46 protein-coding genes and 2 pseudogenes (1 of these 48 running past the window's edge) are annotated in these 57671 nt (G+C 62.4%); 35 read left to right on the forward strand and 13 right to left on the reverse strand.

Translation table 11 applies throughout. The features are described 5' to 3' along the window. From DID99_RS28250 to DID99_RS28270, 5 genes are all read right to left on the reverse strand, one after another. Positions 1-356 (reverse strand): acetyl-coenzyme A synthetase N-terminal domain-containing protein (locus tag DID99_RS28250; protein WP_409362711.1); only part of this gene is annotated, 356 nt, incomplete at its 3' end. 207 nt (positions 357-563) lie between these two features. Then, positions 564-2417 carry a sigma-70 family RNA polymerase sigma factor gene (locus tag DID99_RS28255; RefSeq protein ID WP_124668002.1) on the reverse strand — a complete coding sequence of 618 codons (1854 nt, stop codon included), beginning with the start codon at positions 2415-2417 and terminating at the stop codon, positions 564-566. 16 nt (positions 2418-2433) lie between these two features. Next, positions 2434-2751 carry a high-potential iron-sulfur protein gene (locus DID99_RS28260; protein WP_124489117.1) on the reverse strand — a complete coding sequence of 106 codons (318 nt, stop codon included), beginning with the start codon at positions 2749-2751 and terminating at the stop codon, positions 2434-2436. 76 nt (positions 2752-2827) lie between these two features. After that, entirely contained in the window at positions 2828-4084 is a 1257-nt protein-coding gene (locus tag DID99_RS28265; protein ID WP_124667970.1) for a c-type cytochrome, read from the reverse strand. A gap of 82 nt (positions 4085-4166) precedes the next feature. Beyond that, positions 4167-5894: a methanol/ethanol family PQQ-dependent dehydrogenase gene (locus DID99_RS28270; protein ID WP_124646677.1), complete on the reverse strand. Its 1728-nt coding sequence runs from the start codon at positions 5892-5894 to the stop codon at positions 4167-4169. Between the two features lie 652 nt (positions 5895-6546). Here DID99_RS28270 and DID99_RS37975 point away from each other — a divergent pair. From DID99_RS37975 to DID99_RS28290, 4 genes are all read left to right on the forward strand, one after another. After that, positions 6547-7428, forward strand: a complete 882-nt coding sequence (locus DID99_RS37975) for an energy transducer TonB (protein WP_260444718.1) — start codon at positions 6547-6549, stop codon at positions 7426-7428. Positions 7429-7438: 10 nt separating this feature from the next. Then, positions 7439-8155 (forward strand): MotA/TolQ/ExbB proton channel family protein, encoded by a 717-nt coding sequence (locus DID99_RS28280; RefSeq protein WP_124667971.1) that lies wholly within the window; start codon positions 7439-7441, stop codon positions 8153-8155. Further along, positions 8152-8580 (forward strand): biopolymer transporter ExbD, encoded by a 429-nt coding sequence (locus DID99_RS28285; RefSeq protein WP_124667972.1) that lies wholly within the window; start codon positions 8152-8154, stop codon positions 8578-8580. Before DID99_RS28280 ends, DID99_RS28285 begins: the two co-directional genes overlap by 4 nt. A gap of 89 nt (positions 8581-8669) precedes the next feature. Then, the gene (locus DID99_RS28290) at positions 8670-10970 is read left to right on the forward strand and encodes a TonB-dependent receptor (protein WP_124667973.1); all 2301 of its coding nucleotides are present in this window, start codon (positions 8670-8672) and stop codon (positions 10968-10970) included. Here DID99_RS28290 and DID99_RS28295 read toward each other — a convergent pair. Further along, positions 10955-11950 (reverse strand): alpha/beta fold hydrolase, encoded by a 996-nt coding sequence (locus DID99_RS28295; RefSeq protein ID WP_124667974.1) that lies wholly within the window; start codon positions 11948-11950, stop codon positions 10955-10957. The genes DID99_RS28290 and DID99_RS28295 overlap by 16 nt on opposite strands. 324 nt (positions 11951-12274) lie before the next feature. On the opposite strand from DID99_RS28295, the gene DID99_RS28300 reads away from it, so the two are divergent. The 6 genes from DID99_RS28300 (at position 12275) to pqqE (ending at position 17777) form a co-directional block, all read left to right on the forward strand. Continuing rightward, on the forward strand, positions 12275-14296 hold the full coding sequence (locus tag DID99_RS28300) for a sigma-54-dependent Fis family transcriptional regulator (protein ID WP_124667975.1): 2022 nt from the start codon (positions 12275-12277) through the stop codon (positions 14294-14296). 292 nt (positions 14297-14588) lie between these two features. Next, positions 14589-14663, forward strand: a complete 75-nt coding sequence (gene pqqA, locus DID99_RS28305; RefSeq protein WP_006410019.1) for a pyrroloquinoline quinone precursor peptide PqqA — start codon at positions 14589-14591, stop codon at positions 14661-14663. A 64-nt stretch (positions 14664-14727) separates the two neighbouring features. Further along, the gene (pqqB, locus tag DID99_RS28310) at positions 14728-15651 is read left to right on the forward strand and encodes a pyrroloquinoline quinone biosynthesis protein PqqB (protein ID WP_124667976.1); all 924 of its coding nucleotides are present in this window, start codon (positions 14728-14730) and stop codon (positions 15649-15651) included. Positions 15652-15653: 2 nt separating this feature from the next. After that, positions 15654-16373, forward strand: coding sequence for a pyrroloquinoline-quinone synthase PqqC (gene pqqC / locus DID99_RS28315; RefSeq protein ID WP_124489109.1), 720 nt, complete (start codon positions 15654-15656; stop codon positions 16371-16373). Then, positions 16370-16651, forward strand: a complete 282-nt coding sequence (gene pqqD, locus DID99_RS28320) for a pyrroloquinoline quinone biosynthesis peptide chaperone PqqD (protein ID WP_124667977.1) — start codon at positions 16370-16372, stop codon at positions 16649-16651. Before pqqC ends, pqqD begins: the two co-directional genes overlap by 4 nt. Before the next feature lie 7 nt (positions 16652-16658). Continuing rightward, positions 16659-17777 carry a pyrroloquinoline quinone biosynthesis protein PqqE gene (gene pqqE, locus DID99_RS28325; RefSeq protein WP_124523763.1) on the forward strand — a complete coding sequence of 373 codons (1119 nt, stop codon included), beginning with the start codon at positions 16659-16661 and terminating at the stop codon, positions 17775-17777. A gap of 28 nt (positions 17778-17805) precedes the next feature. Here the strand turns inward: pqqE and DID99_RS28330 are convergent, their stop codons facing one another. Further along, positions 17806-18870, reverse strand: coding sequence for a DNA topoisomerase IB (locus tag DID99_RS28330; protein WP_124523776.1), 1065 nt, complete (start codon positions 18868-18870; stop codon positions 17806-17808). Between the two features lie 475 nt (positions 18871-19345). Between DID99_RS28330 and DID99_RS28335 the strand changes: the two genes are divergently transcribed. The 4 genes from DID99_RS28335 to yjfF all read left to right on the forward strand — a co-directional run bounded on the left by DID99_RS28335 (position 19346) and on the right by yjfF (position 24052). Beyond that, positions 19346-20308: an ABC transporter substrate-binding protein gene (locus DID99_RS28335; RefSeq protein ID WP_124667978.1), complete on the forward strand. Its 963-nt coding sequence runs from the start codon at positions 19346-19348 to the stop codon at positions 20306-20308. A gap of 68 nt (positions 20309-20376) precedes the next feature. Beyond that, positions 20377-21891: a sugar ABC transporter ATP-binding protein gene (locus tag DID99_RS28340; protein ID WP_124571956.1), complete on the forward strand. Its 1515-nt coding sequence runs from the start codon at positions 20377-20379 to the stop codon at positions 21889-21891. Further along, on the forward strand, positions 21888-22928 hold the full coding sequence (locus DID99_RS28345; protein WP_124667979.1) for an ABC transporter permease: 1041 nt from the start codon (positions 21888-21890) through the stop codon (positions 22926-22928). The genes DID99_RS28340 and DID99_RS28345 overlap by 4 nt, the downstream gene beginning before the upstream one ends. Next, on the forward strand, positions 22925-24052 hold the full coding sequence (yjfF, locus tag DID99_RS28350; RefSeq protein ID WP_124667980.1) for a galactofuranose ABC transporter, permease protein YjfF: 1128 nt from the start codon (positions 22925-22927) through the stop codon (positions 24050-24052). Before DID99_RS28345 ends, yjfF begins: the two co-directional genes overlap by 4 nt. 3 nt (positions 24053-24055) lie before the next feature. Here the strand turns inward: yjfF and DID99_RS37430 are convergent, their stop codons facing one another. Both DID99_RS37430 and DID99_RS28355 read right to left on the reverse strand, forming a co-directional pair. Continuing rightward, positions 24056-24214 carry a hypothetical protein gene (locus tag DID99_RS37430; RefSeq protein ID WP_185715776.1) on the reverse strand — a complete coding sequence of 53 codons (159 nt, stop codon included), beginning with the start codon at positions 24212-24214 and terminating at the stop codon, positions 24056-24058. Positions 24215-24357: 143 nt separating this feature from the next. Continuing rightward, complete coding sequence (locus DID99_RS28355; RefSeq protein WP_124667981.1) at positions 24358-25518, reverse strand: porin; 1161 nt, start codon at positions 25516-25518, stop codon at positions 24358-24360. Between the two features lie 1647 nt (positions 25519-27165). On the opposite strand from DID99_RS28355, the gene DID99_RS28360 reads away from it, so the two are divergent. Continuing rightward, entirely contained in the window at positions 27166-28209 is a 1044-nt protein-coding gene (locus tag DID99_RS28360; RefSeq protein ID WP_185640906.1) for a GlxA family transcriptional regulator, read from the forward strand. A 68-nt stretch (positions 28210-28277) separates the two neighbouring features. Here DID99_RS28360 and DID99_RS28365 read toward each other — a convergent pair whose 3' ends face one another. Beyond that, entirely contained in the window at positions 28278-28739 is a 462-nt protein-coding gene (locus DID99_RS28365; RefSeq protein WP_059681343.1) for a GDP-mannose mannosyl hydrolase, read from the reverse strand. Between the two features lie 703 nt (positions 28740-29442). On the opposite strand from DID99_RS28365, the gene DID99_RS28370 reads away from it, so the two are divergent. The 15 genes from DID99_RS28370 (at position 29443) to DID99_RS28440 (ending at position 47288) form a co-directional block, all read left to right on the forward strand. Continuing rightward, positions 29443-29700, forward strand: coding sequence for a hypothetical protein (locus DID99_RS28370; protein ID WP_124489101.1), 258 nt, complete (start codon positions 29443-29445; stop codon positions 29698-29700). A 660-nt stretch (positions 29701-30360) separates the two neighbouring features. Beyond that, positions 30361-31335, forward strand: a complete 975-nt coding sequence (locus DID99_RS28375; RefSeq protein ID WP_044846979.1) for a GlxA family transcriptional regulator — start codon at positions 30361-30363, stop codon at positions 31333-31335. An 89-nt stretch (positions 31336-31424) separates the two neighbouring features. After that, positions 31425-32942 carry a mannose-1-phosphate guanylyltransferase/mannose-6-phosphate isomerase gene (locus tag DID99_RS28380; protein ID WP_124667982.1) on the forward strand — a complete coding sequence of 506 codons (1518 nt, stop codon included), beginning with the start codon at positions 31425-31427 and terminating at the stop codon, positions 32940-32942. Positions 32943-32987: 45 nt separating this feature from the next. Then, positions 32988-34367, forward strand: coding sequence for an undecaprenyl-phosphate glucose phosphotransferase (locus DID99_RS28385; protein WP_124667983.1), 1380 nt, complete (start codon positions 32988-32990; stop codon positions 34365-34367). Between the two features lie 137 nt (positions 34368-34504). Further along, the gene (locus DID99_RS28390; protein ID WP_260444720.1) at positions 34505-35596 is read left to right on the forward strand and encodes a polysaccharide biosynthesis/export family protein; all 1092 of its coding nucleotides are present in this window, start codon (positions 34505-34507) and stop codon (positions 35594-35596) included. After that, positions 35593-36033: a low molecular weight protein-tyrosine-phosphatase gene (locus DID99_RS28395; protein ID WP_124667985.1), complete on the forward strand. Its 441-nt coding sequence runs from the start codon at positions 35593-35595 to the stop codon at positions 36031-36033. The genes DID99_RS28390 and DID99_RS28395 overlap by 4 nt, the downstream gene beginning before the upstream one ends. Before the next feature lie 2 nt (positions 36034-36035). After that, positions 36036-38249: a polysaccharide biosynthesis tyrosine autokinase gene (locus tag DID99_RS28400; protein WP_124668004.1), complete on the forward strand. Its 2214-nt coding sequence runs from the start codon at positions 36036-36038 to the stop codon at positions 38247-38249. A gap of 63 nt (positions 38250-38312) precedes the next feature. Further along, positions 38313-39431: a GDP-mannose 4,6-dehydratase gene (gene gmd / locus DID99_RS28405; protein ID WP_124667986.1), complete on the forward strand. Its 1119-nt coding sequence runs from the start codon at positions 38313-38315 to the stop codon at positions 39429-39431. A 5-nt stretch (positions 39432-39436) separates the two neighbouring features. Beyond that, positions 39437-40387, forward strand: coding sequence for a GDP-L-fucose synthase (locus DID99_RS28410; RefSeq protein WP_124667987.1), 951 nt, complete (start codon positions 39437-39439; stop codon positions 40385-40387). 23 nt (positions 40388-40410) lie between these two features. Further along, positions 40411-41808 (forward strand): oligosaccharide flippase family protein, encoded by a 1398-nt coding sequence (locus DID99_RS28415; protein ID WP_257775641.1) that lies wholly within the window; start codon positions 40411-40413, stop codon positions 41806-41808. A gap of 12 nt (positions 41809-41820) precedes the next feature. Further along, positions 41821-42948, forward strand: a complete 1128-nt coding sequence (locus DID99_RS28420) for a glycosyltransferase family 4 protein (RefSeq protein ID WP_124667988.1) — start codon at positions 41821-41823, stop codon at positions 42946-42948. 9 nt (positions 42949-42957) lie between these two features. Then, on the forward strand, positions 42958-44208 hold the full coding sequence (locus DID99_RS28425; RefSeq protein ID WP_124667989.1) for a hypothetical protein: 1251 nt from the start codon (positions 42958-42960) through the stop codon (positions 44206-44208). A 26-nt stretch (positions 44209-44234) separates the two neighbouring features. Then, positions 44235-45392: a glycosyltransferase gene (locus tag DID99_RS28430; protein WP_124667990.1), complete on the forward strand. Its 1158-nt coding sequence runs from the start codon at positions 44235-44237 to the stop codon at positions 45390-45392. Next, on the forward strand, positions 45389-45988 hold the full coding sequence (locus DID99_RS28435; RefSeq protein ID WP_124667991.1) for a putative colanic acid biosynthesis acetyltransferase: 600 nt from the start codon (positions 45389-45391) through the stop codon (positions 45986-45988). The genes DID99_RS28430 and DID99_RS28435 overlap by 4 nt, the downstream gene beginning before the upstream one ends. 79 nt (positions 45989-46067) lie before the next feature. Next, positions 46068-47288 carry a glycosyltransferase gene (locus DID99_RS28440; protein ID WP_124667992.1) on the forward strand — a complete coding sequence of 407 codons (1221 nt, stop codon included), beginning with the start codon at positions 46068-46070 and terminating at the stop codon, positions 47286-47288. A 1089-nt stretch (positions 47289-48377) separates the two neighbouring features. On the opposite strand, the pseudogene DID99_RS28445 reads toward DID99_RS28440, so the two are convergent. Further along, a pseudogene (locus tag DID99_RS28445) lies at positions 48378-48739 on the reverse strand (transposase); the annotation flags it as partial. 342 nt (positions 48740-49081) lie between these two features. On the opposite strand from DID99_RS28445, the gene DID99_RS37435 reads away from it, so the two are divergent. From DID99_RS37435 to DID99_RS28465, 5 genes and pseudogenes are all read left to right on the forward strand, one after another. Beyond that, positions 49082-49225 (forward strand): hypothetical protein, encoded by a 144-nt coding sequence (locus tag DID99_RS37435; RefSeq protein WP_185733831.1) that lies wholly within the window; start codon positions 49082-49084, stop codon positions 49223-49225. A 351-nt stretch (positions 49226-49576) separates the two neighbouring features. Beyond that, a complete protein-coding gene (locus DID99_RS28450; RefSeq protein WP_260444721.1) occupies positions 49577-50722 on the forward strand; it encodes an acyltransferase in 1146 nt (381 codons plus the stop codon). A gap of 883 nt (positions 50723-51605) precedes the next feature. Further along, positions 51606-53087 (forward strand): hypothetical protein, encoded by a 1482-nt coding sequence (locus tag DID99_RS28455; RefSeq protein WP_124667993.1) that lies wholly within the window; start codon positions 51606-51608, stop codon positions 53085-53087. A 27-nt stretch (positions 53088-53114) separates the two neighbouring features. Further along, positions 53115-54476, forward strand: a complete 1362-nt coding sequence (locus DID99_RS28460) for an O-antigen ligase (RefSeq protein ID WP_124667994.1) — start codon at positions 53115-53117, stop codon at positions 54474-54476. 120 nt (positions 54477-54596) lie between these two features. Continuing rightward, positions 54597-55481 (forward strand): annotated as a pseudogene (locus tag DID99_RS28465) (transposase). 116 nt (positions 55482-55597) lie between these two features. Here DID99_RS28465 and DID99_RS28470 read toward each other — a convergent pair. Both DID99_RS28470 and DID99_RS28475 read right to left on the reverse strand, forming a co-directional pair. Then, the gene (locus DID99_RS28470) at positions 55598-56746 is read right to left on the reverse strand and encodes a glycosyltransferase family 4 protein (protein WP_124667995.1); all 1149 of its coding nucleotides are present in this window, start codon (positions 56744-56746) and stop codon (positions 55598-55600) included. Positions 56747-57002: 256 nt separating this feature from the next. Beyond that, a protein-coding gene (locus DID99_RS28475) for a UDP-glucose/GDP-mannose dehydrogenase family protein (RefSeq protein WP_124667996.1) crosses the window boundary here: on the reverse strand, positions 57003-57671 show its final stretch. The gene runs 741 nt beyond the window's last position; only the last 669 of its 1410 coding nucleotides appear in the window; the start codon falls outside the window, past its right edge; the stop codon is at positions 57003-57005.

Raw genomic sequence — 57671 nt, forward strand, 5'->3', positions numbered from 1 at the left:
ACGCGCTCGCCGTTGCCGGCTTCGACGTGGCGGTCGAGGCAGTTGTACGACGCGTTGAGTTCGCCGTCGTCGAACCACTTGTAGAACGGCGCATCGCTCTCGTCGAGCACCTTCGTGAACGGCTTGTGCCAGCTGAGGCCCTCGCGCGCGAGACGCGCCCAGAAGCCTTCGTAATCCTGCTCGGCCTCGGCGGCCAGCGCGCGGTAGGCCGGCATGCCGGAGATGTTGGCGCGCTCGCGTGCGTCGGCCGACGGTTCGAAGATTCGGTGTTCCTGCAGGATCGATACGAGGGCAGTCAAGGTGTTCTCCGTGGAAATCGTTGGTGTGCGGCCTGACTGTTGAAACGCAACTTGCATGCCAATCGAACGGGTATTCGGCCGGAGCGGCGTGCGTGCGCGTTGCAGTGCGGTTCACGTAGATCGATATGCAGTGCAAAGCATAAAAAGACCAGGCACTCGGTGCGCTTGCCGGCCTGCGCGTTGCGTCGAAATGCAGCAGCGGGTGTTGCAGGCGTCAACACGGCACACGATACGCGGCGTGCACGCCGCTGGCCGGACGCCGCGCTACGCGATGAACGACCGGAGCGTGCCGAGCGCGTCGGATGCGCGAAGCCGCGCGAGCGCCGACGCCTCGATCTGCCGCACGCGTTCGGCGGACAGGTTCAACTGGCGGCCGATGTCGCGCAGCGAGCAGCCTTCGTCCGCGTGCAGTCCGTAGCGCAACCGCAGGACCGTCGCCTCGCGCGGCGGCAGCCGGTCGATCGCGGCGGCGATCGTATGGCGCAACTGGGCGGCGCCGGCCGCGTCTTCGGGCGACGGCGACGACAGGTCCGGCGCGACGTCGGCGAACGTCATGTCGCCTTCCGGCGACACCGGCAAATCCGCCGACACCGGCTCCTTCACGATCGCCATCAGGTCGCGCACCTTGTCGACCGGCTCGCCCATGTGGACGGCCAGTTCGGCCGGCGTCGCGGCCGTGCCCGTGCGTTGCCGATGCTCGCGCGCGAGCCGCGTCAGCTTGTTCAGCGCGTCGACCGTATGCGTCGGCACGCGGATCGTGCGGCCGAGGTCGGCGAGCGCATGCGTGATCGCCTGCCGGATCCACCAGGTCGCGTAGGTCGAGAAACGGAAACCGCGCCGGTAGTCGTAGCGCTCGATCGCCTTCAACAGGCCGATGTTGCCTTCCTGGATCAGGTCGGCGAACGCCAGGCCGCGATCGGGATAGCGCTTCGCGATCGACACGACGAGCCGGAGGTTCGCGTCGAACAGTCCGGTCCTCGCCGGCTGCATCGCGCGCTCGATCGCGGCGAGCCGCGCATCGAGCGACGCGGTCGCGCCGGGCGGCAGCGCCGACGCCGGGGCATCGCGCACGATCGCGGCGCGTGCGTCGACGAACTCGGCCGCGCGCCGCGTCAGCGTCGGCCCGCAGGCCGGATGGGCGGCGATGCACGACGCGAGCCAGCCCGCGTGGTCGTCGTCGGTCGACCGCGCAAACGACGGCGGGACGCCCACGTCGGCCAGCATCCGCGCCAGCCGGCCCCGCAGCGCGCGCTGCCGGCATGCGCGCTTGCGCAACGGTTCGCTCATCCGTTCGAGTGCGCGGGCGGACAGGCTCACCGTGCCGAGCAGCGCCGCGACGTCGCGGACTTGCGCGCGATACGCGGCGGAAGCGCTGCCGCCCGACAGCAGCGCCGCGCGCATGCCGCCGGCGAGCGCGTCGATGCGGGCGAGCCGTGCCACGACGGCGTCGCGCCAGGCAGAATCCTCCGGTGGCGTCTCGTCGTCGCGTGCGGGTTCGCCGGTGGAAGCGGCCGTAGCGTCCGCATCGACCCTGTCCGCCGGGCGGTCGTCGCGCGGGCCGTCGGCGAGAAAGATCACGTAGGTCGATGCGGCGGTCCGGCATTCGGCGATCTCGGTGCGGATCGACACCAGCGCGTCGAGTGCATCGGGATCGCCGCACAGCACCGCGACCGACGCCGCGCGGCCGCGCTCGATGCGCTGCGCGTAGGTGAATTCCTCGTCGCGCGTGAGGAGCGGTGTCGTGCCCATCTCGCGCAGGTACAGCCGGACCGGGTCGGTCGTGCGCGGCGCGAGCAGGTCGGCCGCGGCGAGCGTGCCGGCGCCGTCGGCCCATGCACGCGCGGGCGGCGCGGGCCGGAAGTAGCGGTCGAGCGTCCAGCCGCTCGCGGTATCGGCGCTGTCGCACACGGCGATGCCGAGTTCGGCGAGCACCGCGGCGGCGGCATCGATGCCGCCGTCGCCCGCATCGTCGTCGGGCAGCGCGTCGATGATGTCGCCGCGCGTGACGAAGCCGCGCGACAGGCCGGTCGCGATCAGCGCGTGCAGATGCGCGACGGCGTGCGGCGGCGCGCCGTCGGCGATGCCGGCCGCGGGCGCCGGTGCGTGCCGCGCCGGCATCCCGTCGCGCGACGCGTCACGCGCGCTTCGCATACACGTTGCACCAGCCGTCCGCCGCGACCAGCTTGCCGCCGAACATCGGACACGTGCCGGCGGCATCCGCCGCTTCGCCCTTGTAGAAGCGGCAGTTCACGCAGCGCTGGCCGGCCTGGTATTTCGGGAACTGCGCGGCGTCGACGCTGGACGCACGCGCGCGATAGCCGAGCGTCTTCGCGGCGGCGTCGTTCTCGTCGACGAGCGGCGGCGCCGCGAGTGCCGTGCGTGCGGCGGCGAGCGTCGCGCACAGGCCGATGGTATGGATGATGAAGGTTCTGCGGGAGGTCGGGTACGTCACGGTCGTTTCCTGGTGAAGATGAAATCGTGGGGAAGGGCGCGGCCCGCATCGCGTGGCGGAGCCGCTTGCCCCGGTGTTACTGGCTCGCGTCCTTGTGCGCGGCGGGACCGGCAATGAGCGGCGCGGTCGATGCGTGGGCGGTATCGGCCGTCAACTTGCTCTTGCCGGCGGCATAGCCGTTCGACGCGAGCAGGAAGGCCATCAGGTCCGCGTAGTCTTCGTCCTTCAGCTTGCCGGGCTGGTCCGCCGGCATGTTGGTCGCCATGTAGCCGAACACGCCGCCGATCGTCAGGTGCGAATGCGACAGCGGCGCGAACGACGGGCCGCTCAGCGCGGGCGCGGTGTTGCCTTCGAGGTCGGCGCCGTGGCACTTCGCGCACGCATTGCCGTAGATTTCCTTGCCGTGTGCGACCTGGGCCGCGTCGAACGTCGGCGCGGCGTCGCCGGTGCTCGCGGCGACGCGGATGAAGCCGCCTGCGGGCACGTTGCGCGCGCGCAGCAGGCTACCGGGCGCGCGGCCTGCGCTCGCCGTCGCGCCGTCGAGGAAACGCGACGGCGTGCTCGACTCGTGCGCTTCGAGCGCGCTGCCGGGCAGCGCCCACTTGCGGGTCAGCGCGGCCAGCCGGCCGTTGTCCTTCATCCGCGTGAGTGCCGCGTCGATCCGCTGCTGCAACGCGGCCGAGCGCGGCGCGAACGCGAACGTGAGCTGCCACTCCGCATACGGCGACGCGGTCGCGCCGATGCGGAACGCCTGTTTCGGATGCGCGGCCTGGTACGCGACGACCGCCGGATACCAGACGATCGCGCGATGCGCGCGGCCGCGGGCGACCGCGTCGACCGTTTGCTCGGACGTGTTCTCGAGATCGAAGCGCGCGTTCTTCTGCTGAACCGCGATCAGTTGCGCGGGGCTCGCGTAGGTGGCCGCGACGATTTCCCGGCCGGTCGGCGGCGTGCCGGCGTCGCGGCGCGTGACGCTCACGTAGCCCGAGCGCAGGTAGCCCTGCGAGAACAGCAGCTTCGTGTCGGATGCGTCGGCGATGGCCGAGCGCGGGAAGCCGGCGAGCACGTCGCAATCGCGTTCGAGGATGCCGGCGAGTTCGTGCGCGGATACGCCGTCGTCGTCGCTGCCGCCCGCGTCGTGTGCGGCGAAGCTGGCGGCGATGCCGGCCGTGCGGAACACCTCGCGGGCGACGGCCTTGTCGAGCGCGGCCGTCGGCGTGCCGGGCAGCGAGCAGACGCGTACCGCCGTCGCGGCCGTGGACGGCACCGGGGTCAGCGCCGTGCCTACCGCGAGCGCACAGGCCACGGCGAGGCGGGAAAGTCGGAGGTTCATGATCGTACGCTCGGTTGAAAAGGAGAAGGGAGGCGGCACCCGCGCCGGCGGCGCGGGTGCGATGCGGTTGAACGGACGTCGATCAGCCGCGGTCGAGGGCGAACACGTACAGCGTGCCGCCGCGCGGCACGTCGTCCGCCGCCTTGGCCATCGGGCCGCCCCAGATCGGATTGGCGCCGCCGTAGCCGGCGAGCACTGCTACGTACTCCTTGCCGTCGACTTCGAAGACGGACGGCTGCGCGATGATCCCGCTCGCGAGCTTCGGGCTCTCCCACAGCACCTTGCCGGTCGACACGTCGAACGCGTACAGGTGGCCGTCGAGCGAGCCGCTGAACGCGAGGCCGCTCGCGGTCGTCGCGACGCCGCCGTTCCACGGCAGCTTGCTCCAGTGGCTCCACACCTTCTTGCCGGTGTTCACGTCGATCGCCTGGAGCTCGCCGTAGCCTTCGCTGCCCGGCTCCGGCTTGATCTCGAAGCCTTCGCCGAGATACGGCAGCCCTTCCATGTAGTTGACCGACTTGCCCGACAGGCTCATGCACGCATGCAGCGCCGGGACGATCGCGAGATGGCGCACGGGGTCGTACGACATCGACCACCAGTTCTTGCCGCCGAGGAAGCTCGGGCACGTGTCGATCGTCGTGCCGACCTTCGGATACTTCGCGGGATCCTGGATCGGCGCGCCGTCTTCCGTGTAGCCGGTGACCGACGTGGCCTTCACGAACGGCTCCGCATAGATCAGCTTGCCGGTGTCGCGGTCGATCGCATGGAAGTAGCCGTTGCGGTCGGCATGGACGATCGCGTCGTGTTCCTTGCCCTTGTACTTGATCGTCGCGAGCACCGGTGTGTTGACGCCGTCGTAGTCCCAGGTGTCGTGCTTGGTGTACTGGTAGTGCCACTTGAGGTCGCCGTTCTTCGGATCCAGCGCGAGCAGCGAATCGGAGTACAGGTTGTCGCCCGGCCGCAGGTCTGCGAGCCACGGCCCCGGGTTGCCGACGCCCCAGTACAGCGTGCGCGTCGCCGCGTCGTAGGTGCCGGTCAGCCAGGCCGGTGCGCCGCCGTGCGCCTGCATGCCGTCGGGCCAGGTATCGGCGTGCTTCTCGCCCTGGCCGGGGATCGTGAAGCGCTTCCACAGCAGCGAGCCGTCGTTCGGGCTGAGCGCCGCGATGAAGCCGCGTGCGCCGTATTCGCCGCCCGAGCTGCCGACCACGATCGCGCCGTCGAGCGCGAGCGGGGCGAGCGAGAACGCGTAGCCGAGCCCCGGTTCGAACATCTGCTTCTTCCACACGAGCGCGCCGGTCTGCGCGTCGAGCGCGGCCACCTCGCCGCTCAGCATCGCGACGTAGACGTTCTTGCCGTATAGCGCGACGCCGCGGTTCACGACGTCGCAGCAGGCCGTCTTGAACGATTCCGCGCCGAGCTTCGGTTCGTATTTCCACAGCTGCGCGCCGGTGGCCGCGTCGAACGCGTACACGTTGTCCTTCGGCGTGGTCACGAACAGGTAGCGGCCGTTGACGATCGGCGTGGCCTCGAAACCCTGCTTCAGCTCGGCCGGAAACTTGTAGCTCCACGCCTGCGTGAGCTGCTTCACGTTCGACGCGTCGATCTGCTTGAGCGGCGAATGCGCCTGGCCGCTGTACGTGCGGTAGTAGGTGAGCCAGCCCGGATCGCGTTGTGCATCCGTGAGCCGCTGGTACGTGACGGCCGGATAATCCGCGGCAGCGTCCACCAGGCCGGGATTCAAGGCGATCGCCGCCGCCGCCGCGATGCCGATCGTTGCCAGTCGGCTCGTCGAAGCCGAGAGTTTTTTCATGGTTGTCTCCTGAGTCATTGTGGTCGCACCGCGGCCAACACATGGCCGGGCCGGCAGGGTGGGGATCCGGGTCCAGTGCGCAGCCAGTCACGCAAATCGCATGCCACTGCGGCGCGCGCCTTGCCGGGCAAGGCGCAGCGGCCGATTGCGCGCGTTGCGGCGACGCGGGCGGCGCGGCGCGGGTGATCCGCGGGTGTTGCGTTCGGGGACAGCCGCGGGCCGAGTGTTGCGAAACATGACAACGCCGTGAGCGGACGGGAGCCGCGCGCATGCGATACGTGGCGCACGGCCAATCGCGGCGGTCATGCGCGAGGGCATGCCTGAATGAATGACGGTGCGGCGCAGGGACGGCGATCGTCGTCGACTGTGTGAGTCGATGGCGCGCCGTTACCCGGTGCGACGCACGCATGCAACGGACCGCGCGCCCACGGCGGCGCGCCCGATCCGAACGACGATCGCGCATACGACTGCGCGAGCGCCGTACCGTTGATCCAAATTGACACAGGTGCAACAGCGGTGGCACGAACTGCAACAGGTCGGCGGTTGCGGATCGACGCGTGGCGGCTTCGACCGGCGCCAGGCGGGCGATGCGGGCATCGGCATGCTTCTTGCCGTTCGAACCGGCAACGATTCCGCGCAGCGAGAAACCACCATGCCCGTCCCGATGCCGTTCGATGCCCACCGCAGGTCCGACCGCCGCCGCGTGGTCGCGCTCGCATACGGCATCGCGCCGGTCGGCGCGGACGCGGCGACGATCGCGATGTCGCAGGCCGTGCGCGCACGCGAACCGCTGCACGCGGTCGCGCTGGCGGTATTCGCCGTCCATGCGGCCATCACGGTCGCGCTGTGGCATGTGTGCGTGCCCGCTGCACGCCCGACGCTGCCTCGTCCGCTCGCCGTCGAGGTGGACGCGAGCGAATCCGCGCGGGTGGCCGAACCGGGCGAGCAGCGCCGTACGGATCGCGCAACACCGGTTCCTCCCGTGCACGGGCCTTCGCATGCGCGCCGCGAAACGGTCATGCCTCGGGAGATTCGGCCGAACCCGACGGTGCCGCGTCGGGTCGATCGCACAAGTCCTTCGCGCCAGCCCCCGGCCGCAACCGCCGTGGCGCGGCCGGACGGCGAATTGGAGCGAGCCGGGGCGGTACCGGAACCGGCGTCGCCGGCCGCCGCACACGCATCGGCCGATACCGCGACGGTGCCTGCGCACGCGGCGCCCGCCGCACCATCGGCAACCGCGCCCGAACCCGTCACCGCACCGCGGTTCGCGGCGGCGTACCTGCGTAATCCCGCGCCCGACTATCCGGACGTCGCGCAGCGGCGCGGCTGGGAAGGCACCACATTGCTGAACGTGCATGTGCTCGCGAGCGGCCGGCCCGACCAAGTCCTGCTGTCGGCGAGCAGCGGACACGACGCGCTCGACGAGGCGGCCGTCGCGGCGGTCACGGACTGGCGCTTCGTGCCGGCGAAACGCGGCACGGAATCGATCGACGGCTGGGTCAGGGTGCCGGTCGTGTTCAAACTCGGAAACTAGGGAGTCCTTCATGCCTGACTACATCCACTACGCGGTCGTCGGCGCGTTTGCGCTCCTCGCGGTGCTGTCGGCGCTCACCTGGACGCTGATCGTCGTCAAGGCGCTGCTGCATGCGCGCGTCGTGCTCGGCAACCGCCGCTTTGCCGCGGGCTGCGGCGATCGCGCGGCACTGTCGATGCCGACGGACGACGAGGCGGCCGCCAGCTCCAACGCGCGCCTGCAGCGCGCCGTGTGTGCCGCATTGCGCGATCTCGACGCACCCGAGCCGCACGCCCCGGCCACATTGGTTGCGTGGGACCGCCGCGACCTGCTCGAACGCACGCTCGCTCGCGCGATCCGGCGCGAACGGCGGCCGCTCGAGCGCGGGCTCACCGTGCTCGCGTCGATTGCGAATGTCGCGCCGTTCGTCGGGCTGTTCGGCACTGTGTTCGGCATCGTCCACACGTTGCAGTCGATGACGGCGTCGGCCACGAACGGCATCGATGCGATCGCGGGGCCGATCGGCCAGGCGCTGGTCGCGACCGGGATCGGGATCGGCGTCGCGATTCCGGCGGTGCTGGCTTACAACCTGTTCCTGCGGCAGCTCAAGACCGTGACGGCCGGGCTCGACGAGTTCGGGCAGGACCTGATCGCGCTGGCCGAACAGCGCCGCTTCCGGATCGACGCGCCGGTGCATGCCGCGCTGCCGGCGGCAAGCAATGCGGGCGTGCGCCGGGCGGCCGTATGAGGACGGACGAGCGCGAAGCCGACGCGGGCGAACCGCTCGGCGAGATCAACGTGACGCCGCTCGTGGACGTCGTCCTCGTGTTGCTGGTGATCTTCATGGTCGCGGCGCCGCTGATGACGCATGCGATCCGCGTCGACCTGCCGAAGGCAGCCGCGCCCGCGCGCGACCCGCGTGCAGCGACCGTCACCGTGACCGTCGACGCGCACGGCGCGATCCGGATCGACGGCACGCCGGCCGCGCCGGCCGAGGTCGAAGCCGTGCTGACACGCCGCGTCGCGCACGACCCGCAGACGAGCGTGAGCCTGCACGCGGACCGCAACGAGCCGTTCGGCACCGTGGCCGGCGTCATCGCGTCGATCGGACGCGCGCGTGTTGCGCATGTCGCGATCGCGACGGCGGACGGCGCTGCCGGGCCGGCGCCATGAAGCGAACGATGCCGGCGGAGATCACCGTCGACTTGTCGTTACGGACAACGATATAACGACGCGACGACAAGAAAAGAGGAGACGCGGAGATGAAGGAAACCGATGGGGCGAAGCGCCGCTTCGCCGCACGGCGCGCGGGCGTGACGCTGTGCTGCGGCGGCATGCTCGGCGGCTGGCTCGCGCCCGCGTCGGCGCAGGTCGAACCGGCCGGCAACGCCGATGCGCCGACGCTCGCTCCGATCGTCGTCGTCGGCACGACGCCGCTGCTCGGGATCGGCACGCCGCTCTCGCGCGTGCCGGCCAACGTGCAGACGATTCGCGGCGAGGACCTCGCGCGCCAGCACGACAGCGTGCTGACCGACTACTTCGAGAAGAACGTCTCGAGCGTCGACATCAACGAGGCACAGGGCAATCCGTACCAGACGGATGTGAACTACCGCGGCTTCACCGCGTCGCCGGTGGTCGGCACGCCGCAGGGGCTGTCGGTGTTCGTCGACGGCGTGCGGGTCAACGAGCCGTTCGGCGACGTCGTGAACTGGGACCTGATCCCGCAGGCGGCGATCGACACGATGCAGCTGATCCCCGGTTCCAATCCGACCTACGGCCTCAACACGCTCGGCGGCGCGCTCGCGATCACGACGAAGAACGGCAGGACGAGCCCGGGCGGCGCCGCGCAGGTATCGATCGGATCGTGGGGACGCAAGACCGCGCAGATCGAGCAGGGCGGACGCATCGGCAGCCACCTCGACTATTACGTGACGGGCAACGTCGCGAACGACAACGGCTGGGCCGATCACAACGCGAGCCGCGTGCGGCAGGGCTTCGGCAAGCTGCGCTACACGGACGCCGATACGACGCTGTCGATCTCGGCCGGCGGCGCGGACAACGCGCTGCAAGGCTCGCAGACGATTCCGCGCACGTTTCTCGACAATCGCGCGCAGGCCTACACCTATCCCGACCTGAACCGCAACAGCGCCGCGTACGTCACCGTGGCGGGCGACCATTCGTTCGGCGACCACGTGCAGTTGAGCGGCAACGTCTATTACCGGCACTATCGCAACACCAACATCAGCAGCAACGTGAACGACGATTTCGGCAGCGTCGACGGCAGCGGCGCCACCGACACCGTGCAGGCGACCAATGCCCGCTCGGTGATCGCGACCGACAGCTACGGCGCGAACCTGCAGCTGACGCTGCTCGGCAAGCTCGCCGGCATGGACAACCAGTTCGTGGCGGGCGCATCCGCCGATCTCGCGAACTCGGGGTTCGAGCAATCGTCGCAGGATGCGATGTTCACGGCGACGCGCGCGACGGTCGGCATCGGCGACTTCACGCAGACGACGCGCGCGAAGACGCGCAACGCGAACTACGGCGTCTACTTCGACGACACGCTCGCGCTGACGCGGCAATGGTCGCTGACGCTGGCCGGGCGCTACAACGTGTCGCGCGCGGCGATCGAGGACGTGAGCGGCCTGCAGCCGCTGCTCACCGCGCGCCATACGTTCGCGCGGTTCAATCCGGCCGTCGGCGTCACGTGGAATCCGGCGCCGGGCTTCACCGCGTATGCGACGTACAACGAAGGGATGCGCTCGCCGACCGCGATCGAGCTCGCGTGCGCCGATCCGGCCGCGCCGTGCTCGTTGCCGAACGACTTTCTCGCCGATCCGGCGCTAAAGCCCGTGATCGCGAAGACGATCGAGCTGGGCGCGCGCGGCCGGGTGGGCCAGGCGACGACGTGGAGCGCGGCCGTCTACCGCACGACGCTCGACGACGACATCCAGTTCATCAGCAGCAACGGCGGCGCGAGCACGCTCGGTTATTTCCAGAACGTCGGCAAGACGCGCCGGCAAGGCTTCGAACTCGCGGGCCATACGCGGCTCGGGCCGCTCGGCATCGGCGTCAGCTACAGCTATGTCGACGCCAGCTACCGCTCGACGTGGACCGAAAGCAGCGCGAGCAATTCGAGCGCCGATGCGCGCGGCAACATCGTCGTCCGCTCCGGCGACCGCATTCCGGGGATTCCGTCGAGCACCGTGAAGCTGCGGCTCGACTATGCGGCGACGCCGAAGTGGACCGTGGGCACCCGCATCACGTATCGCAGCGGCGTGTTCGCGCGCGGCGACGAGAACAACCAGGACGAAAATGGCAAGGTGCCCGGCTATTTCCTCATCGACCTCGACACGACCTGGCAAGTCACGAAGCAGCTGCAGCTGTTCGCGTCGGTGACCAACCTGCTCGACAAGCGCTATGCGAGCTTCGGGATGCTCGGCCAGAACGTCTTCAATGGTCCTAACCATTCGTTCGACGGGCTCAATGCCGTCAACGAACAGTTCGTCGGGCCGGGCGCGCCGCGCGGCGCATGGGTCGGCGCGCGCTATGCGTGGGACTGAACGGGCGGCTCGGCATGTTGTGGTGCGTCTGCCGCCGCGACGTCGAGCATCTTGCGTACCGCGCGGGCGATGCCACGCGCGAGCGCAGCATCGCTCGCGAGATGCCCGGCCGGTACGCGCTCGACGATGGCGGCCGGCACCGCGCGCGCGAGTCGATCGACGTTGTCGACCGGGCACACGCGGTCGCGCGTGCCGTGCACGGCATGTATCGGCACGCCGGCTTGCGCGGCTTGCCGGGCGAGCGCCAGCAAGCGGCGTTCGCCGAGCCAGCAATGGCGTTGCAGGTAGTGCGCCTGGATCCGGTACTTGTCGATCAGCCGGTCGATCGCGGCTTGCGCCGGCCGCGCGCCGCGCGCCGGCCGCCCGGACAGGATCGCGTCTTCATACGCGTTCCATGCGAGCGCGACCGCGCGCTGCCGCGCCGCGCCGGCGCCCGGCTGGAGACGCCGCGCGCAGCAGGCGATCAGGCGATCGGCGCGCGCGGTGCCGGCGGCGGCCGTCAGGCGCTGCCAGGCCCGCGGCGCGCGTGCGCGTGCACCGACGAACAGGCCGCGCACTTCGCGCGACGACGTGAGGAACAACCCGCGCAGCACGACGCCGGTGACGCGCGACGGATGCCGTCCCGCGTAGGCGAGCGCGAGCGCCGCGCCCCACGACCCGCCGACGACGCCCCAGCGTGCGATGCCGAGCCGCGCGCGCAGCGCGTCGAGATCGCCGATCAGTCGCATCGTGTCGTTGTGACGCAGGCCGCCGCGCGGCGTCGACGCACCCGCGCCGCGCTGGTCGACCAGCACGACGCGTGTGCGCGTCAGGTCGAACAGGCGCAGCACGGCCGGCCGGCTGCCGCTGCCGGGCCCGCCGTGCAGCACGACGACCGGAGCGCCGCGCGGATTGCCGGCTTCAGTCCACGCGATCGTGCATGCATCGCGGGACAGGCGGCGCACGGGGAGGGCGGAGCGTTGGCTGCGTGATGGCGACATGTCGGCCGGGTATAGACGGAGAGGGAAAGGCAATCGCGCGATGCGGCCGCGCCCGACCCGTATCAAGCCAGATTCGCGCCGGCGATGAAGATAGGGATTCGTCCGGGTGGCGGCACGCGTGCGTTTCACGTTATCACGTCGATCACGCGCTCGGGACGCCGCATCGACGGCAAGCCAGTGCCGTCATTTCATTTCCCTTTCAATTTCGGTCGGCGCGGCGATGCAACGAAACCAGATCGTGCGCGCATCCCATCGTGGCCCGATGTTTGCTTGCATCAAGCGCAAACAGTCCGGCAGCGACCGGAAGGATCCCCGGAGGAGACAATGCGCGATGACGTTCATCCGACGGCCAACGCACGGGCCACGCATGCGCCCGGCTGGCCGACGCCGACGATCCAGAAGTCCCATGAGCGGTCCGAGACGTTCGGCCTGCAGGCGTCGGCACGTCCCGACTACGACCTGCTGTCCGGCGCCGCGCTGGCGCTCAAGCGCGAGCAGAACCGCGTGCTGTGCGTGCATGCGATGCCCGTGATGGAGACGCTGCACGAGCAGATCGTCAACACGCAGAGCATGATCGTGCTGACCGATGCGGAAGGGCTGATCCTGCATTCGATCGGCGACGATGACTTCCTGCGGCGCGCGGAGCGGGTCGCGCTGCGCCCCGGCGCGAACTGGGCCGAGAACCGGCAGGGCACCAACGCGATCGGCACCGCGCTCGCGGAGCTGTGTCCGATGGTCGTGCACGGCGACCAGCACTTCCTGGCCGCGAACCATTTCCTGACCTGCTCGAGCGTGCCGATTCTCGATCCGTACGGCGACGCGATCGGCGTGCTCGACGTGACGGGCGACCACCGCAGCTATCACCAGCACACGATGGCGCTCGCGAAGATGTCGGTGCAGATGATCGAGAACCACCTGTTCACGACGACCTTCCAGGAGACGCTGCAGGTGTCGTTCCACGGCCGCCCCGAATTCCTCGGCACGCTGATGGAAGGGATCGTCGCGTTCACCGCGGACGGCCGCTTCCTGTCGGCCAACCGCAGCGCGCAGTTCCAGCTCGGGATGCCGCTCGCCGCGCTGCGCGCGCATACGCTCGCGTCGCTGTTCGACGTGACGAGCGCGCAACTGATCGACCGGATGCGCGCGAGCACCGAGCCGCACGTGTCGCTGAACCTCGGCAACGGCGCGGTGGTCTGTGCGCGCGTGCAGTTCCGGCGCGCGTTGCGGGCCGAGGGCAGCCGGCCCGCCGAGGTGCACGACGGCGCCGCCCCCGCCGCGCGGCCGCCTGCCGCGCAGGGCGCGGCGAGCCTGTCGCGCCTCAGCTATCTCGACACCGGCGATCCGCAGGTCGCGGCGGTGATCGCGAAGGTCCGCAAGGTGATCGGCAAGGACATTCCGGTGCTGATCACCGGCGAAACCGGCACCGGCAAGGAACTGCTCGCGCAGGCGATCCACAACGACTCGCCGCGCCGCGACGGGCCGTTCGTCGCCGTCAACTGCGCGTCGATTCCGGAGACGCTGATCGAATCCGAACTGTTCGGCTATGAGGAGGGCGCGTTTACCGGCGCCCGCCGCAAGGGCGCGACCGGCAAGCTGCTGCAGGCCAACGGCGGCACGCTGTTTCTCGACGAAATCGGCGACATGCCGTATCCGCTGCAGGTGCGGCTGCTGCGCGTGCTGCAGGAGCGCATCGTCAATCCGCTCGGCTCGACGAAGGCGATCGGCGTCGACATCGCGATCATCTGCGCGACCCACCGCGACCTGCGCGAGATGATCGCGCAGAACCGCTTCCGCGAGGACCTGTACTACCGGCTCAACGGCCTCGTCGTACGGCTGCCGCCGCTGCGCGACCGCACGGACCTCGCGGTGGTCGTCCAGAAGATGCTGCAGCGGGAGACGCTGTCGGGGCCCGGCCGCCGGCCGTTGAGCGTCGCGCCCGACGTGATGGCGCTGTTCGAGCGTTGCGCGTGGCCGGGCAACTTCCGGCAGCTCGCGAACCTGCTGCGCACCGCGGCCGCGATGGTCGACGACGACTGCGAGATCCGCTGCGAGCATTTGCCGGACGACTTCTTCGACGACGTGCGGCGCGACGGCGGCCCGGCGACGCAGGGCGCCGCTGCGCCGCCAGCGCTCGCAGCGGAAGCGCCCGTGCCCGCGTTCGCGAACGCGACCGCGGCCGGTGATGCGCGGTTGCAGGACGTGGCCGCATCCGCGATCGCGGCCGCGCTCGCGCGTCATGGCGGCAACGTGTCCGCCGCCGCACGCGCGCTTGGCGTGTCGCGCAACACGATCTACCGCAAGATGCCGGCCGCCGGGCCGGATGCGCTGGAGCCGGACGAACCCTGACGGAAGCCGCGACTGTCACACCGGTGTGTCAGGTTGCAACACCCGGTGTTCAAGGATTCAACACTTGCTCAACCGGCCGCGCGCGTCGCGAACCGTCGCTCGACGGATTCTGAAATGTTCGTGTCGGTAAATCGTAAGGATTCCGGTGCCGTAACCACCCGGCGGTGGCCGCACGCCTGCGCATACGGCCGCGCGACGCAAATCCTGACCCGGCACGCTCCTTGCTGAATGGGTATCGGCCGCTCGATCGATGCGGTTTGTTCGACTCACCAACTCAACAAGGAGACACATCATGCAGTGGACCACCCCGGCTTATACCGACCTGCGTTTCGGTTTCGAAATCACGATGTACATCGCCAACCGCTGATCGACGCGCGCAGTGCCGCCCGCATCGACGGACACGATGCGGGCGGCACCCGGAGCACACGCAGATGAAGATCAAGATACTCGGCTCGGGCGCCGGCGGCGGACTGCCGCAATGGAACTGCAACTGTGGCAACTGCCGTCGCGCGCGGGCCGGCACCGACGGCATCGTGCCGCGCACGCAATCGTCGATCGCCGTCAGCGGCGACGGCAGCGACTGGGTGCTGGTGAACGCGTCGCCGGACATCCTCGCGCAACTGCGCGCCGCCCCCGACCTGCAGCCCGCCCGCGCGATCCGCGACAGCGCGATCGTCGCCGTCGTGCTGTGCGACGCGCAGATCGATCACGTGACGGGCCTGCTGATGCTGCGCGAACGCACGTCGCCGCTACCGCTGTACGCGAGCGCACCGGTGCTCGACGATCTGTCGACCGGGCTGCCGCTCGTGCCGCTGCTCGGCCACTACTGCGGGGTCGACGTCCACCCGATCGTACCGGGCCAGCCGTTCGCGATCGCGGGCGCCGGCGGCCTTCGCTTCACCGCCGTGCCGGTCGACAGCAAGCCGCCGCCGTATTCGCCGCGCCGCGAGGCGAGCGTGCCGGGCGACAACATCGCACTCCTGATCGAAGATACGGCGACCGGCCGGCACGCGTTCTACGCGCCGGGGCTCGCCGACGTCGACGACGGCGCGCGCGCCGCGATGCGCGACGCCGATCTCGTGCTGGTGGACGGCACCTTCTGGACCGGCACCGAGATGATCGACCTCGGCCTGTCGTCGAAGCACGCGGCCGACATGGGGCATCTCGCGCAGTGCGGCGACGCGGCGCGGCCCGGGATGATCGAGCAGTTGCGGCAGTTGCCGGCGCACACGCGCAAGGTCCTCACGCACATCAACAACACGAATCCGATTCTCGACCCAGGTTCCGCGCAGCGCGCGCAGTTGCGCGAGCACGGCATCGAGGTCGCCCACGACGGCATGCAATTCGAGGTCTGACCATGAACGCACCGATTCCCGCCGCGGCGCTGCACGCGACGCCCTGGAGTGCGCAGGAGTTCGAGGCGCGCCTGCGCGCGCTCGAATCGCGCTACCACATCCATCATCCGTTCAACCGGCGCTTGAACACCGGCGCGTGCTCGCCGGCGCAGATCCGCGGCTGGGTCGCGAACCGCTTCTACTATCAGGTCAGCATTCCGCTGAAAGACGCGGCGATCCTGTCCAACTGCCCGGACCGCGACACGCGCCGGCTGTGGGTCGAGCGGATTCTCGACCACGACGGTCACGGCGGCCAGGAAGGCGGGATCGAGGCCTGGGCGCGGCTCGGCGAGGCGGTCGGCATCGAGCGCGCGGAGCTGTGGTCGCTCGCGCACGTGCTGCCCGGCGTGCGGTTCGCGGTCGACGCCTACGTCAATTTCGCGCGGCACGCGCCGTGGCAGGAGGCCGTGTGCTCGTCGCTGACCGAGATGTTCGCGCCGCAGATCCACCTCGACCGGCTCGCGGGCTGGCCGTCCCACTATCCGTGGATCGAGGCGGACGGGCTGCAGTATTTCCGCAGCCGCGTGCCGCTGGCGCAGCGCGACGTCGAACACGGGCTCGCGGTGACGCTGAGCCATTTCACGACACCGGACGCGCAGCGGCGCGCGCTCGACATCCTGTCGTTCAAGCTGGATGTGCTGTGGTCGATTCTCGACGCGATTGAAAAGGCGTACCCCGCATGAACTCCGACGAAGCCGTCAGCGGCGTGCCGCTGCGCCCCTCGCTGAGGGGCATGTACCGCCTGCAGTGGGAGGCGGCCCAGGATGCGTACGTGCTCCTGTATCCGGAAGGCATGGTCCGGCTCAACCCGAGCGCGGGCGAGATCCTCGCGCGCTGCGACGGCAAGCGCGAGCTCGACGACATCATCGACGAGCTCGAGCGGCTGTTCAGCACGTCGGATCTCGCGTCGGACGTCTATCGCTTCCTCGATCATGCGCGACTGCGCGGCTGGCTCGACTGACATGGACATGACACCGCCTCCGAACCGCCCGAGCGCGCCGCTGTGGCTCCTCGCCGAGCTCACGTACCGCTGTCCGCTGCACTGCGCGTTCTGCTACAACCCCGTCGACTTCGCGACGCACGGCGCGGAGCTCGACACCGACGCGTGGCGCACGGTGATCAGCGACGCGCGCGCGCTCGGCGCCGCGCAGATCGGCTTTTCCGGCGGCGAACCGCTGCAGCGCGACGATCTGGAGGTGCTGGTCGAGCATGCGCGGTCGCTGGGTTTCTATACCAACCTGATCACGTCGGGCGTGGGCCTGAATGCCACGCGCATCGGCCGGCTCAAGGCGGCCGGCCTCGATCATGTCCAGTTGTCGCTGCAGGATTCGACGCGCGAGCTGAACGACTTCCTGACCAGCACGCGCACCTTCGACCTCAAGCGCGGCGTCGGGCGGCTGATCAAGTCGCATGGCTATCCGATGGTGCTGAACTGCGTGCTGCACCGGTACAACCTGCCGCACGTCGGCCAGATCATCGAGATGGCGCTCGACCTCGGCGCGGATTTTCTCGAGCTTGCCAACACGCAGTATTACGGCTGGGCGATGCTGAATCGCGACCAGCTGATGCCGACCGCCGAACAGCTGCGCGAAGCGGAGGAAACGGTCAACCGCTACCGGAAGCTCGTCGGCGAACGGTGCAAGATCCTGTTCGTCGTGCCCGACTACTTCGAGCAGCGGCCGAAGGCCTGCATGAACGGCTGGGGCTCGGTGTTCCTCGGCGTCGCGCCGGACGGCACCGCGCTGCCGTGCCATGCCGCGCGCGGCTTGCCGGGCCTCGCGCTGCCGAACGTGCGCGACCGGTCGCTGCAGGAGATCTGGTACGACAGCGACGCATTCAACGCGTTTCGCGGCGACGGGTGGATGCGCGATCCGTGCCGCACCTGCGACGAGCGTCACACGGATCACGGCGGGTGCCGCTGCCAGGCGTACATGCTGGCCGGCGATCCGGCGCAGGCCGATCCGGTCTGCGCGAAGTCCGAACATCACGGCCGGGTCGAACAGGTCGTGCAGTTCGCGCGGCGGGCAGGGCGCGAGGACGAGCGGCCGCTGATCTTTCGCAGTATTGCGAATTCGATCGCGAGCTGAGCGGCAGCGGGCGGCATGTCGGTGAGCCTCACTTGTTCGACCGCTTGACCGCTTGCCGCGCCGCCTGCTCGAGCAGCGCCGCGAACGCCGCTTCGTCGACGCGCAGCCCCCTCGGCGTGCGGCGCACCTGCAGCGCCGCGAGCATCCCGGCCTCGAACGTATCGAGCACCACCGGATGAATGTAGCAGCGCCGGCACACGGCCGGCGTGTTGCGCAAGACCTCGGCGACGGTGCGCACCGTTTCGACGATCTGCTTGCTGGCGTGCGCGACGTCCTGCTGCGGGACGCGCCGCAGCAACGCGAGCGCCTGCACGCTGCCTGCCCACGTCCGGTAATCCTTGGCCGTGAACGCCGCGCCCGCTGCGTCGCGCAGATAGTCGTTCACGTCGCACGAGCCGACCGAATGGCGCGTGCCGTCTTCGTCCAGATACTGGAACAGCTCGTGTCCCGGCAGCTCCGCGCAACGGCGCACGATGCGGCCGACGCGCGGGTCGTCGACCGTCACGTCGTGCTCGATCCCGCTCTTGCCCGTGAAGCGCAGCCGCACCTGGCCCGGACCGATCGTCACGTGGCGCTTGCGCAGCGTCGTCAGCCCGTACGACGCGTTCTCGCGCGCATACTCGGCGTTGCCGATCCGCGCGAGCGTCGTGTCGAGCAGCCGGACGACCGTCGCGACGATCTTCGCGCGCGGCATGCCGGGCAGCGCGAGATCGCGCGCGACGCGTGCGCGGATGCGCGGCAGCGCGCGGGCGAATTCAGCCATCCGTGCGTACTTGTTCGCGTCACGTGTCGCGCGCCACTGCGGGTGATAACGATACTGCTTGCGTCCGCGCGCGTCGCGCCCCGTCGCCTGCAAATGGCCGCGCGGGTCCGTGCAGATCCACACGTCGGTGTAAGCGGGCGGAATCGCGAGCGCGTTGATGCGGGCGATCTCGTCGGCGTCGCGGATCCGCGTGCCGTCCGGCGCGTAGTACGCGAAGCCGTTGCGCAGCCGCCGGCGCGTGTAGCCGGGGCGCCGGTCGTCGACGTGGCGCAGCGGGGCGGCGGACACGTCCGCGTCCGGAGGTGCCGCGCGGGGCGTGCGCGTCTTCATGCTGCGATGCGTCGATCGACGCGCGCGGTCGATCCGCGCATCGGCGCGGCGGGCTCCGCTCGTCGCTGCTGCGGGCATCGTCTTCTCCTTGTCGTTCGCGCGATTCGGAGCGTGACAGCAAGAAGCGTGCGCCGTGCTTGCGGCGCCATGCCGTTACCGTTGCGCCGGCCGACCATGGAGAAAAACAATCCGGGTGGCGTTCTCGTTGATCGCCCCGAGTTCATTTGACGACGCCGCCCCGCCCGCTTAGGTGTTTATACGTATGCCGATACCGATATCGCTTCAATCCAATATTTCATTGGAAGGTTATCGGACTTGTTCCTAGACTGATCCGGGGCGTACATCTCGGGCCGGCCGCAACGGCCGGGCCGCCTCGCCCCGAACCGCGCCCGTGCCACGCAGAACCACAACAGCACGACACGGCACCGCGCCAGGCCGGCGCCGCGGCATACAACGACACCATCGGAGACGGACCATGACATTCATCAGGAAGCTGGCGGCCGGCGCGATCGTCGCCGCGGCGACGGTGCTGGCCACCGGCGCGCACGCGCAGCAAAAGCCGATCACGCTCGGGTTCTCGCAGGTCGGCGCGGAAAGTGCGTGGCGTACCGCGAACACCGTGTCGGTGAAGGGCGCGGCGAAGGAGGCCGGCATCAACCTGAAATTCTCGGACGCGCAGCAGAAGCAGGAGAACCAGATCCGCGCGATCCGCTCGTTCATCGCGCAGAAGGTCGACGTGATCGCGTTCTCGCCGGTCGTCGAGTCGGGCTGGGAGCCGGTGCTGACCGAAGCGAAGGCGGCCCGTATCCCGGTGATCCTGACCGATCGCGGCGTCGAGGTGAAGGATCCGTCGCTGTACGTGACGATGATCGGCTCCGACTTCCTCGAGGAAGGGCGGCGCGCGGGCCACTGGCTGGAAGAGCGCTACAGGAACGATGCGGGCCCGGTCAACATCGTCGAGCTGCAGGGCACGGTCGGCTCGGCGCCCGCCAACGACCGCCGCGCGGGCCTGCTCGAAGTGATCAAGAACAATCCGAAGTTCAAGGTGATCGCGTCGCAAAGCGGCGACTTCACGCTCGCCGGCGGCAAGCAGGTGATGGAAGCGTTCGCGAAGACCTACGGCAAGCAGATCAACGTCGTCTACGCGCACAACGACGACATGGCGCTCGGCGCGATCCAGGCGATGGAAGAGGCCGGCATCAAGCCCGGCAAGGACGTGAGCGTCGTGTCGTTCGATGCGACCAAGGGCGGCTTCCAGGCGATGGTCGCCGGCAAGATCAACGTCGACGTCGAATGCAGCCCGCTGCTCGGCCCGCAGCTGATGACCGCGGTGAAAGACGTGGTCGCCGGCAAGCAGCTGCCGAAGCGCATCGTCACGAACGAGACGGTGTTCCCGATGAGCGTCGCGGCGCAGGTGCTGCCGACCCGCAAGTACTGAATCCCGGCGCACGCGGACGGCGGCGCGTTCGCCGCCGTCCGGCCGCCGCTTCGAATCGAGGGCGATCCATGACGAGTCCGCCGGTGGTCGAGATGATCGGCATCGACAAGGCGTTTCCGGGTGTCCACGCGCTGCAGCGCGTGAACTTCCGGCTGTTTCCGGGCGAGATCCACGCGCTGATGGGCCAGAACGGCGCCGGCAAGTCGACGCTGATCAACGTGCTGACCGGCGTGCACGCGCACGACGCGGGCGAGATTCGCGTCGGCGGTGCGCCGGTGAGTTTCGCCGCGCCGCGCGAGGCCGAGGCGGCCGGGATCCAGACGCTGTACCAGGAAGTGAACCTGTGCGCGAACCTGTCGGTCGCGGAGAACATCTTCGCGGGCCGGCAGCCGATGCGGCGCGGCGCGATCGACTGGAAGACGATCCACGCGCGGGCACGCGATGCGCTCGCCGAGCTCGACCTGTCGCTCGACGTCACGCGTTCGCTCGACGCGTATCCGATCGCGGTGCAGCAGATGGTCGCGATCGCGCGGGCCGTGTCGGTCGACGCGCGCGTGCTGATACTCGACGAACCGACGTCGAGCCTCGACGACGGCGAGGTCGCGCGGCTGTTCGACGTGCTGCGCCGGCTGAAGGCGTCGGGCATCGCGATCCTGTTCGTCACGCACTTTCTCGAACAGACCTACGCGGTGTCCGACCGGATCACCGTGATGCGCAACGGCGAGCGCGAGGGCGAGTACCTCGCGCGCGACCTGCCGGTCGACGTGCTGGTCGCGAAGATGACCGGCCGTGAGCCGATGTCCGGCACGCTGCAGGCGGGCGCGGCGGCCGTGCAGCGCGATGCCGATGCAGCTGCGCCGTTCCTGTCGATGCGGCAGGTCGGCCGGCGCGGGATGATGAGCCCGCTCGATCTCGACGTGCGGCCCGGCGAAATCGTCGGACTGGCCGGTCTGCTCGGCTCGGGGCGCACGGAGACCGCGCGGCTCGCGTTCGCGGCCGAGCGCACCGACACCGGCGCGATCGAGATCGACGGCGCGCGCAAGCGGCTCGCGTCGCCGCACGACGCGGTCCGCAACGGGATCGCGTATTGCCCGGAGGATCGCAAGAAGGAGGGCATCGTCGCCGCGCTGTCGATCCGCGAGAACATCGTCCTTGCGCTGCAGGCGCGGCGCGGCTGGTGGCGGTTGATCAGCCGTGCGCGCCAGCGCGAGCTCGCCGACACGTACATCGCGCGGCTAGGCATCAAGGCGCGCGACGCGGAGCAGCCGATCGGGCTGCTGTCGGGCGGCAACCAGCAGAAAGTGCTGCTCGCGCGCTGGCTCGCGACGGAGCCGAAGCTGCTGATCCTCGACGAGCCGACCCGCGGCATCGACGTCGCCGCGAAATTCGACATCATGGAGCGCGTGCTCGCGCTGTGCGCGCAAGGGCTCGCGATCCTGTTCATCTCGTCGGAGATCAGCGAAGTGGTGCGCGTGAGCCACCGGATCGCGGTGCTGCGCGACCGCCGCAAGGTCGCCGAACTGACCGGTGCCGACGCGTCGGAGGAACACGTGTATCAACTGATTGCGGGAGGCCGGTCATGATGCGGCTCCGTGCCTTGCTTCGTCATCCGCTCGTGTGGCCGGTGCTGACGCTCGCGCTGCTGTTCGCGCTCGACGTCGCGCATCGGCCGGGCTTCCTGTCGATCGCGCTGCTCGACGGTCACCTGTTCGGCGCGCCGGTCGACATCCTGACTCGCGCGGCGCCGCTCGTGATCGTGTCGCTCGGCATGACGCTCGTGATCGCGACGCGCGGGATCGACATCTCGGTCGGTGCGATCGTTGCGATCGCGGGCGCCGCCGCGGCGATCGTGCTCGACGGCGATCCGGCGCGGGTCGGCACGGCGCTCGCCGCCGCGCTCGGCGTCGGGTTGCTCGCCGGCGCATGGAACGGCGTGCTCGTCGCGTTCGTCGGGATGCAGCCGATCATCGCGACGCTGATCCTGATGGTCGCCGGACGCGGCATCGCGCAGCTGCTGACCGGCGGGCAAATCATCCCGATCGGTGCGCCCGGCTACCTTGCACTCGGCGGCGGCTATCTCGCGGCCGTGCCGTGCGCGGTCTGGATCGCGCTTGCGACGATCGTGGCGAGCGCGCTGCTGGTGAACCGCACGGCGCTCGGCCTGTTCATCCGCGCGATCGGCGTGAACCCGGTCGCGACGCGGCTCGTGGGCTTGCGCGCGGGGGCGGTCGTGTTCGGCGTGTATCTGTGCTCCGGCGTGATGTCGGCGCTCGCCGGCATCCTCGCCAGCTCGAACGTGCGCAGCGCCGACGGCAACAACGCGGGGCTGCTGCTCGAGCTCGACGCGATCCTCGCGGTGACGCTCGGCGGCACGTCGCTGCTCGGCGGCCGCTTCAGCCTCGCCGGCTCCGTGCTCGGCGCGCTGATCATCCAGACACTCACCTACACGACCTATTCGATCGGCGTGCCGCCGGAGGCGACGCTCGTCGTGAAGGCGATGGTCGTGATCGTCGTGACGCTGATCCAGTCGGACGCGGCGCGCGCGCTGGTCGTCCGGCACGCGTCGCGGCTGCTGCCTTCCGCGCGTTCGCGCGCCACCACTGGAGCTACGCCGCGATGAACCGATTCCTCGCACGGCTCGCCGACCCGCGCACGCTGCCGATCGTCGTGACGATCGTGCTGTTCGCCGCGCTGTTCGGCTTCGGATCCGTGATGTATACGGGTTTCTTCTCGATGCAGGTGCTGACCGGGCTGCTCGTCGACAACGCATTCCTGCTGATCGTCGCGATCGGGATGACGTTCGTGATCGTGTCGGGCGGCATCGACCTGTCGGTCGGCTCGGTCGTTGCTCTGACAACGATCTTCTGCGCGGTCGGCGCCGAGCGATGGCACTGGCCCGTCTGGGCGATCGTGCCGCTCGTGCTCGTGTTCGGCGCGTTGTACGGTGCGGCGATGGGCGCGCTGATTCATTACTTCCGGCTGCAGCCGTTCATCGTCACGCTGGCCGGGATGTTTCTCGCGCGCGGCGCGTGCTTCCTGATCACGACGCAGTCGATCACGATCAACGAGCCGACCTTTCATGCGCTCGCGGGCATCAGCGTGCCGGTCGGCGGCGGGACGCTGAGCGCGGGCGCGCTGATCGCGCTCGCGACGCTGGCCGCCGCGCTCTACGTCGCGCATTTCACGCGCTTCGGCCGCAACGTGTATGCGATCGGTGGCAACGAGCGCTCGGCGTTGCTGATGGGGCTGCCGGTCGCGCGCACGAAGGTCGGCGTGTATGCGCTGAGCGGCTTCTGCTCGGCGCTCGGCGGCGTGGTGTTCACGCTGTACGTGCTGTCCGGCTATGGGCTGCAGGCGCAGGGAATGGAACTCGATGCGATCGCCGCGACCGTGATCGGCGGCACGCTGCTCACCGGCGGAGTTGGGTACGTGATCGGCTCGGTGTTCGGCGTCGGCATCCTCGGCACGATCCAGGTGCTGATCACGTTCGACGGCACGCTGAGCTCGTGGTGGACGCGGATCGTGATCGGCGCGCTGCTGTGCGTGTTCTGCCTGCTGCAGCGGATCATCGAGCGGCATGCGGCGCGGCGGCGGAGCGGCGGCACCGGGCTCGATCCGAAACGGCGCAAGCGGGAAGTCGCGCAGGCCGGGTCAGCTGCGCCGGGTGACGATGCGGCGCTGGTGTCGACGATGCGGCGGGTGTGGCGGGTGTGGCGCTTCACGCCGTCGGCGGCGCGCCGGTGACGGTTATGCAGGTTCGGGCATATCCATCTCTGGTTCGGCGTTGAACGGCGTATGTTTCGACGCATCGGCGATGCCGATGTGTTTCAGCAACGCGGTCAGCCGCTCGATCGCGTGCAGGTCCGGCGCATCGAGCGGCTCCCGTACCGCCTGCACGAACGCCACATGCATGCTCGTCGAGTCATGCCACGATATCGGCAAGGCGGCCGTTGCCGGCGAGCACGGCCGGTTCGTCGAGCGCCGCGCCGGCCGGCCGTCACGAGTGTTTGGGGACGACCTCCGGACATGTCGGCGCCCCGAAGTGACGATCAGAACCGGTGACGCAGCCCCAGATTGACCAGGGCCTGCTTTTTCGTGCCGTTGTAGCCGTATGAACCGATCGACGCCTGCGCCGGCATCGCACCGCCGGCACCGTCCCCGGTATTCCCGCTTGCATGCTGATAAGCGGCCGTCATGTAGACATCCGTACGCTTCGACAGGTTGTAATCGGCACCGACTGATGCCTGGTGGTAGTTCGCCGAGGTGTCGCCGCCCGACTTCGTGAAGCTGTAGCCGACCCCGACGAGCAGCGCCGCGGACGCCTGATAGTTCAGGAAGCCCTGGGCGGTGTTGTAGTGTTCGTTCTTCGCGAACACCGATGCGCCGTCGCGTCGATACTGGGCGTTGCTGTAGCCGGCGCCCACGGTGACCGCACCGATCACGTACTGACCGGCCACGCGAGCGATGCCGATGGAATGGGCCGTCTGGTAGCCGGTATTGATCGCGCCGTCGAACGTGCCGTCCGACGTGCTCGACCATGTCGTGCGGTTTCCCGTGACGGGATTCGCGTTGGCTGCATAGAAGTAGCCGCCGGCGAGACTCAGCGGACCGTTGGCGTACGACACGCCGGCCGAATACGACTGCTTCGAGCCGGTGCTGCCCGCGACACCGCCTAGCGAATACATCGCCTCGAACTGGAGTCCGGCGATGACGGGCGACGTGTATTTGACCGCGTTGTCGACGCGGAAGCTGTTGTCGTAGTTGTCGACATCACCGGCGGTGGCGAACACGCTGCCGAAGTAGTTGTCGGCGGTAATCGGCTGCACGAGGTCGATCAGCGGATCGTATTGGCGACCGAGCGTGAGCGAGCCATACTGGTTGCTGGTCAACCCGACATAGGCCTGGCGGCCGAAAATGCGGCTGCCCTGACCGAGGCCGCCCGTACTCGGATTGAAACCGTTTTCCAGCTGGAAGATCGCCGCCAGGCCGCCGCCGAGATCTTCCGAACCCTTGAGCCCCCAACGACTGCCCGACAGATTGCCGGCGCTGCTGTTGCCGAGCGCCCAAAGGTTCTTGCCGCCATCGGCGTTGCGCACGTACGTGAGCGACGTGTCGATCGTCCCGTAAAGCGTCACGCTCGACTGCGCGTGGGCTACGCCGCCCATCGTGACCGACGCGATCGCAAGGACAGGAAAAAATGCGTGTTTCATGGTCTCTCCTTTTGCAAGCATGCCTGCGTTCAAATGAACGGAAGCAGACTACATCGAGAGATTTTTAGTGCGAAATTAAAATGGCGAGGTGTCTCAAAAAAATAACGGAGAGTGATGCATTTCGGTTCGTGCAGGCTGGTCGAATTGACGATGTCTTTGATCGAAGTGGAGTTTGCGGAGAGAAGGGAGGGTGATTTTTTTCGATGAATAAATGAGGGTGCGGCGGGATAACATAGTCGTGATACGCCAATGATTTGATTTAATCGGACTTCATGGTTTTTTGGGAGCGATTTTCGATTTTATTATTGGCGAGTCCGGGGCGAGCCGGCGCGGAGTCGGCACTCTCGTTCATCGTGCAGCCTCATCGTCCGGGGTATGTGCCGACTCTCCGGGAAACCGTGCCGAGGCGTATCGAAAGATCCGGGGCGAGACGTGCGGAGTCGGACCGGCAAGGAAACCGCATCGAGTGATGGTGGTGCAGACACGCTCATTTCCGAGGCTGGGGTGCAGTGCATTCTGCATGCTTGGTCTACAGGCGCTGCGGTATTAACTCATGGTTGTTCCGCAAGCGACATCATCCGGGAAGGAAGGCGTTTTCAAACTGCGTCCCACATTGGAAAATTCCCGGTTATGGGCGTTGAAGACGCAGGAATCAATGGCCGGAAAATTCGAAGACGATGGCGAGCCGATAATCGCTGCACGATGAGCGAGATCGATGTGCGGGTCGACCGTCCGATCGAATGGTGTATGTAAAGCCTGTTCGACGATGCTTCACAGCGAGAGCAATCATCGCGACCGAAGTCATGCCGGCAGGAATTCGATTCCCGAGCGTGATTGGTTGAGGCGGGCGCCGCCAAGCGTCGGATGTCAACGCGCACGTCGTACGATCACGCCCGTGACAATTCGGTTTCCTTAGCGATTGGCAGGGCGATATCTCCGATTCGCGAGTTGCCGCATGCGCCTTCGAGCGGTCGACGACCCGGCAAGCATCACGATCGGCCGGCGGCAGAGTCGCATGTTCCGGAAACCGATGGCCCTGGTGATGTGACGCGCGGGCCGTGGCGCACGTCGGGTTTGATGTTACGAAATATTCGGGCATTCCCAGTCGCGCGGATTTATCTGCCGAAATTCGGCTATCATCGTCAAATAATATTTCGAATGCATCTGGAAGAATTTACTTAATATAGGCAAACGTTAAAGCGCTTGCCATCTATGATTTTTTCGTATCGCGCTTGCATGGTAAAGCTTGCAAGGTAATATCCCCTCCCGCAGAGGGAGGCATTGCGCATATTTTTTTGTCTCATCCCTCCAGCCGTCGAGGCGGCGGACAACGCGAACGCGTCGATTCCTTATGACCCATGCTGTAAGGATCTGTAAGGAACTGAACGCATGTTCTATTTCCGGAGTGAAACATGCGCTGCTCGTTGTGTTGCAAAAATGTTTCGTCAATGATCTGGATCAAATCTCCATGACTTTGTGCCGTCACGCCAGCTCCTATTCCTGATTATCAACAAATAATTGGTTCCATATCATCGCCTTGACTGATTCCGTCAACAATGAGGCGGGATCGGACACCGACGGATCGGCCGACGATTTAGCCGCATATGATGCGCTGCAGAAAATGCAAAAAATTGTTAAGAGGCCGAGATGATGCAAATAGCGCCGAACGAAACGACTACGGGGTTCAGAGTGAGTGGTGACCGGGGAAGAAGCGTCGGTCGTCGGCGGGACAGCGTCATCATCCTGCTGCTCGACGGATTTTCGATCATGCAAATGGGCCGGCTGGCCGCGGTATTCGAACTTGCAAATCAGCTCGAAGGCGTGAACGTCGCGTTTGCCGATCGCTATGAATTGCGGCTTTATTCCAGTCACGGCGGTGCCGTTCGTTCGTCGTCGGGTGTACAGATCTGGACGGAAGCGGCCCGCCCGCTCGATGCGAGCAGTGTGCAGGCCATGTTCGTGCTCGGTGGACAGGGGCGGGCAAGCGGCCTCGACGATGCGTTCATCAGCTGGTTGCAGCATGCCCATCAGCGCGCCCGCGTGGTCAAGGGCGACAATGCCGGCGCCGAAATGCTGACGGCGATTCGCCTGAACCAGAAAGTTCCGGAAGTCGTGCCGCAGGCGGTGCTTGCCGTTGGCGGTACGGGCGAATCGGGGCCATCCGACGACGATGGCGAAGGCATGTTCGCGGCCGCGTTGTCGATCGTCGTGCGTGACGCCGGCTACGAAGTCGCGCAAGAGATCGTTTCATACATGATGCCGGGGGCGAACCGGAAATTTGCGAGCGTCCTGTTCGGGGCGCAGGAGGCGCGAGCCAGTGAATTGATTCGCGCGGCCGCTCAGCATCTTAGGGCCAACAGTGCGAATCGCATCTCGATCGCCAATGCTGCGCAGGCCGCTGCGATGAGCGAGCGGAATTTCCTGCGGCGCTTCAAGAACGAAATCGGCGTGACGCCAACCGAATTCGTGCTGCGGGTGCGGCTCGAAAAGGCATGCTCCATGCTGGTCGAGACAGATTTGCCCGCCGACAAGGTCGCGCGGCGGGTCGGCCTCGGTAGTGGAGACCGGCTGGCCAAGCTGTTCCGTCAGCATCTGTCGATGTCGCCGACGGAGTATCGCGCGGCCGCTCGGGACAGAATGTTCGCGTCGGTCGGCGGCTCGGACATTCGCAACGGTACATCGTCGCTTTGATGCCCGCGCCGGGCTAACGACCGGCGTCGGGTAGTCGATTTGTCCGCGGGAGCAGCGCTCGCCCGATTTCAGGCGGACGTGCCGAAGTAGGTTCGCGTATTCGAATGGACCGTTTGATCGGCGACGATCTCGTCGGCGGTCGCCCATCGGTAGGCAGTGTGCTGGGCATTCGGCAGCGACACGAGGTCGAACTTGCCGCGGAGCTTGTATCCCATCACCACATAGTGCGTCGAGATGCCCGGTTCGCCGCCAAAGTTGTCTTCGTAGAGATGATCGTAGATGCCGATCAGTTCGGCATCCGCACGTTCCAGACCGCTACATCCGAGTTCGTCGCGCGCGATGCGATTGAACGCATCGTCGAGACGCTCGTTCTTGCGAATCCGGCCGCCCGGCACGAACCAGAAACCCTGCGCGGGACGATTGACACGGTGACCGAGTAGATACGCGCCATCGCCGTTCGAGATGATCAGGTCGATCGCAACGAGCGGGGTTGCGTCGACGACGCGCAAGAAAGTGTCCAGCGGAAGCATGGCGGATGGGCTCCTGGAAGTCTGTCGAAGTGCACCGGCATCGTTGCGCGTTCGAGGCGACTCGGTCACGACGATGACATGCCGGCTTCGGCGATGAGCGAACGTTGAATGTCCGTCTGCACGCATCTCATCATGGCCAGTCGAGGTTGCGCTCGTCGGCCAAAACACCGAAGCAATCCGCCAATTGCAGCAAGCGGATCGGGCGTGACGGCGCAATGCCCGTCGAGAAACGTGTGCGCGTGCATCAATACATTTTCATTCGGCCATGATCGTGGTCGAAGCCGCCATCTCGTTTTGAAACGGTCGATTCGACGTTACGCTTTTGTCTGGCCTTTCGAGGAGACGCGTTCACCCCGGAACTCTCCTCGGAATTTTGCCTGCGTGCCGTGTGGCACGCAGGCCTTTTTATTCATCACGGGTCGAGCTGCGCGTACGGTGAATGTCAGTCGCCGTCGTTCGAGTCGTGGATCCGCAAGACGATCCGTGTGGCCTGGCTTCGAACATTACGAAGCAGTGCGAACGTTGTTGCACGCGCGCGGTGCTTCGCGTCGCGCGCGGCCCGGAGGAAACGTACGGTAACCGGTTGGCGGAATCGTCGGATCAATTGTCATGTCCGGCATGCTGCATTGCAATGTACGCTATCGGCATCGAACCGCGCGCCATCTGATGCGCGGTATCTCGCCGAAAACGGAGCATCGCCGCCATGAACGTCGCGCTTCTTATCTTCTCGAGGATTTGCTTCGTCTGGATTCTCGTCTACCTCGTCTTCAGCACCGCGTCCGGCCTTTGGGCCGGCGCACGACATGGTCAGGGGCTGCTGCTGCTCGAATTTCAGTCGCGCCGGGCCCGCGGCTCGCGTGAGGTGGCGCGAGCTCGAATCTTGAAAAGGATGGCGCTGTCGGCGCTGCTCGCGCTACCCGTGGCGATTGCATCGCTCGTTGCGAGCGCGGTGATGTCGTAGACGCCCGGCTCGCGTGTGCGTCGTCATGCGGCTGGAGCGAGTACCGGCCGGCTCGAACAAAAAAATACAAGGAACTGAAGGGGCGGTGGATTGCTGCATCGCGTCGTCAGCGCGTTTCGCCAGGCGCCGGGCTGGCGGATCCGGGCTAATCGGCCTTGCGCGGCACCCGTGGCCGAATACGACGCATCGATGCAGGCTGATCGTCAACGACGCCGATCGCGTTGCGCCACCGTACTGTCGAGTTCGAGGGCCGAATCGACTGCTGCTCCACAGCGATGCTCGCCAGCACATGATCATGTCGCACCACATTGCTTGCCGTTGTGATTCATGCACGAAGGTGCCGCGCATCTTGCCGAACGCCTGACGGCCCGTGGGCGCACCACGACGCTTCGATCACCGAACGACTGCCGTCGGATATCACTCGCTCGTCATGCGAGCGCCGCTGTTTCTGCAAGCTCTTCGTCATCCGTTTCGCTGCCGCGAGGTAGTCGGAAACCGCCAACATTTGGCCGATCAGGGAATTCCCGCAGACTAATCCGACGACTGTTTGTTCGAATCGGCCAGTGTTTAAACGCCATTCGGCGCCCTCGGTATGATGCGTCGCAACGGAGTAAAAAACGACGACCGAAGTTGATTGGACTGATTGTCCGAGAGCACGCCATGACGCACACGAGTGTCGATCATTCGGGAGATGAAGCGGCAGCAGATGTTGGGGGAAAGCGGTCACGCAGGAATCGGGATATCGGCGTTGTCGTCTTCGACGGGTTCTCGTTGTTTGCGGCGGGCGCGGTATTCGAGGTGTTCGAAGTAGCCAATGAAATCTATGCGCCGCGCGCGACAGGACTTCCGCTGTACGACATTCGCTTCTATTCGTCGAAGGGTGGAAACATCGTCTGGTCGTCGGCCATCAGCGTGCGGACATTCGCATGCGATGCGGGCACGGCGCACGCATTCGATGCGCTGTTCGTCGCGGGTGGCGAAGGTGCGCGTCGCGCGTCGCGCGACGCCCGGGTGATCGACTGGTTGCGGATCGTGCTGCCGAAGGCGGGCATGGTCGAGACGATCGGCGAAGGCAGGATGTTGATCGATGCGGCGCTGAATGGCTCGCACGTGATCGATGCAGTGGATGCGGTGCGCGTGGGTCGCGGCGGCTACGAGCCGGCAAGAGCCGCATTGGCGCTCATCGAACGCGACCTGGGTGGCGATGCGGTGCGAGGCATTGTGGCGCGGCTCGCGCTGGGCGACGCATTCGAGCCGGCCGAGCAGGAGGGTGAAGTGCGCAATGGCACGCCAGCCGATCGGGTCCGCGCGACGGCGAGCTGGTTGCGCAAGAACTGTGGAAGAGCCATATCCGTCAGCGATGCAGTGCGGGTTGCTGCAATGAGCGAACGGAACTTCCTGCGGCATTTCAAGCAGGAAATCGGCATGACGCCGTCCGAATTTCTGCTGCGGGTTCGCCTGGAGCGCACGGTGCAGATGTTGATGGAAACCGACTTGCCGATCGGCACGATCGCGCGGCAATGCGGGTGGGGGAACGGTGATCGCCTGGCCAAGATTTTTCGGCGACACCTCGACGTGACACCCTCGGAATACCGGTTCCAGGCACGCTCGAGCCAGACGGAACTGGAGTTGTAGAGAAGGCTGGATAAGCTTCGGCGAAGGGACGGAGCTCATTCCCGGATTTTCAGATCGAATTATTGCCTGAGAGAATAGGAGTGCAGATTATGTCGGCATCCATCGAAACAGAGCGCGGCGAAACAGGACCGGTCGGCTCCGGTCGCGGCGACGCAGTCGACGTGAAGGTCAGCGTCGCGCCCGTCGTTCTCGCGGGCGGATCGGGGTCGCGCTTGTGGCCCATGTCGCGCGAACAGTATCCGAAGCAGTTGATCGGCGTACTGGGTTCGGATTCTCTGCTGCAGGCAACCGTCCAGCGCATGACGGGTTTTTCGATCGAGGAAGGCGATGTGTCGGCGCCCATCGTCGTTTGCGGCGACGAGCATCGTTTCGTCACGGCGGAGCAGCTTCGGGCCAGCGGGCTCGATGCCCGCGTCATCGTCGAGCCGGTCCGGCGCGATACGGCGCCCGCACTGACGCTGGCGGTCGCTGCCGCCAGTGCGGACGGGAAGGACGCGATCGTCGTCGCGATGCCGGCCGATCATGCCATTGCCGATACCGCCGCGTTTCATCGTGCGATCGCACTCGCGGTGGAGCATGCGCGGCGCGGCGCGATCGCGACGCTTGGCGTGCCGCCGACCCGGCCCGATTCGGGGTTCGGCTACATCAAGATCGGCGAGGCCCTTGGCGCCGGTGCGCACCGCATCGAGCGATTCGTCGAGAAGCCGGCCGCCGAACTCGCGGCGCAGTACGTCGAATCGGGCTCGTACTGGTGGAACAGCGGCATTTTCGTCGTGCGCGCGAGCGTCTGGCTCGACACGTTGCGCACGCTCCAGCCCGATATGCACGCCGCATGCCTCGCGGCACATGTACACGGCAAGCACGATGGTCCTTTCTTCCGGCCGCATGAGGATGCCTTTCTCAAGTCGCCGTCGGATTCGATCGACTACGCGGTGATGGAACGCCTCGTGTCCGACACGAGCCTGGTGGAGGGCGTGGTCGTGCCGCTCGATGCGGGCTGGTCGGATCTCGGCTCGTGGGATGCGGTTTGGGAGGCGCTCGACAAGGATGCGGACGGCAACGTCGGGCGCGGCAAGGTCGTGTTCGAAGGTGCGACGTCGAGCTTCGTGCATTCGGAAGGGCGGCTCGTCGCATGTGTCGGCATGACCAATGCGGTGGTGGTCGAAACCGCCGACGCGGTGCTGGTGGCGGACCGCTCGCGCGTCCAGGACGTAAAGGGCCTCGTGAACCGGATCCGCGCGCAACAGGCGCCGGAAGCCGACACGCACCGGAAGGTGCGCCGCCCCTGGGGCTACTACGACTCGATCGATCACGGCGCCCGATTCCAGGTGAAGCGCATCGTCGTGCATCCGGGCGGACGATTGTCGCTCCAGCTGCACCACCACCGTGCCGAGCACTGGATCGTCGTGAGCGGAACTGCGCTCGTTACCCGCGGCGACGAGCAATTCATGCTCGGCGAAAACGAGTCCACCTTCATTCCGCTTGGTGTGACGCATCGGCTCGAGAACCCGGGAAAGTTGCCGCTCGAGCTCATCGAAGTCCAATCGGGATCGTATCTCGGCGAGGACGACATCGTGCGGTTCGACGATACGTACGGGCGTGCGTAATGCCCCGATTCGACTGTGATCGTTGGCGTCAGACGGGAGATTGAAATGTTCGGTCTACAAGGCTTGATGGCTCGACTCGTGGATATCGCGTTGATCGTCGCCGGCTCGTTGCTTGCGTCGCAATTTCGCTATCAGACGGTTTCCGAGGGGCACTTCGACAGCGCGCTCGTCACGTTCGCGATTGCGTTCACGCTGGTGCTGTTTCCGGTATTCGGCGTGTACGAATCGTGGCGGGGACGGTCGATGCTGAGGTTGAGCGGGAAGATCTCGCTCGCGTGGCTCGTCGTTCAGGCGTGCGGGATCGTGTTGATGTTCTCGCTCCATCGCTCGGACGTGATTTCCAGGCTGTGGTTCGTGTACTGGACCGCGATGACGGGGGGCGCACTGATCGCGTCGCGAATCGGCACGCATCTGTTTCTGCGCAGTGTTCGTCATGCGGGCATCAACCTGCGCAGTGTCGCGGTTGTAGGACACGCTCAGCACTGCCAACAGGTGGTTCGAAACATCGAGGAGTCGCCGGCGAGCGGATTTCGGCCGGCGGCTGTATTCGACCTGCGCCCGGTTACCGCGAATGCTTCGCATCGCTTGCCGGTATTCACGGAGCTCGATGTGTTCGCGCAGTTCGTCCGGGAGAACGGTGTCCAGGAAATCTGGCTCGCACTGCCTTTGTCGGAGGAGGCGACCGTTCTTCGTTTCGTCAACACGTTCGGCGACGATCTCGTGAACATCCGCTTCATTCCCGACGTGCGCAGCGTCGCACTGTTCGACGGCGCGATGATCGACCTCATCGGCGCGCCGGCGATCAATCTCGTGGCGTCGCCGCTTCCGCGTCATGCAATGTGGCAGAAGGAGGTGTTCGATCGCCTGTTCGCCGCAGTCGCGCTGGTGGCGCTACTGCCGCTGATGGTGCTGATCGCCATCGCGGTGAAGTTGTCGTCGCGCGGGCCGGTGTTCTTCAAGCAATACCGCAAGGGTGCGGACGGGCGCAAGTTCCAGATCCTGAAGTTCCGCACGATGCGCGTGCACGCCGAACAGGCAGGCGTGGTCACGCAGGCGACGAAGAGCGACTCGCGCATCACCCGTGTCGGACGCTTTCTCAGACGAACCAGTTTGGACGAGCTGCCGCAGTTTCTCAACGTGCTGCGCGGGGAGATGTCGGTGGTCGGGCCGAGGCCGCATGCGATCGAGCACGATCGGCTTTATCAGAAAGTCGTCGACGGGTACATCCATCGTTATCGGATCAAGCCGGGGATCACCGGATGGGCCCAGGTGAACGGGTATCGCGGGGAAACCGATCGTCTCGAGAAGATGCAGAAGCGTGTCGAGTATGACCTTTATTACCTGCGGAACTGGTCGTTCGCGCTGGATATGCGGATCGTGTTGGCGACGGTGGCGAAGGGGTTGGTGAATGCGAATGCTTACTGAGCGGGTTTCGACGTCGTGATTTGTCGCATCTCTAAACATAAACCGGGGAAGACGAGATGAGATGTATTTGGGATCGGCGCGAAAGCCGGGCAGCGGAATTTCGCCGTCATGGCGCCCGAATCGTGATCGGTGCAACGATGAGCGCGGTGCTGTCGGCGTGTGCTGTTGCGCCGGGTATGCGTATGTCGTCGCAAGCGACATTGCCGGTGACTGCTGGCGATGAAAACACGTCGCAGCAGGAACTTCATATTCCGATTACTGATATCAACATGGCGTTGATTCAGGAGATGCGCGAGGAGGGGAAACGGACCGGCGAAACGCAGTTTGAAGACCTGATAGGAAAACCGGAGCCGTACACGCTCGGCGTGGGTGACGTATTGCAGATCACGGTCTGGGATCACCCCGAACTTGCTGTTGCACAGGGTGCGCAAACGTCAACGAACTCACGGCCGAACGACCCTGTCCAGGGCTTCGTCATCGACGATAACGGCAACGTACAGGTTCCATACGCCGGCAACGTGCATGTTTCCGGTATGCGTATCGAACAAGCTCAACGCGCCGTCCAGGCCGCGTTGCAACGCGTTTTTGTGAAGCCGCAGGTTTCGGTGCGCGTCTCTTCGTTCCGGGCGAAGCAAGTTTACGTCGACGGAGAAGTCCATACACCCGGTGTCGTGGCAGTCAATGATGTCCCGATGACGTTGAACGAGGCGATCAACCGAGCGGGCGGATTCAATCCAACGGCAGACCAGAGCCGGATGGTTGTCGTGCGGAATGGCAAGTCGTACCGGATCGACCTCACGCGGATGCTGGACCGAAACGTGAATCCCTCGAGAATTTTGCTTAGAAACGGGGATCTGCTACGCATCGTCTCACGAGAAGACAACGGTGCTTTCGTCATGGGCGAAGTCAACAAGCCAATTACGGCACTGCCGTTGAGGAACGGACGGCTCACGTTGAGTGATGCACTCTCCCAGGCTGGCAGTGTGAATAGCGCCAGTGCGGATGCTGCTCAGTTGTACGTGATTCGCGGAGCGTCGGAAGCCAACCCTCAGGTTTTTCATCTCAATGCTCGCTCGCCAGTTTCGATGGTGCTAGCGAACCAATTTGAACTGCAGCCAAAGGATGTCGTGTATGTCGACGGTAACGCGCTGGTGCGTGTCAGTCGCGTGCTGAGCCTGCTGCTGCCCGCAATCAATGCAGGTTTGACCGGCGCAGTGTTGGCGAAATGATCGACAACATCCTCGTCGTGTGTGAAGGGAACATTTGCCGGAGCCCGATGGCGCAAGCGCTGCTGGCCCGGGAATTGCCGTCGGCTCGAGTTGGATCAGCTGGATGTTCGGCGCTGGCAGGGCGGCGCGCAGATCCACTGGCCGTCGAATTGATGGCTGAGCGCGGTATTGACCTTGGTGAACACATCGCAATCGATTTGAACCTGCAGCACATGCGGTCAGCGGACCTGATTCTCACGATGACGGAGAGCCAGCGAAGAAGAATCGAAGCCGGCTATCCATTCTCGAAGGGCCGAATTTTTCGTATCGGTGAGTTCGAAAAGATCGACGTTATCGATCCATACCGGCGAGGACGATCGGTTTTTGAATTGGCGCTGAATCAAATCGAAAAGAGTATGAAGCGTTGGGTTGACAAAATGAATCGGATCAAGAATTGACTATGGAATCCGTAAATAAATCCAGAATAATCGACATGCAAGACGGTGACGAGATCCATCTGTCTGACTATGTCGCTGTCGTCGCGGAGAACTGGAAGCTCATCTCCGCGATTGCTGCCTTTGTACTTCTACTCGGGACGGTCTACGCATTTGTTGCGAAACCGGCCTATCGTGCTGACGTGATGATTCAGGTCGAAGATAGTGCTAACTCGACGCAGAATGCGTTGGGCGAGCTGGCGTCGATCTTCGATACGAAGCAAACCGCCGACGCCGAGATCGAGCTGCTTCGTTCCCGTCTCGTCGTTGGGCACACGGTGGAGGCGCTGCATCTGGATATTTCGGTCCAACCGCGCTATTTACCGGTGGTTGGGGCGATGCTGGCACGCATCGCAGGAAGCAAGAAACTGGCATCTCCCTGGTTCGGATTGACACACTTCGCATGGGGAGGGGAAAAAATCGAAGTCTCCCGGTTCGAGGTGCCAAGGGAACGGTACGGTGCCAGGTTCGAGCTGATTGCCCGGGATGAAGGCCACTACGAACTCGTGAACCCGGAGGGTGATGTCGTTCTGAAAGGGACGGTCGGCCGGGTTGAGCATGGCGTTGATCAATACGGCCCGGTGGAGTTGGCGGTCGAAAGTCTTCGTGCGCGACCAAACACGGACTTCGTTCTCAGTCGCGCATCGACACAGGCGACGATCAAGCAATTGCAGGACAGTCTCGTCATTGCCGAGAAGACCAAGCAATCGGGCGTGATCGGCGCATCGCTGGACGGCCCGGATAGTGCACGGACAGCCAAGATCCTCAACACGATCGCATCCACGTATGTGCAACAGAATATTGATCGAAAGTCGGCTGAGGCGGAGCACACGCTTGCGTTTCTTGATCAACAACTGCCGCAGTTGCGCAAACAGCTTGACCAGTCAGAAGACAAATACAATGCATTTCGCAACAAAAAAGGTACGGTCGATCTAACCGAAGAGAGCCGACTTTTGCTGCAACAGATCGTCGAAGGCAAGACCAAGCTCGTCGATCTGGAACAGCAACGTGTCGAAATGGCTCAACGCTTTACGGGCGAGCACCCCGCGCTAGCAGGGTTGAATGCACAGATAGCAACACTCAACGAACAGCAGGATCGGTTGAACAAGCGCGTGCTGACGCTTCCGGATACCGAGCAGTCTGCACTGCGTCTGTTGCGCGATGTGCGCGTGAATACCGAGCTCTACACGAGCTTACTGGACAATGCGCAGCAACTTCGCATCGTCAAGGCAGGGCAAGTCGGTAACGTTCGTGTCGTCGATTTCGCAGTGGTAGCCGATGAACCGGTGAAGCCTAAGCGCCCGCTCGTCGTCGTGTTGGCCGGGTTGCTCGGGCTCGTAATCGGTACTGTGACGGCGTTCGCGAAGCATGCACTGTTTGGCGGTTTAAAGCATAGCGACGAAATCGAGAAAGCCATCGACTTGCCCGTATATGCGACGATCCCGCACAGCCAGGCACAGATCAACCTGCAACAAGCAATGGATCGTGGGCTACCTGGCCCCCACGTGCTGGCGTCGCTCGAGACCGAGGATCTGGCGACCGAGGGGATTCGCAGTCTGAGAACGGCATTGCAGTTCGGATTGCTGGATGCTTCCAATAACGTGATCGTGATTACCGGCCCTCGGCCGGACGTCGGAAAGTCATTCGTGTCCGTGAACTTGTCGGCCGTTATCGCAAGCAGCGGTACCCGCGTGCTTTTGATCGATGCGGACATGCGTCGCGGCAACGTTCACTCGTATCTCGGGGTGTCAAAGCAGCCCGGGTTATCGGATGTCATTACGGGGTTCAATCTTGACGTGGCAATCCAGCGTGACGTCGTGACGGGCGTCGATCTGCTTCCGAAGGGGTCTTTGCCACCGAATCCGGCCGAGCTATTGCTGAGCGATCAGTTCAAGACGCTCCTCGATGAAGTGTCGCGACGCTACGACCTTGTCATCGTCGATACACCACCCGTCCTGGCGGTCACCGACTCCACGGTGATCGGACGGTATGCCGGTGCGACGCTACTCGTCGTTCGTCATGGACAGCACCCCCGCGCAGAACTCATCGAATGCGCAAATCGCTTGCGTGGTGGCGGAGCGGCGCTGAAGGGCGCGTTGTTGACCGACGTACCGCGGCACCGATTCGGCTACGGCAGCTACTACTCCGGGTATTACGGATACGAAAGCGTTTCAGAGTGAACAACATCGCGGAATGTGTTTGAAATCGACACGTGCGGCATGTCCAATTGGGAGTATCGAATCATGAATCGTAAAGTTGCTTTAATTACCGGCGTGACAGGGCAAGACGGCTCGTATCTTGCAGAACTGCTGCTGAACAAGGGCTACGAAGTGCATGGCATCAAGCGTCGCGCTTCACTGTTCAATACCGACCGGATCGATCATCTCTATCAAGACCCGCATGTATCCGACCGGCGCTTCGTGCTGCATCATGGTGACTTGACCGATTCGACGAGCCTCGTGCGCATTATCCAGCGTGTGCAGCCGGACGAGATTTATAACCTCGCCGCTCAGAGTCACGTCGCCGTTTCGTTCGAGGAACCGGAATATACGGCGAATGCCGATGGTATCGGCGCGCTGCGGATCCTTGAAGCAATCCGGATTCTCGGGCTCGAGAAGAAGACCCGCTTCTATCAGGCATCGACGTCGGAGCTTTACGGTCTCGTGCAGGAGATTCCGCAGAAGGAGACGACGCCCTTCTACCCGCGCAGCCCGTATGCGGTCGCGAAGATGTACGCGTACTGGATCACCGTCAACTACCGTGAGGCATACGGCATTTATGCGTGCAACGGCATCCTGTTCAACCACGAATCGCCAGTGCGCGGAGAGACCTTCGTAACGCGCAAGATCACGCGTGCGATCGCACGTATTGCAGCCGGCCTGCAGGATTGCTTGTACCTTGGAAACATGTCGGCGTTGCGCGACTGGGGCCATGCGCGCGACTACGTCGAAATGCAGTGGATGATGCTGCAACAGGAGCAGCCAGAAGACTTCGTTATCGCGACGGGCGTGCAGTACAGCGTCCGGGAGTTTGTCAAGCACGCGGCTGCTGAACTCGGCGTTACCGTGCGATTCGAGGGTGAAGGCGTCAGCGAGGTGGGTATCGTCGAAAAGGTGGAAGGCTCGGAAGCGAAAGTGACGCCTGGCACTGTGATCGTCCGTGTCGATCCGCGCTACTTCCGTCCGACTGAAGTCGAGACGTTGCTGGGTGACCCCACCAAGGCTCACGAAAAGCTGGGTTGGAAGCCGACCACTTCGTTCGAATCGTTGGTCACTGAAATGGTACGTGCGGACTATCAGGTTGCAAGACGCGATGCGCTGGTGACCCTCGCCGGCTTCAAGACATTCGAATACAACGAGTGAGCGTCATGGACAAGGACACTCGAATCTTTGTGGCCGGGCACAGGGGCATGGTCGGCTCGGCCATCGTGCGCAACCTTGAGGCGAAAGGCTATCGCAACGTGGTGACGCGTCGTCGTTCCGAACTCGACTTGACCGATCAGGCCGCCGTGGAAGCCTTCTTCCGCGACGGTGCGATCGATGTCGTGGTGCTTGCGGCGGCCAAGGTGGGCGGAATTCTGGCGAACGACACGTATCCGGCCGATTTTCTATACCTTAACGTGATGATCGAGGCCAACGTGATTCACGCCGCCTATCGGGCCGGGATTCAGCGCTTGGTATTCCTCGGGTCATCGTGCATCTATCCGCGGGAATGTCCGCAGCCGATCAAGGAAGAGTATTTGCTGACCGGGCCGCTGGAAAAGACGAACGAGCCGTACGCAATCGCAAAGATTGCCGGCATCAAGCTTTGCGAGTCGTACAACCGGCAATACGGAACGAAATACGTGTCGCTGATGCCCACAAACCTGTACGGCCAGAACGACAACTATGACCTGAATAATAGCCACGTGTTGCCCGCATTGCTGCGCAAGGCGCACCAGGCGAATCTCGAAGGGAAGGACAATCTCCAGGTGTGGGGAACCGGTCGCGCGCGCCGCGAATTCCTGCACGTCGATGATATGGCTGACGCGACAGTCTTTGCTTTGGAGAGGGACATCGATTCGAGTCTATACAACGTGGGATGTGGAACGGATGTCACGATCGAGGAATTGGCGCGCGCCGCTATGAGAGCAGTGGGATTCGACGGTCGAATCGAATTCGACGTGACGAAGCCAGATGGCACGCCGCAGAAGCTGCTCGACGTCAGCAAGCTGGCCGAACTGGGATGGACTGCGAAGATTGGTCTCGACGAAGGACTGGCTTTGACCTACCGCGATTTTCTCCAGCGTCCCGAAGCGCGGATGACTGAGCGGGTTTAAGCGGGTAGAGACGGCAAACCACGATGATGCGATTTGACGAGAGCAGCGCGACCTGGGTGTTCGCGCAACAAGGTGTGTCGCGCCTACTGGTGGCGTTCAAGTTCTTTCTTTTGGCACGCTTGTTGGGGCCGGAGTCGATCGGTCTGATTGCCGCGGCCCTGATGGCTCTGTCGATTGCGGAATCTCTCACCGAAATGGGATTGAGTCATGCGCTGATCCAGCAACGTGAGTTGCTGGATCAGCGCAGCCTGGATGCATTGTGGACGGCAAATGCAGTGCGGGGCACGATCCTCTCAGTCGTGTTGTTCGTGACTTCGGCGCCGATCGCGCGCCTGATGAGCATTCCGGAGAGCACGACGCTGTTGCAACTTGTCGCGCTGGTGCCGTTTGCGCGATGCATGGCAAGCATGCGCGTTGCGATCGCCCAACGCGAAAGACGGTTTCGCACGGTCGCGCTGTTGACGACGACATTCGTCGTCGTTGACTTCGTGATGTCCTGTGTTGCGGCATTCGCCTATCACGACGTGGTATGGGTGCTTGCGGCGCTTCCGCTGGCCGAGTTACTGAAGGCTATCGCGTCGCACGTCGTGTTTTCCACACGACCGCGTCTGAACTTCGACACGGCGCCGCTTGGTGAGGTCATGGGGTTTGGCCGCTGGGTCTGGGCGAGCAGCTTGTTGACGATGGTCGTCAACCAACTTGATCGGCTTATCACGGTCAAGACCTTTGGCGTACAGACTCTGGGTCTATACCAGACGGCGAGTCGCCTTGCCCAATTTGGCGTGGCCGATTTCGGTATTGCACTTAACCAGTACCTGTTTCCGAACTTTGCCGAATTGGCCCGGAGAGATAAAGAGCATGCGGTAAGGTATGCATTGGCCCTGTTTAGCCATCTGGGCGCGATCGGCTTGGTGCTTGCGACATTCCTTTGCGTGGCGGCGCCGGACATCGTCAGTTTGACTCTCGGCAGCCAGTGGAGCGGCGCCGTGCCATTTTTCCGGATCTTTGTCTATTTGATGGCGGTGGGCGTGCTCGTCGGTCTGCTCAACGCATATCTTCGTGGAACGGGGCGGCCGAGTCGGGTCACGGTTGCCACATCGATACAACTGGTCGTGTTGCTAGGTCTATCTGCTATTGCAGTACCTTTGCTTGGTGCGATTGGTGTCGCACTTGCGTCTGCTATTTCGGTTTTTGTCTGCTGCTTGATCATGCTTCGGGAAATGATTACCGACGCGCGTGGCGAATTACGGGAGTTGTGGCCGCTCGCTACCATCGGAGTACCGATTTCAGGGTTGATTATATTGCTCGGATATCTGTTGTCGGAGATCCCGTACCACGTGGTACCGATCGGATTCTTGAGCGCTGCTGCAATCGTTTTGCCCCTGCAGAAATTGCGGGCGGGCTTTTCGTTGTCTGCTTGAGGAGACTCGGCCATGCGAATTCTCCATATTGTTTTGACGCCACGGCATTCAGGCGCGGAAGTCCTTGCGTGCAGCTTGGCGGACGCACACGCCGGGCATGGCGCAGTCACGGGCATCGCGGCGTTAAATCCGGCCGATCCGGATTTCGAGAAAATTATTGATCCGCTTGTACAACGGGGTGTCTGGTACACGAGCCCGCAACATATGTCTGGACGTCTAGAGCGATTGCGCTTGATCAACCGCGCATACCGCGAATTCCAGCCGGACATTGTCGTCGCGCATTCCGTGATCCCGGCCGCGTATGCCCGGGCGGTGGCGAGATTGTCGGGCGCTTCCATTCCGGTAGTCAGCGTGCTGCACTCTGCGACGAACGACGACTATTCGAATGCAGGATTGCGTACTTCAGAATATCTGTTGCGCTTTGCGGCGGCGGCGGTTGTAACCGTGACCGACACTGCTCGCGACAACTACAGAAAGCGATTCGGTAGCGTGGGCCGGCTCGAGACGATCCCGAACGGTACGCAGATTGATCGATTTCGTTTCAATCCGGCCGAGCGCTACAGGCTGCGCCGTGCCTTGCAGGCGGGTGAGAAACAGATAGTTCTGTTGCAAGTCGGTCGCGTTGCGCGAGTGAAGGGGCAAGTGTCCAGCGTACTGGCGCTCAAGCGGCTCGTGGACGCTGGCCACGATGTCGTGCTTTGGTTCGCCGGCTTGACGGAGACCGAGGAGTATCGCCAGGAAGTGGTCGACACAATCGCCGAACTGAGTCTCGAGCACCATGTCTTGTGGCTGGGCAGCCGGTCGGACGTGCCTTCGCTTCTGTCCGCGGCGGATGTCTACCTGATGCCCTCGCTGCGCGAGGCACACAGCGTTGCAATGATCGAGGCGCTAGCCAGCAGTATTCCGGTCGTCGCGTCGAATATCGATGCGTTTGCGAAGCTGAACGGGTTTGAAGGAATCCGATGTGTTCCAGTGTCGGACAGCGTGAGTTACGCGGCGGCGATCGAATCATTCATCACGCATCAGACGCGGTTCAAGCGGGATCTCAGCGCTTTTTCCGTTAAACGTGTAGCCGAACGGTATTTTGATCTTTTCAAGCAGATCTTGATGCGTAATGACTTCAGGACAGAACGTGCGTAGGGGAACGGAATGGCGACATTGATGATTGTCGAACCTGACGCGACCGGTCACCGTATGGTGCTGTACGTTCGCTTGATCGTGGCTGAGGCGCTTGCCCGTGGACTGAAGGTCGTTATGCTGACCAGCACCGAAGCTACGCGTCACGACGCATGTAAAGCGCTGTTGTCTGAATTCGGCGACCGGTTGAAGATCGCAACGATGCCAGACGTGCCGCCAGCGGGGACGGGTCGGTTCGAGTTGTTCCGCTTGCAGTACCGATGGATTCGTGCGTTTGAGGCGGGCTATCGAACCGTGTCCGGGTACGAGAAGATTGATTTCGTATATGTGCCTTTCTTCAACAACATCGATAAGGTGATCGGCTGGTTTGGATCACCATTCGGCGATACGCCGTTCGGCGGGATGTTGTTGGCTGCAAAGTTTCATCATGCGGCGTCCGGCATTATCGGCGAGCACGGCAAGCAGGATATTGTTAACAGGTTCTTTTTTGACCGTGCGCTCAAGACGCCAAATCTTGCCGTGCTGACATCGATCGACGAGCCGCTAGCCGAATTTGTCGGCCGAACGATGAAGCGCCATTCCGCTAAGGTTCGCTACGTTCCCGACGTGTCCTTCATCAGGCAACCCGCAGAACGATCGGCGGCGCGTTTGATTCACGGCCTCTCGCCCAGCGATTTCGTGATCTTGCTGTATGGCTCGGTTAGCCCTCGCAAAGGGCTTGCGAAGCTGTTGAAGTTGTTTGACGCACCAGATCTGCCGTCGCATTTCCGTGTGCTGATGATGGGCGCACAGAATGCGGAAGCGAAGCGGATGATCGCCGAGTATCTTGAGCGTCGGCCGGAGCGGAAACACCAGGTTATTTCTGTCGATCGCTTCGTGACGGATCTTGAGGAAGGGCAGGCCTTCGCCTGCGCAGACGTGGCGTGGTTGTGCTACGAGAACTTCAGTGGAATGAGCGGTGTGTTGATTCAGTCGGCGCAGGCTGGCGTGCCGGTTGTGACGGCAGGTTACGGACTAATTGAACACTATCGAGAGCGCTACTTGCTAGGCGTTCGTTGGAACGATTTTGTCACGGATGGACCGGGCGAGGTGCGTTTCAATTGGTCAAGCCTTATCGACAGCGTGGCCGCGATGAGCGGATCGGGGCGGCTGCGTGCGTTCGCGATGGCACATACGCCGGGGGCTTTTGGACGCAACGTCGTTAATGCGATTGCTACATCGCAGAACTGGACCTTCGACGAAGTGGATTGTTGGGTTTCGTGAGTCGAGTTGATCATTTGGACGGGACAGTGACGAACCACAAAACATCGAATCGGAGTGGTAACGGCGCGGGCACAGCCACTCAGTTTGCGTTGAAGCATACGGTCTATTACGTGCAACCGTTGATTGCCCGATATCGGGTTGAGGTTATCGTGGCGCTCAGACAACGCTTCAACGTGAAGGTCTTCGCGAGTTCCGTCGGGGTCGAGTCGCGAGGGTTTTCGCGCGAACGTCCCGAATGCGAAGAGTTCGTCGAAACGCCGATCAACAATGTGTTTCGCAAGCGCGTCAAAATCCAGACAAGGGTCGTGCCGCGCATCATGCGCGAGCGGCCGGCAGCTGTGTTCATCTTCGCCGATGTGACTTACGTTTCGTTGTGGCTGGCATTGGTCGTTGGTCGCCTGACGCGCGTTCCGATGGTGATTCACGGACAAGGACTTTACCGTTACGAGAAACCTGGCCTGTTGCGTACCCTTTGTTATCGCGCCGCGGTCGCACTTTCCTCACATTACGTCTGCTACGCGGAGGTATCGAAGCGTTCACTCGAGCGCATTGGTTGCCCGCCATCGAAGCTTACCGTCGCGAGCAATTCGCTCATGGTCGAACGGACGGTCTCGCCGTCGGAGAAGACTGGTACCGAACAAGGCGTGCTGTTCGTCGGGAGGTTGCGCGAGGGCTGCAACGTAGAAATCCTGATCCAGGCCGTGGAAGCGCTCGTGAGCGAGGGACATTGTATTGTGCTGCATGTCGTTGGCGACGGCGAGCAACGAGCCCGCTTGCAGGACAAGTATGCGGGGAGAGCTCACGTGATCTGGCACGGAGGGATTTTCGATGACGGCGAGATCGCCGCGATCAGCAGAAAGTGCCGGATTGGCTGCTATCCGGGCGCTGCCGGCTTAAGCGTCGTACATATGTTCGGCCTCAGTCTGCCGCCCCTGGTGCATGACCGGCTGCCGATGCACATGGGCCCTGAGCCGGAAAATGTGGAGCCCTTCGAGACCGGATTTCTCTATGCTCAGGACGGCGGGGCGGATGCGTTGGCAGCGGCTTTGACCGAGATCTGGAATTTGCCGCCGGAGATCGTTCGCAACACGGCTTCGCGTGCGTTTGCGAAATATCATCAGCTCAACTCGCCGAGTTTGGGCCAGAGACTGGCGGATATCGTTGATAGAGTGATCGAAGCATGACGCACGACACCGAGACAGAGTATTCCGATCGCCTTGGCGATCGATCGACCTATCAGGATTTGAGTCGCTTTGCTGTACCGAGCGGCTTCCGAGGACGCAGCATGGTGATCGTTCAACTCTGGTGGATCTGCCAGTCGATCCTGTTTCGGGCATCACCGCAATTCATGTATGGCTGGCGGCGATTCCTATTGCGGTTATTCGGCGCGCGAGTCGGGAAGGGCGTGCTGGTCCGACCGACGACCGTGGTGACGTACCCATGGAAAGTAACGCTAGGCGATCACAGCTGGATCGGGGACGATGCGGTGCTATACAGCTTGGGTCCGATCGAGGTCGGTGCGCACGCGGTTGTCTCGCAGCGCTCGTATTTGTGTGCTGGTGATCACGATCCTACTCGTGTTGACTTCGCAATTCGCAGCCGATCGATCCGCATCGAGGAACAGGTGTGGATAGCCTCGGATGTATTCGTCGCCCCAGGTGTGACTGTCGGCCGCGGCGCTATCGTTGGCGCACGAAGCTCGGTGTTTTCGGATATGGACGAAGGGATGATTTGCGTCGGAACCCCTTGTCGACCGGTCAGGCGCAGGGTGTCGCAATGATCGCTTGATAGATGATTCGAATTCCGCATTGGGGTCGAACGTATCGAAATTGTTGATATAAAGGTGCCTTGTGAAAAGTATGGGGTTAACAGTCAAAGCAATCGGCGAACGCGCGCCAGTTGCGAACGTTGCCGTTGTAACCTCGTCAGTGTCACGCAATGCCGGCGGCTTGTTCGATGCAGTTAGGGGGTTGGTTCTGCAGTTGCCCGATGCGGGGATCTCGCCGCATGTTTTTGGCTTGGAAGATAACCACACACTGGAGGATCGTGCGGAGTGGGGCGCGATTCCGCTGACTACCTCGAAGCCTCTGGGACCGAAATCCATAGGTTTTGCTCCCGCGATGCGTCAGGCCCTGTTGAGTTCCGGAGCGGAGCTCGTGCATACGCACGGCATCTGGATGCACCCATCGGCGGATGTTGTTGCGTGGCGGCGCAGATACGGCAAGCCGTACCTGATCTCGCCGCACGGAATGCTGGATCGCTGGATTCTGAATCGCTCCAAGATCAAGAAGTGGATCGCGTTGACCGGTTATGAACGCGCGCATTTACGGGGCGCTGCTTGCTTTCATGCACTGAGTTTGGAGGAGGCGCGCGGCATTCGCGCAGCTGGGTTCGAACAGCCGATCGCGATCATACCGAACGGTGTGCATATGCCCCAGACGGAGGTGCGAACGAAGCCGTCGTGGTGGAGCGATAACCTTGAGGGCAAACGGTTGTTGTTGTATTTCGGGCGCTTGCATCCAAAGAAGGGCTTGGACAATCTTTTGCTCGCGTGGAAAGCGACGTTTCAGGATGGAACGCTGGACCCGCGCCTGGTGCTGATTGTCGGCGGCTGGGGGGACCAGGCTTATATCGATCACTTGCATCAGATCGTCGAGGCACGGGGAGCGGATTACCAGGTTCGATTCATCGGGCCGCAATTCGGTGGGGCGAAACAGCAGACCTATGCGGCCTGTCACGGGTTGATCTTGCCGTCGTTCAGCGAGGGTCTGCCAATGGTCCCGCTGGAAGCATGGTCGCTAGGCGTGCCGTGCGCACTGACGGACGCATGCAATCTGCCGGAAGGATTTGATGCCGGGGCGGCGTTCAGAATCGGGGCGGATGTCGACAAGATCAAGCAGTTTCTGGTGAAGTTCGGCGCGGCGGATGAGAGAACACTGAGCGAGATTGGGGAGCTCGGACGGATGATGGTCGCGGAGCGCTTTATCTGGCGCAGCATCGCGGAACGGATGGCTGCAGTGTATCGCTGGTTGCTTGCGGAAGGGGAGAGGCCGGAGTGGGTAGTAGACGGGGCTGTTTAAGAACGTCTTCCGTCTATCGGTCAGGTCGAATTCGAGCGCAAACCACCGATGCACCGGACGCTGCGAAAAATAGCAGGCAGGCGACGGATTCCGCCAAGATTTAGGCGGACGCCGCCATTCATAATCGGACACCATGCAGAAATATGCCGCGTCGCTGCACCGGATGCGATGGGACACGCTTCTGAATAGTGGGTCACATGGTTCATACCTAGCTGCCACTCGGCGATAGGGATCAAGCCCTAGCCTCACGCTAGATTACGCATCATTACACTCGTACGTTATGCTTCATACGGGCTGCCATCTCACGCAAGCAGACATATCGAAACAATCGGTTTATGAAAACCCCGCAACCGGGCTGAGACTGATCATCACTCCGAGTGGAAGAGAAAATTCGGTTTACTTGCAGCGGAAAAAATATGCACATATGTAAGAAAATCTCCTGCATTTTCCTAACGCTTGGAATTTTCTTGGCGAACGGTACGGCGGTAAACGCACAAAGTGGATCAAATAAAGGGCAAACGCGACGCCAATGGAGTAATGTTGCAATGCCTGCGGGGACATTGACATCTCCGCAGTTGGGAGCTGCACACGGAATTGATGGTAGGCCAACAGGTGTTCTTGGCCGCAATAATGGCAAAGCTTCGGCGAGCAGCGGCCAGGCACGGAACTCAATAAGTACCTCCCGGGCCCCCGCAAACCCGTTGCTCGGTGCACCGAAAGATTACGACGAGCGGTATAGCGCGAATCTCGGTGAGGAGCTTGGTGGAAAGCAATTCGCTGACTCGTCGGAAGGTTACAGCCGAACGCCGGTGGAGCGATTGCTCTCGCCAGAATCCGCCACGCGTGTTGCTAACTACGCCGGACAAAGTAATCAGGGAAAGGGCTTGGCGCGGAAAAATACGGCGGCCTCAATATCGTATCGTGCTTCGTACTCTGGTTCGGCTGGCGGCGACCACGGTACGATTGGAAGAAGCGGCGTATACCGCTCGCCTTGGTGAATGAATCAAGTGATCGGCAGTGTGGCTTAGTGCTACAGGGCCCGTCTCAAGAGTCAAGTGCAACGGTTAGTCCATCGTCTTATTCACATCTCGGCGCTCCGCCCGCTTGCAAAGCCGGGGCGGACCATACATTTTTGCCCGGCCGTACTCGACTGCTTCGCGGAGAATCTCGTTCTCCATGGTCTTCTTGCCGAGCATCCGTTGCAGCTCACGAATCTGCTTGAGCGCGTCGGCCAGTTCTGAGGCGGGAACCACTTCCTCGCCGGCCTTGACCGCTGACAGGCTCCCGTCCTGGTACAGCTCGCGCCAGTGGAACAGTTGGTTCGGATTCACGCCGTGCTGGCGCGCGGCCATCGAAACCGATTTCCCCGGCTCGAAACTCTCGCGAACCATCGCCAGCTTCTGCTCCGCCGTCCAGCGCCGCCGGCGCTCTGGGCCCGTCAACACTTCCATCACTTCCTGCCTGGTGTTAGTCAAAAACACAGTCTTATGCCTAACCGTTATTGAAAGTGGGTGACTGTGTCCGGCGTTTCAGGGGGCTGCTCCACGAAGCATGGTACACATGCCGGTCGGTACGTTGTGCCGCCGGGTTGGTTTAACACCTGGCCTTATAGAGGCTTGAGCCGTATGCGGGGGGAAAACTCGCACGTACGGTTCTTGGGGGCGGCGGCGCAACGCGTCGTCGCTATCCGACAATTGTTGTGCATTATGTCTTCGAAGCAACTCCCCGAACTCACCTCACCATCACTCGGTGAGTTGCGCGACCTATGGCGCCGCTACCCGGAGGGACATGACGTGCGCGCACTGATCGTCGAGATCAGTCGCGCGCGGAAGAACGTCGCCGAGGCCGAGGTGTACCGGCGGATTGTCCAAAAAGTGTGGAATGAGGAAAGCGGCGGAAGCACCTCGTGGCGCTACACACGCTGCTGCGGCTGCTGAAGGATATGGCGAGCCGAGGGGCGAGATGATCCCGTGCCTCCTTCTGTTACCCCTGGTCGGACGATGTTAAGGAAGCGCCGCCGGGGAAGCCGGAAATGGGTTGCCCATGTCGGTGGTGGCGAAGACGAAGCGCAGCGTTCGTGAAGCCAAAATGGGCCAGAAATCAGGCCCCTTGCCGGAAATGAGAAGACCTCGACGTTACGCAGCGGATGACGCCTAGCTAATGTCCGAAGAACTACATGGCGGCAGCGCTACCCTTTGACACTCAGCCGCATCGTGCGCCAAATTCGCCCAGAAAAGCCGAGCGTTAGGGAGCGCACGCCACCGCAACGGACTACAGGAATCAGACACGTGAGTACACAAGCACATCCGGGAGGTGCGCTACCGGCCCTCACAAGCATCCGCTTCTTTGCCGCACTTACTGTATTGCTGTCGCATTTCACCCAGCTTGGTTTGCTTGGCCTTTCTGACCGATTTCTCGCATTCGTCGATGGCGGCCGGCCGGCGGTGTCCCTGTTTTTCGTGCTGTCGGGTTTTATCCTCACCTATACCTATTACGAATCTATAGGGCACGGTGATGCGCGCCACTTTTACGTGGCACGCTTTGCGCGAATCTATCCCGTCCTGATACTGTCTCTCATTATTGCCGTGCCAGTCACAATATATGTCCTGCACCCTAACAATGCGGCTTTTCTTCTAAATTGGTACGCCACCAAGGATAATCCGCATATTACGGTTTTTACGAGCCTCGTCGCGCAAATTCTCGTGTTGACAGGATGGCTCCCATTCGCGTCCATAAATCAACCTTGGAATGGTCCGGCGTGGAGTATCTCGTGCGAAGCTTTCTTCTATGCGCTTTTCCCATGGTTACTTCGCAAGTTGATGGCAAATCGAATTTCGGGTGTCGCGCTTATCTGCATCGGTCTCTGGGTATTGCAGGGAATTTGGATATTCCTGATAGGGAAGTTCGTTCCTATCGGTCGAAAAGGATTTCTGATCTCCCAGTTTCCAATAACCCATTTGACGGAGTTCGTCATGGGAATTGGCGCCGCACTCTATTTCATTCACGCGCACCGCAAGGGAACCGCAACACATCTCGGCGGAGTTATTCTCGTTTCCGCGTCTTTAGCAACCATTGCTCTTTTGGCCGCGTACCAGCCCGTCAGGCCGGCGTATTACCTACAGTCACCGTTATTCGCAGCACTCATCCTTGGTTTAGCCCTCATCAAGCGCCCGGTACTCGGAATGCTGCACCGTCGTTCGCTGGTTCTCCTCGGTGAAGCAAGTTTTTCTCTTTACTTGATTCACGTGCCGATCGCGCATAATGCTCAGATTGCCGGGGTTCATAAAAACCATGGATGGATCATACTTTTGATGGCGATTGGCCTGAGTATTCTGGTCTTCCGCTACTTCGAGGAGCCGATGCGGAAGCTAATACGACGCGGATTTGCAGACCGTCCTGCGATAGCGGTTCGCCAATCGTCTCAGCTTACGTGACAAGACTCAGGCCTAAACAGGAAGGACGGAGTAGCATACTGCACTTTCCCGAATTAGCGCCTGATAACTTCAAGAATCCACCATATGCCATGTAGGCGTAAACATGTAGCACCTTTGCCGACAGTTCACATGATGTGGGCGGTAAAATCTGGCCAAATCTTCAGCTCCCGCGGCCACCCTGCACCAACACATCACCGACTAGTCTCATCGAGCCAGTTTTATGACGCTCGATCGCATTCCATATGAAATACCATCCCGACAACAGAACCGGTGCAAACGTTAGGTGAGACGGCGCTCTCAAAATCTTCCGAAAACTATTTACGGGAGAACTCTGCGGTGAGACCAGGAGCGTTCTGACTTCTATTGGCGACAACCGTCCTGGCTTCGCACTTCGCGAGTGCAAACATTAGCGTGGCTTACGTATATATGTTCTTTTCGCTCAATGTATATTGGGTCTCCGAGATGTGGTCCAAGAAGTATTCGGAAACCAGATTGCCCTACGTGACTTACATCAACCAGCACGGCCACCTTGTACGGGGTTGGCACCCTTCCAGTACTGGCAGCGACCTATGCGATTTCGCACACCATTACAACTTGGCTGGACCGCCCCTCAATTCTCTGCGAACCGAGTTTGTGCGACGCCGGCTAACCCGAGTGGCAACTGCTGCAGGAGCGGCCTGAAACCTCTCTAACCGTAGCTGTGGTTGATGGGCGGTAACCCAACCCGCCGTCTTCGGCGCAAACTGCAGGCGCCCCACCGTCAAAGACTGACGATCTTGGCCGACGAGGACAGACTGCAGTACTAATCCGCCAATAATCAAGGTTGGCCGGTCTGCCTTGGTACGATCTACTACCAACCAGTTAGTCGCCGAGTAGCCACTCCATGGAAACAAGTCGTCGCCTCGCCATTAAGGCCTTGGTTGCTGGTGCCGGGCTTGCTGCCTCAGGCGCGAACAGTGCTGAAATGGTCGCTTCGGAACAATTCTCACCGATTTCCGAGGAATTCGGCGCTACGCGCTTCCAAGCTCGTGGAGACGGAAAAACTGACGACACCGCCGCATTACAACAGTGGATCAACTACATCGTCGCGAACAAAAAGCGTGGCACACTGGGATCCCGCACCTATCTGATTTCTGCTCCTTTAGACATACCGGCCGGCTATTCTTGGGCGATCGATGGTGACATCGCTGGCGGGACGAAAATCATCCAAAAAACGGATAACGTTCCAATTTTCAACATTGGCGCCACTGGCCCCACGCCGTTGACGCACTCTTGGCGTATATCGAACATCGAGTTCGACTATGTTAATGAACAGCCGGCTTCCAATGAAAGTGCGAACCCCATATTGTTCTCGGAGATGGTTTGCGAATTTTCATTGACGAACCTGCGATTTTCTCGCGGCTGCTATGCCATAAGCGTGAAGACCGGCGTCGGTGGTCCGTGGGGCGGCCAATGGGATGAACTTGTCTTTGCCGGTGGACTTACCGGTGGCGCAATGCAGTGGACTGGTTGTAAGAACGCGGTACCTAATAACAAGTGGGGCCGCCTCTTTGTTGACTGTCATAAAATGGTCGGCCCAGTCTTCAAGGATATCAAAGGATACAACTGGATTATTGACACAATTGAATTTATCGCTGCGCAACGCGGCGCGCAGCTCATGTCGATACAGGCTGGCTCGGTCTGCTCGATCGGCGCAATGAAGCTTGAGAACGGAATCTATCGAAAGGCAGGATGCCTGCTAAGCGTTGCAACCGGTTCACATATCAAAATCGATCAATTCAACATCGGTGGAAACGCGATGATTCTGCATCCGCAGGACGGCCCGCTGACAATATTTTCCACCGGTGTCGGTGGTCCAACAGGGTCGTTCGACCTGAACACGCTGGTCGCGGGTGCGACTGATTTTGGCGGTAACATATTTGTAATCGGAGGGGCGAAAGGTCAAATGCGTATTCACGGCATGACGCTTGACAACCACTCGTGGCAAATTTGCGATAACGCGTCCACCCCGACGGGCGATTCGTTGACAATTGACCAATTCAAGAATGATCGCGCCACGCAGAACATTGGAGATCGTGATTTTCCTGTATCGCTGGGCGACCCAAATATCGTGTCATTTGAGAGTAAATTTAGTGCTCCTCGTACGCTCGAATTACCGTCGACAGCAAATCAAATGTTCGGAGGCTTGTACTACGAGGTGCGGCTTTATGGAGCCGTCAACGGCAACAACACGCTGACCATTCAATCTGGACAAAGGACGATCTTCGTCGCGAAGAGCGACAAGTTTTCTATGCGTTTCGTGTGGCGCAGAAGCGCCGTAGGTGCAAACGGATGGATCATGACGCGCTACGAAGCGCTGCCATGATTTAACGTCAAGTCTGTAAAGGACAGAATGCGAATTAAGTACATACCTATCCTAATGCTGTTTTGCATTGTTCCGCTAGCGTTCGATTTTAAGAGTGATGATGGCGGTGGACATGCAGCCCAGATCGTACTTGTGGTTCCGGCGTTGTTGTCGGGCCTTCTGCTCGCACTTATCGGTCCCCGCTTCCGCAAGTCTTCCACGTTGAGGTCGTTCGCAACCATCGCCGTAACCCTAACGGTAGCCGGAAGTATTGTCCCACAAATACTCCAAAGCAATGACCTAGGAAATTATCTGCGCGTGCTCCTTTCATTCTTGTTGTTTATGATCGGATTCTATATTGGCTGCCACCCTTGGGCCGATGACAGACTAAGGCTTTTTCGCCGCGTTATTTTCGCAAGTATGGTGCTGTCATTAATTTTAAGCTTCACGTACGGGGCGACATCCGCCGGATCAGTTTTGGATGCTCGCTTCAAGATCATCTCGCCAGTGCTGCTTGGGTTACAAGGCTTTCTTCTTTACGATATCGTCACAAAGCGGTCAGCTACTCGAATTGATGTAGTCGTCTTCACTGCCACGCTTGTCGTGGAATTGCTGAGCGTCACTCGAAGTCTAATACTGGGGACCATAGTCCTGTTTTGTTTTTCTACTTGGCTCGCTTCGCGGTCACTTCCTCATTTATCGAAATTACTAATACGCACAACTACTATAACCATATTTGCAGCGATTTTCGTCGGTGGAGTCACCTGGATAATTTCGCCCTCTGTTTTAGAGCATTGGTCGCAACGGATTTTTTTTTCTGAAACAACATCGAATGGGAAAGACCCGACGACGCTATCCCGGCTTGCTGAGATCGAAGATCAGTATGACCAGGTCACGTCAGGTGTGCAGAATTTAGTCTTCGGGATGGGCTACGGTCACGAGTTCCACTTTTCAGAAACATACTTTTACGACCTTCTAGCGACGCGCGCTTTCTCTGAAGACATCCTCAAGAACAGAGCTTCATGGGAAGCGGGGCACAATTTTTGGATATATCAGCTTTTCTCCGGCGGCATCGTCTTTGGCATAGCATTACCAGTAGCAATTCTGCTGGCATGCTTTTTGTGCGCTTTCAAATATAGACGCATCAACAGAATTCCACAGAACGAAGGGCACCTCGATTCGTTGGGGCGATATTTGATGGTCATGGCAGGAATGATTGTCTCTACGATTGGCGGAAATCCGATCGGGCCACGATACAGCGGGCTTATTTATGGGTTGGCGTTTGGACTCATGTTGGCCTCGTATAGTCGCCTGTCCTTTCCGCGAGCGCTCCAGTCATTCCGCTCAATCGGAGGGGTGCCCCGAGTTAATGTCGGAAATGGTGTACAGCGGGTAGTCAGTGGGAGATGAGAAGGGGGTGGCAGTTGACTGAGAATGTTGCTTTCTCAGGGTAACAAACCAGCAACCAAACTCCACCACCATGGCGAAACCTACGCAGGAAGCAAACGGCAATCAAGCAGCGGGAGCGGAATTGAAGGGCCCGGCCTGGACGAGCTGCCCCAGTAAGGCGCGCGACAAATCATTCACTGGCGATCGAGGCGGAATTGGCGGTATTGTCGGAACGGTACGAGAACGTGGAGACGCTAAGGGGCCGGCGTGCCTGGGGCGCAATGGCTCTCTGGCCGAGCGCGAAGTCATCACGGCCGTCAGCACCGGTGCCAGTGCGAGTGCGAGTGCGAGTGCGAGTGCGAGTGCGAGTGCGAGTGCGAGTGCGAGTGCGAGTGCCGAAGATACGTTCGGGCTCGCGCGTGAAGTTCAATTCAAGCCTCGTTCCGCCGTATGTTCGTCGCTCGCCGTAGGTATCGGCGGCACTACCGTGGTTGTATTTGTGCGAGATCTCTACGGGCGACATGAGCGAGGCCCTCAGCGTGCTGATGAGCGAGCAGACTCGGGGCCTGCCGCCGAACGTCGTGGTTCGACTGAAAGCGCAATAGGCCGATGAGTTTCGAACGGTGGAACAAACGCGACCTGAAAGGCTCGCGCTGGGTCTACTGGTGGGCCGGTGGCATTCACACGGGCGCGCGCAGCGAAGACAGCAACGGCCAGTGCCTGCTGGCGATCATCGGCGTGAAGCCGCACGGCAACTTCCCGGCCGAGCACGGGCAGCATGTGAGGATGAGCCACCCGATCGAATCGACGTTCGCCACCCTACGTCATCGCACCACGCGAGCGAGTAATTGTTTGTCGCGCGCGACGTTCCTGGGCATGGCATTCAAGCTTGTCGAGTCGGCTGAGCAGTCGTGGCGTCGCATTCAAGGCGCCGAAAGAATCGAGCAGCTTCTGAAGGACGTGCTCTTCGACGACGATATGCCGGTGACCGAAAGCGCGCCGGTTCAGCAACCGCTTGCCGTCTGATCGTGCCCACGCCGCGCATACACCACTCTTGACATTAACTCCCGCGACAGTACTACAAAAATTTAGATTTAGTAGAAGTTTGACGTCGAAGGCTTGCTCATCGTAATTTGCTGCTTCTATCCCAGACACTCGGAGTAAACGCCGACCAGTTTTTCAACGTATTGGTTCCAGTTATGATTATCGGTGGCGGCGAGGCTTGCCTGACGAGAAAATTCCCTGAGCCTTTCAGGTGCGCTAGCCATCTCGTCTATTGCGTTGGCCAGTTCGGTGGTGGAAGCGGCCGGAATGATTTTGCCGCTACGGTTATGTTCGATGATCTCCGCAGCTCCGGATTCGCGTGTCGCGACGATGGGGAGTCCTGTAGCCAAAGCTTCGCATAGCACTACCGCCAAACCTTCTTCAAGGGAGGGCAGCACGAAGAGATCGGCCGAATTATAGTGCTCGTTGAGTTGTGCGTTATCAACGTGTGGAATGTGCGTGAAGAGATGCCGATATGGCTCCAGTAAGAATTTGATCTGAGGATCAATTTTTCCGATCAGAGTGACATGAAATCGCTTGTTATTGAGTTGCTTGACGGCCTCCAGGAGGTAAAGCTGGCCTTTTCGCAAGTTGATTTGTCCGACGCACAATATATCGAAGCGGTCTTTCGGGTTTTCGCGTTGATTTAATGGGTGAAATCTTTTCACATTGGCGGCATATGGGATCACTTTTATTTTGCTCGCCGATACCCCTTGCTGAATGAATGAATCTCGTACGATCGCTGACGGCGCGAGTACGCAATCGTACATTTCTAGTTCTTCGATCAATCTCTTTTGCTGTCGATTAATTCTGTTGACGTGTGGAAGCCCTCGCTTGTTCTCCTCCATGGTGAGAATGTTGTCACGATAAATTGGATGTGTATTGACAACCTCGCCGATTATGATAGAGCCTTCACGTTTTGCGGTCTTGACAACTTGTCGCGATGTGCCGTGCGCCATGACGTGTAGCACTTGAGTCGGCCGCCAATTCAGACGTACTCCAAGTTGCCAAAGATCGTGATATGCCGGATAGAGCAAGTCATTCAACCGTCCCTTTAGCATTTTCGCGTGTGCTCGGACGGCATATTCCTTTGCCCAAACATTGACAGCGCGGCCGCGCGCCAGCGAGAACGCGGAATTATGTATTTTGTGGGAGTAGTAAAATGTATCTAGAATTCCGGACTTATCTAGATTTTCAATGTAGTTGTGGAAGTGGAAGCGACCGCAAACTGCTACACTAACCTTCATGATTCGATGCTCCGCAAAATTTTTTTGTTAGGTTAGAATGGGCGGCGGGGATTTATTCATTGAATTTATAAAAATTTAATTGTATCGGTCCTGCTGGCAACAGGACCTTATGAACAAGTGGGTTATCTGTATGGTGCGCTGCACACAGTGTCCGGCTTTATATCCAAAACCGCTATTCTTAAGTTCTCTGAACGGAGTTCACTTCAGTTGCTGGCTCGAGGTCTGGATGTAGACCCCAAGCCAAGAAGTTGCACGTTCACGCCCTTGCCACGCTCAGCGTCCTAACTGCCTCAGACACTCCCCGCACACCAGCCCGCCCAATACTGCAATACTCGACCCCCAACTCCCGCATAGTCTCCGGCTCATAAAGATTCCGCCCATCGAAAATCACCGGCTCGCTGAGCAACTCGACGAGCGCTGCAAAATTCGGGCTCTTGAACACCTTCCACTCTGTGACGATCACGAGCGCATCGGCCCCTGCAGCGGCCTCTTCCGACGTCGTTACGAACTCGAGCCGCGAATGCGCATCCGGCTCGTCACTCAGGTCGAGTGCGAACACACGCCGCGCCTCATCCGTCGCGACGGGATCGTAAGCACGCACGCTGGCACCGCGCTTCAAAAGCCCGGCCACCAGCTCACGGCTCGGCGCTTCCCGCATATCATCGGTATTGGGCTTGAACGCGAGTCCCCACACCCCGAACGTGAGCCCCGACAGATCATCCCCGAAGCGTTCCGAGATCTTCTCGAGCAGCACCTTCTTCTGCGCGTCGTTGACCGCCTCGACGGCTTCCAGAATGCGCAGCGACTGCCCATACTCGGCAGCGGTTTGCACCAGCGCTCGTACATCCTTCGGAAAACACGAACCACCGTAACCCACGCCGGCGTAAAGGAAGTCATACCCGATCCGCGGATCCGAACCAATCCC

Source organism: Burkholderia sp. Bp8986, assembly GCF_003854225.1.
GTDB lineage: Bacteria > Pseudomonadota > Gammaproteobacteria > Burkholderiales > Burkholderiaceae > Burkholderia.

What these genes read in the sequence shown, in the direction of transcription:
- DID99_RS28285 (WP_124667972.1), top strand. Translation starts at nt 8,152, where the DNA reads ATGAGGACGGACGAGCGCGAAGCCGACGCGGGCGAACCGCTCGGCGAG.
- DID99_RS28290 (WP_124667973.1), top strand. Translation starts at nt 8,670, where the DNA reads ATGAAGGAAACCGATGGGGCGAAGCGCCGCTTCGCCGCACGGCGCGCG.
- gmd (WP_124667986.1), top strand. Translation starts at nt 38,313, where the DNA reads ATGAATCGTAAAGTTGCTTTAATTACCGGCGTGACAGGGCAAGACGGC.
- DID99_RS28395 (WP_124667985.1), top strand. Translation starts at nt 35,593, where the DNA reads ATGATCGACAACATCCTCGTCGTGTGTGAAGGGAACATTTGCCGGAGC.
- DID99_RS28385 (WP_124667983.1), top strand. Translation starts at nt 32,988, where the DNA reads ATGTTCGGTCTACAAGGCTTGATGGCTCGACTCGTGGATATCGCGTTG.
- DID99_RS28365 (WP_059681343.1), bottom strand. Translation starts at nt 28,739, where the DNA reads ATGCTTCCGCTGGACACTTTCTTGCGCGTCGTCGACGCAACCCCGCTC.
- DID99_RS28345 (WP_124667979.1), top strand. Translation starts at nt 21,888, where the DNA reads ATGATGCGGCTCCGTGCCTTGCTTCGTCATCCGCTCGTGTGGCCGGTG.
- DID99_RS28265 (WP_124667970.1), bottom strand. Translation starts at nt 4,084, where the DNA reads ATGAACCTCCGACTTTCCCGCCTCGCCGTGGCCTGTGCGCTCGCGGTA.
- pqqD (WP_124667977.1), top strand. Translation starts at nt 16,370, where the DNA reads ATGAACTCCGACGAAGCCGTCAGCGGCGTGCCGCTGCGCCCCTCGCTG.
- DID99_RS28415 (WP_257775641.1), top strand. Translation starts at nt 40,411, where the DNA reads ATGATGCGATTTGACGAGAGCAGCGCGACCTGGGTGTTCGCGCAACAA.
- DID99_RS28270 (WP_124646677.1), bottom strand. Translation starts at nt 5,894, where the DNA reads ATGAAAAAACTCTCGGCTTCGACGAGCCGACTGGCAACGATCGGCATC.
- DID99_RS28410 (WP_124667987.1), top strand. Translation starts at nt 39,437, where the DNA reads ATGGACAAGGACACTCGAATCTTTGTGGCCGGGCACAGGGGCATGGTC.
- DID99_RS28440 (WP_124667992.1), top strand. Translation starts at nt 46,068, where the DNA reads ATGGGGTTAACAGTCAAAGCAATCGGCGAACGCGCGCCAGTTGCGAAC.
- DID99_RS28280 (WP_124667971.1), top strand. Translation starts at nt 7,439, where the DNA reads ATGCCTGACTACATCCACTACGCGGTCGTCGGCGCGTTTGCGCTCCTC.
- DID99_RS28295 (WP_124667974.1), bottom strand. Translation starts at nt 11,950, where the DNA reads ATGTCGCCATCACGCAGCCAACGCTCCGCCCTCCCCGTGCGCCGCCTG.
- DID99_RS28355 (WP_124667981.1), bottom strand. Translation starts at nt 25,518, where the DNA reads ATGAAACACGCATTTTTTCCTGTCCTTGCGATCGCGTCGGTCACGATG.
- DID99_RS28300 (WP_124667975.1), top strand. Translation starts at nt 12,275, where the DNA reads ATGCGCGATGACGTTCATCCGACGGCCAACGCACGGGCCACGCATGCG.
- DID99_RS28255 (WP_124668002.1), bottom strand. Translation starts at nt 2,417, where the DNA reads ATGCCGGCGCGGCACGCACCGGCGCCCGCGGCCGGCATCGCCGACGGC.
- yjfF (WP_124667980.1), top strand. Translation starts at nt 22,925, where the DNA reads ATGAACCGATTCCTCGCACGGCTCGCCGACCCGCGCACGCTGCCGATC.
- DID99_RS37975 (WP_260444718.1), top strand. Translation starts at nt 6,547, where the DNA reads ATGCCCGTCCCGATGCCGTTCGATGCCCACCGCAGGTCCGACCGCCGC.
- DID99_RS28400 (WP_124668004.1), top strand. Translation starts at nt 36,036, where the DNA reads ATGGAATCCGTAAATAAATCCAGAATAATCGACATGCAAGACGGTGAC.
- DID99_RS28380 (WP_124667982.1), top strand. Translation starts at nt 31,425, where the DNA reads ATGTCGGCATCCATCGAAACAGAGCGCGGCGAAACAGGACCGGTCGGC.
- DID99_RS28370 (WP_124489101.1), top strand. Translation starts at nt 29,443, where the DNA reads ATGAACGTCGCGCTTCTTATCTTCTCGAGGATTTGCTTCGTCTGGATT.
- DID99_RS28425 (WP_124667989.1), top strand. Translation starts at nt 42,958, where the DNA reads ATGGCGACATTGATGATTGTCGAACCTGACGCGACCGGTCACCGTATG.
- DID99_RS28420 (WP_124667988.1), top strand. Translation starts at nt 41,821, where the DNA reads ATGCGAATTCTCCATATTGTTTTGACGCCACGGCATTCAGGCGCGGAA.
- pqqC (WP_124489109.1), top strand. Translation starts at nt 15,654, where the DNA reads ATGAACGCACCGATTCCCGCCGCGGCGCTGCACGCGACGCCCTGGAGT.
- DID99_RS28335 (WP_124667978.1), top strand. Translation starts at nt 19,346, where the DNA reads ATGACATTCATCAGGAAGCTGGCGGCCGGCGCGATCGTCGCCGCGGCG.
- DID99_RS28460 (WP_124667994.1), top strand. Translation starts at nt 53,115, where the DNA reads ATGCGAATTAAGTACATACCTATCCTAATGCTGTTTTGCATTGTTCCG.
- pqqE (WP_124523763.1), top strand. Translation starts at nt 16,659, where the DNA reads ATGACACCGCCTCCGAACCGCCCGAGCGCGCCGCTGTGGCTCCTCGCC.
- DID99_RS28470 (WP_124667995.1), bottom strand. Translation starts at nt 56,746, where the DNA reads ATGAAGGTTAGTGTAGCAGTTTGCGGTCGCTTCCACTTCCACAACTAC.
- DID99_RS28375 (WP_044846979.1), top strand. Translation starts at nt 30,361, where the DNA reads ATGACGCACACGAGTGTCGATCATTCGGGAGATGAAGCGGCAGCAGAT.
- DID99_RS28455 (WP_124667993.1), top strand. Translation starts at nt 51,606, where the DNA reads ATGGAAACAAGTCGTCGCCTCGCCATTAAGGCCTTGGTTGCTGGTGCC.
- DID99_RS28435 (WP_124667991.1), top strand. Translation starts at nt 45,389, where the DNA reads ATGACGCACGACACCGAGACAGAGTATTCCGATCGCCTTGGCGATCGA.
- DID99_RS28360 (WP_185640906.1), top strand. Translation starts at nt 27,166, where the DNA reads ATGATGCAAATAGCGCCGAACGAAACGACTACGGGGTTCAGAGTGAGT.
- DID99_RS28340 (WP_124571956.1), top strand. Translation starts at nt 20,377, where the DNA reads ATGACGAGTCCGCCGGTGGTCGAGATGATCGGCATCGACAAGGCGTTT.
- DID99_RS28390 (WP_260444720.1), top strand. Translation starts at nt 34,505, where the DNA reads ATGAGCGCGGTGCTGTCGGCGTGTGCTGTTGCGCCGGGTATGCGTATG.
- pqqB (WP_124667976.1), top strand. Translation starts at nt 14,728, where the DNA reads ATGAAGATCAAGATACTCGGCTCGGGCGCCGGCGGCGGACTGCCGCAA.
- DID99_RS28330 (WP_124523776.1), bottom strand. Translation starts at nt 18,870, where the DNA reads ATGAAGACGCGCACGCCCCGCGCGGCACCTCCGGACGCGGACGTGTCC.